The organism is Pseudomonas sp. Fl5BN2, assembly GCF_009908205.1.
Taxonomy (GTDB): Bacteria; Pseudomonadota; Gammaproteobacteria; order Pseudomonadales; family Pseudomonadaceae; genus Aquipseudomonas.
The window spans coordinates 230,687-283,035 of sequence record NZ_JAAARL010000008.1; the positions used below are offsets into that span (position 1 = coordinate 230,687).

The 52,349-nt window shown below is 54.8% G+C and carries 58 protein-coding genes, 4 tRNA genes, 1 rRNA gene and 1 pseudogene (1 of these 64 cut by a window edge); 3 read left to right on the plus strand and 61 right to left on the minus strand.

Features of this window, described 5'->3' with window-relative positions:
* Positions 1 to 487, plus strand: partial view of a hypothetical protein gene (locus GV819_RS13685; protein WP_161756612.1) — the 3' portion only. It extends 1,355 nt beyond the left edge of the window; the window shows 487 of its 1,842 coding nt (coding positions 1,356-1,842); the start codon falls outside the window, past its left edge; its stop codon occupies positions 485 to 487.
* Between the two features lie 32 nt (positions 488 to 519).
* Complete coding sequence (locus GV819_RS13690) at positions 520 to 1,572, plus strand: hypothetical protein (RefSeq protein ID WP_161756613.1); 1,053 nt, start codon at positions 520 to 522, stop codon at positions 1,570 to 1,572.
* Between the two features lie 276 nt (positions 1,573 to 1,848).
* Here GV819_RS13690 and GV819_RS13695 read toward each other — a convergent pair whose 3' ends face one another.
* The 10 genes from GV819_RS13695 to GV819_RS13740 all read right to left on the minus strand — a co-directional run bounded on the left by GV819_RS13695 (position 1,849) and on the right by GV819_RS13740 (position 12,682).
* Positions 1,849 to 2,616: a glycosyltransferase family 2 protein gene (locus tag GV819_RS13695; protein ID WP_161756614.1), complete on the minus strand. Its 768-nt coding sequence runs from the start codon at positions 2,614 to 2,616 to the stop codon at positions 1,849 to 1,851.
* Between the two features lie 9 nt (positions 2,617 to 2,625).
* The gene (locus GV819_RS13700) at positions 2,626 to 4,035 is read right to left on the minus strand and encodes a mannose-1-phosphate guanylyltransferase/mannose-6-phosphate isomerase (RefSeq protein WP_161756615.1); all 1,410 of its coding nucleotides are present in this window, start codon (positions 4,033 to 4,035) and stop codon (positions 2,626 to 2,628) included.
* Positions 4,036 to 5,166, minus strand: a complete 1,131-nt coding sequence (locus GV819_RS13705) for a glycosyltransferase family 4 protein (protein WP_161756616.1) — start codon at positions 5,164 to 5,166, stop codon at positions 4,036 to 4,038.
* 2 nt (positions 5,167 to 5,168) lie between these two features.
* Positions 5,169 to 6,323, minus strand: coding sequence for a glycosyltransferase family 4 protein (locus GV819_RS13710; RefSeq protein WP_161756617.1), 1,155 nt, complete (start codon positions 6,321 to 6,323; stop codon positions 5,169 to 5,171).
* Complete coding sequence (locus GV819_RS13715) at positions 6,320 to 7,507, minus strand: glycosyltransferase (RefSeq protein WP_161756618.1); 1,188 nt, start codon at positions 7,505 to 7,507, stop codon at positions 6,320 to 6,322. The genes GV819_RS13710 and GV819_RS13715 overlap by 4 nt, the downstream gene beginning before the upstream one ends.
* Positions 7,504 to 7,995: an acyltransferase gene (locus GV819_RS13720; protein WP_161756619.1), complete on the minus strand. Its 492-nt coding sequence runs from the start codon at positions 7,993 to 7,995 to the stop codon at positions 7,504 to 7,506. Before GV819_RS13720 ends, GV819_RS13715 begins: the two co-directional genes overlap by 4 nt.
* A 115-nt stretch (positions 7,996 to 8,110) precedes the next feature.
* On the minus strand, positions 8,111 to 9,088 hold the full coding sequence (gene fcl, locus GV819_RS13725) for a GDP-L-fucose synthase (protein WP_161756620.1): 978 nt from the start codon (positions 9,086 to 9,088) through the stop codon (positions 8,111 to 8,113).
* Position 9,089: 1 nt separating this feature from the next.
* Entirely contained in the window at positions 9,090 to 10,214 is a 1,125-nt protein-coding gene (gene gmd, locus GV819_RS13730; RefSeq protein WP_161756621.1) for a GDP-mannose 4,6-dehydratase, read from the minus strand.
* Positions 10,215 to 10,768: 554 nt separating this feature from the next.
* Positions 10,769 to 11,278 carry a single-stranded DNA-binding protein gene (locus GV819_RS13735; protein ID WP_011063767.1) on the minus strand — a complete coding sequence of 170 codons (510 nt, stop codon included), beginning with the start codon at positions 11,276 to 11,278 and terminating at the stop codon, positions 10,769 to 10,771.
* 9 nt (positions 11,279 to 11,287) lie between these two features.
* A complete protein-coding gene (locus tag GV819_RS13740) occupies positions 11,288 to 12,682 on the minus strand; it encodes an MFS transporter (protein WP_161756622.1) in 1,395 nt (464 codons plus the stop codon).
* Between the two features lie 178 nt (positions 12,683 to 12,860).
* Between GV819_RS13740 and uvrA the strand changes: the two genes are divergently transcribed.
* Positions 12,861 to 15,695, plus strand: a complete 2,835-nt coding sequence (uvrA, locus tag GV819_RS13745; RefSeq protein WP_161756623.1) for an excinuclease ABC subunit UvrA — start codon at positions 12,861 to 12,863, stop codon at positions 15,693 to 15,695.
* Positions 15,696 to 15,812: 117 nt separating this feature from the next.
* Here the strand turns inward: uvrA and bfr are convergent, their stop codons facing one another.
* The 51 genes and pseudogenes from bfr to rrf form a co-directional block, all read right to left on the minus strand.
* Entirely contained in the window at positions 15,813 to 16,277 is a 465-nt protein-coding gene (gene bfr / locus GV819_RS13750) for a bacterioferritin (RefSeq protein ID WP_161756624.1), read from the minus strand.
* A 155-nt stretch (positions 16,278 to 16,432) separates the two neighbouring features.
* On the minus strand, positions 16,433 to 17,881 hold the full coding sequence (locus GV819_RS13755; protein WP_161756625.1) for a catalase: 1,449 nt from the start codon (positions 17,879 to 17,881) through the stop codon (positions 16,433 to 16,435).
* Between the two features lie 176 nt (positions 17,882 to 18,057).
* Positions 18,058 to 18,444 carry a 50S ribosomal protein L17 gene (gene rplQ, locus GV819_RS13760; RefSeq protein WP_007924175.1) on the minus strand — a complete coding sequence of 129 codons (387 nt, stop codon included), beginning with the start codon at positions 18,442 to 18,444 and terminating at the stop codon, positions 18,058 to 18,060.
* Between the two features lie 42 nt (positions 18,445 to 18,486).
* Entirely contained in the window at positions 18,487 to 19,488 is a 1,002-nt protein-coding gene (locus GV819_RS13765; RefSeq protein WP_007970428.1) for a DNA-directed RNA polymerase subunit alpha, read from the minus strand.
* 22 nt (positions 19,489 to 19,510) lie between these two features.
* Complete coding sequence (gene rpsD / locus GV819_RS13770) at positions 19,511 to 20,131, minus strand: 30S ribosomal protein S4 (protein WP_025129398.1); 621 nt, start codon at positions 20,129 to 20,131, stop codon at positions 19,511 to 19,513.
* Between the two features lie 18 nt (positions 20,132 to 20,149).
* Positions 20,150 to 20,539: a 30S ribosomal protein S11 gene (rpsK, locus tag GV819_RS13775; protein ID WP_007924177.1), complete on the minus strand. Its 390-nt coding sequence runs from the start codon at positions 20,537 to 20,539 to the stop codon at positions 20,150 to 20,152.
* 30 nt (positions 20,540 to 20,569) lie between these two features.
* Positions 20,570 to 20,926 carry a 30S ribosomal protein S13 gene (rpsM, locus tag GV819_RS13780; protein WP_003186020.1) on the minus strand — a complete coding sequence of 119 codons (357 nt, stop codon included), beginning with the start codon at positions 20,924 to 20,926 and terminating at the stop codon, positions 20,570 to 20,572.
* Positions 20,927 to 21,056: 130 nt separating this feature from the next.
* A complete protein-coding gene (gene rpmJ, locus GV819_RS13785; protein ID WP_002555468.1) occupies positions 21,057 to 21,173 on the minus strand; it encodes a 50S ribosomal protein L36 in 117 nt (38 codons plus the stop codon).
* A gap of 24 nt (positions 21,174 to 21,197) precedes the next feature.
* Positions 21,198 to 22,526, minus strand: a complete 1,329-nt coding sequence (gene secY, locus GV819_RS13790) for a preprotein translocase subunit SecY (protein WP_007924182.1) — start codon at positions 22,524 to 22,526, stop codon at positions 21,198 to 21,200.
* Complete coding sequence (gene rplO, locus GV819_RS13795; protein WP_161756626.1) at positions 22,527 to 22,961, minus strand: 50S ribosomal protein L15; 435 nt, start codon at positions 22,959 to 22,961, stop codon at positions 22,527 to 22,529. It abuts the gene before it with no gap.
* A 3-nt stretch (positions 22,962 to 22,964) separates the two neighbouring features.
* Positions 22,965 to 23,141: a 50S ribosomal protein L30 gene (gene rpmD, locus GV819_RS13800; protein WP_003176408.1), complete on the minus strand. Its 177-nt coding sequence runs from the start codon at positions 23,139 to 23,141 to the stop codon at positions 22,965 to 22,967.
* Between the two features lie 2 nt (positions 23,142 to 23,143).
* On the minus strand, positions 23,144 to 23,644 hold the full coding sequence (rpsE, locus tag GV819_RS13805; RefSeq protein WP_007924184.1) for a 30S ribosomal protein S5: 501 nt from the start codon (positions 23,642 to 23,644) through the stop codon (positions 23,144 to 23,146).
* A gap of 3 nt (positions 23,645 to 23,647) precedes the next feature.
* Entirely contained in the window at positions 23,648 to 23,998 is a 351-nt protein-coding gene (gene rplR, locus GV819_RS13810) for a 50S ribosomal protein L18 (RefSeq protein ID WP_003186037.1), read from the minus strand.
* A 10-nt stretch (positions 23,999 to 24,008) separates the two neighbouring features.
* Positions 24,009 to 24,542, minus strand: a complete 534-nt coding sequence (gene rplF, locus GV819_RS13815) for a 50S ribosomal protein L6 (RefSeq protein ID WP_025129400.1) — start codon at positions 24,540 to 24,542, stop codon at positions 24,009 to 24,011.
* A gap of 12 nt (positions 24,543 to 24,554) precedes the next feature.
* Positions 24,555 to 24,947: a 30S ribosomal protein S8 gene (rpsH, locus tag GV819_RS13820; RefSeq protein ID WP_011063773.1), complete on the minus strand. Its 393-nt coding sequence runs from the start codon at positions 24,945 to 24,947 to the stop codon at positions 24,555 to 24,557.
* 207 nt (positions 24,948 to 25,154) lie between these two features.
* Complete coding sequence (gene rpsN / locus GV819_RS13825; RefSeq protein WP_161756627.1) at positions 25,155 to 25,460, minus strand: 30S ribosomal protein S14; 306 nt, start codon at positions 25,458 to 25,460, stop codon at positions 25,155 to 25,157.
* A gap of 13 nt (positions 25,461 to 25,473) precedes the next feature.
* Positions 25,474 to 26,013: a 50S ribosomal protein L5 gene (rplE, locus tag GV819_RS13830; protein ID WP_003210069.1), complete on the minus strand. Its 540-nt coding sequence runs from the start codon at positions 26,011 to 26,013 to the stop codon at positions 25,474 to 25,476.
* A gap of 20 nt (positions 26,014 to 26,033) precedes the next feature.
* Complete coding sequence (gene rplX / locus GV819_RS13835; RefSeq protein ID WP_071553151.1) at positions 26,034 to 26,348, minus strand: 50S ribosomal protein L24; 315 nt, start codon at positions 26,346 to 26,348, stop codon at positions 26,034 to 26,036.
* An 11-nt stretch (positions 26,349 to 26,359) separates the two neighbouring features.
* Positions 26,360 to 26,728, minus strand: a complete 369-nt coding sequence (gene rplN / locus GV819_RS13840; RefSeq protein ID WP_002555479.1) for a 50S ribosomal protein L14 — start codon at positions 26,726 to 26,728, stop codon at positions 26,360 to 26,362.
* A 23-nt stretch (positions 26,729 to 26,751) separates the two neighbouring features.
* Positions 26,752 to 27,018 (minus strand): 30S ribosomal protein S17, encoded by a 267-nt coding sequence (gene rpsQ / locus GV819_RS13845; protein ID WP_003194644.1) that lies wholly within the window; start codon positions 27,016 to 27,018, stop codon positions 26,752 to 26,754.
* Between the two features lie 2 nt (positions 27,019 to 27,020).
* Positions 27,021 to 27,212 (minus strand): 50S ribosomal protein L29, encoded by a 192-nt coding sequence (gene rpmC, locus GV819_RS13850; protein WP_002555481.1) that lies wholly within the window; start codon positions 27,210 to 27,212, stop codon positions 27,021 to 27,023.
* Positions 27,212 to 27,625 carry a 50S ribosomal protein L16 gene (gene rplP, locus GV819_RS13855; RefSeq protein WP_019409905.1) on the minus strand — a complete coding sequence of 138 codons (414 nt, stop codon included), beginning with the start codon at positions 27,623 to 27,625 and terminating at the stop codon, positions 27,212 to 27,214. The genes rpmC and rplP overlap by 1 nt, the downstream gene beginning before the upstream one ends.
* A gap of 12 nt (positions 27,626 to 27,637) precedes the next feature.
* Positions 27,638 to 28,324, minus strand: a complete 687-nt coding sequence (gene rpsC, locus GV819_RS13860) for a 30S ribosomal protein S3 (protein ID WP_003176422.1) — start codon at positions 28,322 to 28,324, stop codon at positions 27,638 to 27,640.
* Positions 28,325 to 28,337: 13 nt separating this feature from the next.
* On the minus strand, positions 28,338 to 28,670 hold the full coding sequence (rplV, locus tag GV819_RS13865; protein WP_003103908.1) for a 50S ribosomal protein L22: 333 nt from the start codon (positions 28,668 to 28,670) through the stop codon (positions 28,338 to 28,340).
* A gap of 13 nt (positions 28,671 to 28,683) precedes the next feature.
* Positions 28,684 to 28,959 carry a 30S ribosomal protein S19 gene (rpsS, locus tag GV819_RS13870; RefSeq protein ID WP_002555486.1) on the minus strand — a complete coding sequence of 92 codons (276 nt, stop codon included), beginning with the start codon at positions 28,957 to 28,959 and terminating at the stop codon, positions 28,684 to 28,686.
* 16 nt (positions 28,960 to 28,975) lie between these two features.
* Complete coding sequence (gene rplB / locus GV819_RS13875; protein ID WP_161756628.1) at positions 28,976 to 29,800, minus strand: 50S ribosomal protein L2; 825 nt, start codon at positions 29,798 to 29,800, stop codon at positions 28,976 to 28,978.
* A 14-nt stretch (positions 29,801 to 29,814) separates the two neighbouring features.
* The gene (gene rplW, locus GV819_RS13880) at positions 29,815 to 30,114 is read right to left on the minus strand and encodes a 50S ribosomal protein L23 (protein ID WP_002555488.1); all 300 of its coding nucleotides are present in this window, start codon (positions 30,112 to 30,114) and stop codon (positions 29,815 to 29,817) included.
* Positions 30,111 to 30,713 (minus strand): 50S ribosomal protein L4, encoded by a 603-nt coding sequence (gene rplD, locus GV819_RS13885; protein ID WP_003228735.1) that lies wholly within the window; start codon positions 30,711 to 30,713, stop codon positions 30,111 to 30,113. Before rplD ends, rplW begins: the two co-directional genes overlap by 4 nt.
* Before the next feature lie 12 nt (positions 30,714 to 30,725).
* A complete protein-coding gene (gene rplC / locus GV819_RS13890) occupies positions 30,726 to 31,361 on the minus strand; it encodes a 50S ribosomal protein L3 (protein ID WP_003186059.1) in 636 nt (211 codons plus the stop codon).
* 80 nt (positions 31,362 to 31,441) lie between these two features.
* Positions 31,442 to 31,753 (minus strand): 30S ribosomal protein S10, encoded by a 312-nt coding sequence (gene rpsJ, locus GV819_RS13895; protein WP_003186070.1) that lies wholly within the window; start codon positions 31,751 to 31,753, stop codon positions 31,442 to 31,444.
* A 140-nt stretch (positions 31,754 to 31,893) separates the two neighbouring features.
* Positions 31,894 to 33,087, minus strand: coding sequence for an elongation factor Tu (gene tuf, locus GV819_RS13900; RefSeq protein ID WP_161756629.1), 1,194 nt, complete (start codon positions 33,085 to 33,087; stop codon positions 31,894 to 31,896).
* Positions 33,088 to 33,121: 34 nt separating this feature from the next.
* The gene (fusA, locus tag GV819_RS13905) at positions 33,122 to 35,269 is read right to left on the minus strand and encodes an elongation factor G (protein ID WP_161756630.1); all 2,148 of its coding nucleotides are present in this window, start codon (positions 35,267 to 35,269) and stop codon (positions 33,122 to 33,124) included.
* Positions 35,270 to 35,299: 30 nt separating this feature from the next.
* The gene (gene rpsG, locus GV819_RS13910; RefSeq protein WP_007925959.1) at positions 35,300 to 35,770 is read right to left on the minus strand and encodes a 30S ribosomal protein S7; all 471 of its coding nucleotides are present in this window, start codon (positions 35,768 to 35,770) and stop codon (positions 35,300 to 35,302) included.
* Positions 35,771 to 35,881: 111 nt separating this feature from the next.
* Complete coding sequence (gene rpsL / locus GV819_RS13915) at positions 35,882 to 36,253, minus strand: 30S ribosomal protein S12 (RefSeq protein ID WP_003186084.1); 372 nt, start codon at positions 36,251 to 36,253, stop codon at positions 35,882 to 35,884.
* Positions 36,254 to 36,468: 215 nt separating this feature from the next.
* Positions 36,469 to 40,668 (minus strand): DNA-directed RNA polymerase subunit beta', encoded by a 4,200-nt coding sequence (gene rpoC / locus GV819_RS13920; RefSeq protein ID WP_161756631.1) that lies wholly within the window; start codon positions 40,666 to 40,668, stop codon positions 36,469 to 36,471.
* 64 nt (positions 40,669 to 40,732) lie between these two features.
* Positions 40,733 to 44,806 (minus strand): DNA-directed RNA polymerase subunit beta, encoded by a 4,074-nt coding sequence (gene rpoB, locus GV819_RS13925; protein WP_161756632.1) that lies wholly within the window; start codon positions 44,804 to 44,806, stop codon positions 40,733 to 40,735.
* A gap of 221 nt (positions 44,807 to 45,027) precedes the next feature.
* Positions 45,028 to 45,393 (minus strand): 50S ribosomal protein L7/L12, encoded by a 366-nt coding sequence (rplL, locus tag GV819_RS13930; protein WP_161756633.1) that lies wholly within the window; start codon positions 45,391 to 45,393, stop codon positions 45,028 to 45,030.
* Between the two features lie 80 nt (positions 45,394 to 45,473).
* Positions 45,474 to 45,974 carry a 50S ribosomal protein L10 gene (gene rplJ, locus GV819_RS13935; RefSeq protein WP_161756634.1) on the minus strand — a complete coding sequence of 167 codons (501 nt, stop codon included), beginning with the start codon at positions 45,972 to 45,974 and terminating at the stop codon, positions 45,474 to 45,476.
* Positions 45,975 to 46,173: 199 nt separating this feature from the next.
* Positions 46,174 to 46,869: a 50S ribosomal protein L1 gene (gene rplA, locus GV819_RS13940; protein WP_025132370.1), complete on the minus strand. Its 696-nt coding sequence runs from the start codon at positions 46,867 to 46,869 to the stop codon at positions 46,174 to 46,176.
* Positions 46,869 to 47,300 (minus strand): 50S ribosomal protein L11, encoded by a 432-nt coding sequence (rplK, locus tag GV819_RS13945; protein ID WP_003176435.1) that lies wholly within the window; start codon positions 47,298 to 47,300, stop codon positions 46,869 to 46,871. Before rplK ends, rplA begins: the two co-directional genes overlap by 1 nt.
* Positions 47,301 to 47,418: 118 nt before the next feature.
* Entirely contained in the window at positions 47,419 to 47,952 is a 534-nt protein-coding gene (gene nusG, locus GV819_RS13950; RefSeq protein ID WP_003317113.1) for a transcription termination/antitermination protein NusG, read from the minus strand.
* Positions 47,953 to 47,961: 9 nt separating this feature from the next.
* On the minus strand, positions 47,962 to 48,330 hold the full coding sequence (gene secE / locus GV819_RS13955) for a preprotein translocase subunit SecE (RefSeq protein ID WP_016968680.1): 369 nt from the start codon (positions 48,328 to 48,330) through the stop codon (positions 47,962 to 47,964).
* A 45-nt stretch (positions 48,331 to 48,375) separates the two neighbouring features.
* Positions 48,376 to 48,451 (minus strand) — tRNA-Trp (locus GV819_RS13960).
* Positions 48,452 to 48,505: 54 nt separating this feature from the next.
* Positions 48,506 to 49,699, minus strand: a complete 1,194-nt coding sequence (tuf, locus tag GV819_RS13965; protein ID WP_161756629.1) for an elongation factor Tu — start codon at positions 49,697 to 49,699, stop codon at positions 48,506 to 48,508.
* 84 nt (positions 49,700 to 49,783) lie between these two features.
* Positions 49,784 to 49,859, minus strand: a tRNA-Thr gene (locus GV819_RS13970).
* Between the two features lie 26 nt (positions 49,860 to 49,885).
* A tRNA-Gly gene (locus tag GV819_RS13975) sits at positions 49,886 to 49,959 on the minus strand.
* A 24-nt stretch (positions 49,960 to 49,983) separates the two neighbouring features.
* A tRNA-Tyr gene (locus tag GV819_RS13980) sits at positions 49,984 to 50,068 on the minus strand.
* A gap of 142 nt (positions 50,069 to 50,210) precedes the next feature.
* On the minus strand, positions 50,211 to 50,657 hold the full coding sequence (locus GV819_RS13985; protein WP_161756647.1) for a hypothetical protein: 447 nt from the start codon (positions 50,655 to 50,657) through the stop codon (positions 50,211 to 50,213).
* A gap of 7 nt (positions 50,658 to 50,664) precedes the next feature.
* Positions 50,665 to 51,001, minus strand: a pseudogene (locus GV819_RS33190) (pantothenate kinase); the annotation flags it as partial.
* A gap of 69 nt (positions 51,002 to 51,070) precedes the next feature.
* On the minus strand, positions 51,071 to 52,030 hold the full coding sequence (gene birA, locus GV819_RS13990) for a bifunctional biotin--[acetyl-CoA-carboxylase] ligase/biotin operon repressor BirA (RefSeq protein WP_161756635.1): 960 nt from the start codon (positions 52,028 to 52,030) through the stop codon (positions 51,071 to 51,073).
* 170 nt (positions 52,031 to 52,200) lie between these two features.
* Positions 52,201 to 52,316, minus strand: a 5S ribosomal RNA gene (rrf, locus tag GV819_RS13995).
* Between the last annotated feature and the right edge of the window lie 33 nt (positions 52,317 to 52,349).

Sequence of the window (52,349 nt, forward strand, 5' to 3'; positions counted from 1 at the left end):
GAAGACAGCGCCCTACCTCAACAAACAATATTGGGACTTCCTGACATTCGAGCCCAAGCAAACGGTCAAGGCAGGCCAATCCAACGTGACCTTCAAGGTCAACCTCAAGCCAGGCTCCGAGGCCCAGGCCGGGTTTGCCACCTTGACCTGTACAGTCGAAAACGGGCACTCCAATGGTTTTTTCATCAACCTGCGCAAGTTCGCCCAGACTGACTTCGGTATTGCCTCAGGCAGCACCCTCACCTGGGACCAGGTGTATCAACATGTACTGCGCTTTCACTACCTGGCCTTCCCCGCCATGTCCCGCTACATCGCACTCAATCAACAAGACGCCGTCTGGGGTGCGCGCCAGATGATCCTGGCGCGCACCTCGCAGGTGTACAACGGCACCACCTTGTACATGCCAGTGGTCCACTCGATGTCGCCCAGCCAGCGAGCCCTGCTCAAGTGCTGGCTCACCAGTGAGCCCTGGCAACCACTTAAGTGATGGGGTCGATCTAACTGCGATGGAGAATCTGTATGCCGATTGCATTGCTTATCCCTAGCCAGCCGCAGGAAAACCTGCGCCCCAGCAGACTCGTGGCCGAGGGATTGCTGAATCCCCGAGGCCTCTGCCTGCAAAACGATGGCAGCCTGCTGCTGGCCGAAGCCGGCTCCGGGCTGCCGGACCAGCCGTTCAGCGGCCGTATCAGCCGACTACGCCCCGACCCGCAAACTCCAGGCGGCTACCTGCCTGCAGAAATCCTGGCCCAGGGCTTTCGCTCGATGAACATGCAGTCACGCATGCTCCGCGATGAAATCATGGGGTTGTCGGATATCGCCTCCGGGGGCGGGCGCTGCCTGGCAAGCCAGACCGATTACGTCGCCGGTTCAAAGCTCCTGGACCTGCAATACAGCCCGCCCGAAGCGCTGTTCCACAGTCGCGGCAATCTCAACTCATTGTGCTACCACCCTTCCCGCGAAAGCTGGCTGGCGGTCAAGCCCGATACCAACCAGTTGGTGGAGTTCACCCAGGACGGCGAGCAGGTCCTGGCCCAACTGCCCGATCTGGACCAGGGCCAGGAAGCCGTCCCCGTGACCCTGGTGCACGAGCCGCAAACCGATGCAGTGTTGATCAGCCTGTTCTCCGGTGAGCTGCGCCGGGACCCTGCGCGGATGGGCATCGACTTCGCCGAGAAGGCCGGCCAGGTGATCCGGGTCTGGCCTGACAACGGCAGGATCGAGGTACTGATTCGCGGGCTGCAACTGCCCACCGGCCTGACGCTCACCGCGCAAGGCCAGATCCTGGTGCTGGAACTGTGCGACCGGCTGTTGCAGCCTTTGCCCCCGGAGTGGTCCGGCGAGGTATTGCACGGCGGCTTCGCCCGTTTCAGCGGACGGTTGCTGCGCTGCGACCTGCAGAGCCGGAAGGTCAGTGTATTAGCCGTAGGCTTGGACACACCGTCCAACCTCTGCAATTTAGGGGAAGCCGTCTTGATCAGCGAGGGCATGGGACTGAGTGGCCGCCTGATCCCTGCCCCAAACCAACAGACCCAGCCCCTTAGTGGACAGTTGCGGTATGTGCAACTTTGATTCTCGCCAGATCTGTGCTCCCCGGACAACGTAAACATCGGCACAAAAAAACGGGGCCATTTTCATGGCCCCGTATCTATTTGTTACCGAAGGGTCTTGAGAAGTAACCAGATCGGCCCCGAGTAGGTAAAAATCGCAGCAGGCAAAAGACCAGCGTAACCCTGCAGAGGGGTTGGCCAGTGTGCTTGCGAGTCTATGCCATCAGTCTATGGTTCGTGCACGACTCAAGGATGGCAAGACAGTGATCACCGACGAAAACAATTTCCCAGACGGGCATCAAGAAGCATCATCAGGACGCTTATGAAGTTCGTAGAGCTTGAACGGTAACTTCAATAAAACCAAAAACAGATTGGTGTACACACCGTTGCTTCGGCAGGCGTTCACTATTTCCCGATTCAACTTCAGGCTGCTTCTCAAGCCCGCGGTGCTAGCACCTCCTGAGCGCATGCGCACCAGCACCTGGCTGAGATACGAATAGCTGAGGCGATGAATCAAGAAGAGTCGGACAAAGAACTCGTAGTCGGCAGATATCTTGTACCTCAAGGAATACATACCTATTCGTTGGTAGGCAGATTTGCGAATGAAACTCGCCGGATGGGGCGGCATCCAGCCAAATCGCAATTTCCAAGGAAAAAACTGGTTACCTCGATAAAAGCGCGTTATTTTCCGCAGGTTATCGGCATTAACGAAAACCACGTCGCCAAAAACAATATCGCTGTCAGGACGACGCTCAAATGCTTCTACTACAGAGGAAATAACCCCGATCTCCTCGTAAAAATCGTCGGAGTTCAGAATGCCAATGACATCCCCGGTAGCCAAAGCCACACCCTTGTTCATGGCGTCGTAAATACCCTTGTCCCGCTCGCTGACAAACGCACTGATACGTTGGCCATATGATTCAACAATCGCCTGCGTACCATCCGTTGAACCACCATCGACCACGATGTATTCAATGTCGGAATAACTCTGCGACAGGACAGACTCTATCGTATCCCTGATTGTCGATGCGCTATTATAGCAAACCGTAATAATTGATAACTTCAAGATTACCCCTTACTTACGACCATAGACATCTTCAAAACGAACAATGTCGTCTTCTCCCAAGTAAGAACCCGATTGAACTTCAATAAGCTCCAGCGGAATCACACCCGGGTTTTCTAGTGTGTGGATCTGCCCTATTGGAATATAAGTCGACTGGTTTTCAGTGACCAAGTAGGTCTTCTCTCCATTGGTCACCTTCGCCGTGCCACTCACCACAATCCAATGCTCAGCTCGATGATGGTGCATTTGCAATGAAAGCTTCGCACCCGGCTTAACAGTAATGCGCTTTACCTGATAACGACTACCGTTGTCGATTGAGTCATAGACCCCCCAAGGTCGATAGACCTCACGGTGATCAATCGACTCTCCACGCCCTTCACTCTTCAGCGTGTCGACAATCCTCTTCACATTTTGTACATGGTCCTTATGTGCCACCAATACGGCATCTTTGGTTTCCACAATGATCAAGTCATTGACACCTAAGGCACTGACCAAACGGCTTTGCGAGTGAACCAGGGTGTTGCTAGTTTGCTCGACCAAGACATCGCCATGACAAACATTTCCTTGAGCGTCCTTGTTTCCGACCTCCCACAGTGCCGACCAAGAACCAATATCACTCCAGCCTGCATCCAGCGGCACTACCACCGCATCCGCTGTTTTTTCCATGACCGCATAGTCGATAGACTCTGAGGGACAATGTGCAAACGCCTCGCGCCCTACCCGAGTAAAATGCATGTCCTGCTCGCCCGCGGCTAGAGCACTACGACAGGCAACGAGAATATCGGGGCGAAACTTCTCCAATTCATCCAGATAGCGACGGGCACGAAACATAAACATGCCGCTGTTCCAGAGATAGTTACCACTGGCCAAATAGGCTTGCGCTGCGTCTATATCTGGCTTCTCTACAAAGCGAGCGACTCCGAACCCCGAGGCATCCAGAGCATCCCCCTTCTCAATGTAGCCATAACCCGTTTCAGCCTGTGTCGGGACAATACCGAAAGTGACGAGTTTTCCAGCAAGCGCCAACGGCAGTGCCTGTTGAATACTCTGCTGGAATGCCACAATGTCTCTAATCAGATGGTCTGCAGCCAACACCAACAACACAGGATCCGACTCTCCGCTGCTCGTTTGCAGGGCAGCCAGGGCCAAGGCAGGTGCAGTATTACGCCCCATTGGCTCCAAAAGAATGTTGGCATTCTCCATTCCCATGCGCCTTAGCTGCTCTGCGGCTAAAAAGCGATGCTCTTCGTTACAGATAAGACGTGGCAGCTCAACATCGAGCCCTTCGAGACGAAGGATCGTAGCCTGCAGCATCGACAATTCACTGTCGGTCAGACAAAGAAACTGCTTGGGATTAAGCTGGCGTGAAAGTGGCCAGAGCCGAGAGCCGGAACCACCGGCCATAATTACCGGAATCAACATTTAATCATCCCTCGCATTCAATTCGTTGGGTGTTTCGGCAGAGGGAGAAACAGCGATCTTCAACATGGATTGCGCTACCGTTTCCCAATCTTTAGGAATCGCCTTGAGCTGCTCGCTCCAATCTGGCCAATAACCGGTAGTAAGTTTCTCATGCAACTCATTTACCGCATGCTTCAAAGAGCCGGCATCATCGACCTGAAAGTATATGGCTTCATCGCCACACAAGACGCGCGCATAAGGCAGGTCCGGGCAAATGATTGGCAAACCTGCAAACATCGCCTCGACTAACGGAAAACCATAGCTCTCGTCTCTAGAGAGAAACAGCAAACCATCCACGCTCTCGTAAGCATCAAGCATCTGGGATGCGACAAGACGATCAACACAACGTAACCAGGGTATATATGCGGCAGGATTGCTTTTTGCTGCCAGCGTAATTACCAGGCTCTCAATTGGCCAGTTTCCAACATCAGCCTGGTCTATGGCCGCCAGCAAACGATGGTTTTTATGTGGATAACCCGCGGCTGGATAAATCAGTCGTAGCGGCGCCTTTAGCGCTCCCTCTCTACGTTCTCGTTTCAACCCCGACTTCAACAGCCACGCAGGAACAGGCTGGGCAATGACATGCACTCGGGAATGCAATGAAGGATATGAGGAGATCAAAGCATCACGCATAAAGGTTGTCTGGACAATCACCGCCTGCGCATAACGAATATTCAAGCGAAAGACCAACCGGAGTAACGATCGCTTCAAGCCCGTCACACTCCAGGCTTTTTTTCTGGTGTACAAAAGGTGTGGTGTCTGTACGAAGACCGTTTGAGGAGCCCTGCAACGGATGGGCAGGTCACCCATTACCAACAAGGGCACCGCACTGTCAAAGCGACTTCCAGGAAGCATGCACTCAACCAGGCGAGACAGAGCGTTTGGCAGATAGCGTCGATAGTGGATACGTCGCACCAGAGGATCTGAACCGGTGTATGAGGCCAGCTCGCCCCGATCAGGCAGATACGTCTCTACTACTTGAATACCCTTGTTGCCCTCCAGTGCAGGCAGCAACGAGTTGAGCAACTGTATAGCTCCAAGACCTGCAATGTTGGTCAGGTGTACACGAACGGATGCTTTATGAAGCGGCATGGTTACTCCTGATACCAAGGGGAGGGAGTCCGTGCCTTATCCGCCGGTCCCGCACGCAAGACAGCCAGCATATAATTCGCCGCGACGCTGGGCTGTATGGCCTCGGCCGCCCGGCTCGTGGCTCGGCGCATCGCCAATAAGCGCTCCGGATCACGCCCTAAGTCCGTCAGCACATGCTCCAGCGCCTGCGGTACTGTCGAGCTGAATACAACCCCTGCGCCAAAGCGCTCGACCAGAACGCCCGCGCCGACCTGATCGCTGCAAACCACGGGCACGCCTGCGCAAAGCGCCTCATTCACTACAACTCCCCAGCCATCGTAGCGACTAGGTAAAACTAGCAGATCATAAGCCCCAACCACGGCTTGGGTCCCACCAAACGGGATGGTTCCCCGGTAGTGGATTGTTCGGCCATCAACCTCGAACTGGGAGGGGTCACCTGGTCCGTAAATATCGAGTTCGACAGGAAAACGTAGCGCCCTGACCGCACCGATAAGCTGGTCAAGCCCCTTGCGACCGATTAGTGCACCAACAAAGACAATGCGGAAAGGTGATGAGCCTGTATCCACTTCCAGCCGTTGCTTGGAGATAGTCCCAACGGAGGGAACAAAATAACCAAAAGAAAACAGTTTCTCCCTGGGCACACCCGCGTTGGCATATTGCGAAACAGCTCGTCGAGAAATAGCGAATACACCTGACATCCGGCGCCGGAGCAAGAGCACATACAACTTGTAGAGATAGGGTCGCAACGATGCCTTGATGCGTTCGGCACTCAACGAACGATCATTGAAATATCCTAGGGCGATGGGCGAATGTGGCTCGGAGATAATATAGAACTCCACTCCCAAGCAGACAGCCAGCATCCAGCAGTAAAGCATTTTCAGGTTCTGGAAGGGGCTGCCAAAGAAATGCACATCACGCCGATGCTCGCGCATTTTCCTGTAGCAATAGGACAGCGATCCTTGCTGAGGAATAAGCCGTCTTTCAATCGACTCAACCTGGGTATCCCTCCAGCCCTGAGAGCGACGGGTCTCGTCCTCCATAGTAAATACATAGGCCAGAATCGGGACCTGAGCTTGATACGACAACTGCTCGTAGGTGAACGCCTGATGATCCGTCAATACCGGCTGCCACGTGACGAACAAAGAACATTCAGTCATGGCTGACGACCAAAGAGAAAGTCAAGTACGGTCGGGCCGGCCAATTGCGGTGCGCAACGCTGGAGAACAGCCTGCTGGCCTTGCCGAGCGCAAGCCTGGCTCTTTTCAGGGCTCTCGACGATATCTCGTAACAAGATCATCAACTCCTTGGGGTCGTTTTGGGTCAAATAGACAGCCCCCGAACCAAGCACCGCCTTGACATCACTGATATCAGTACTGAGGACCAGAAGCCCCGCTTCGGCGAACTCAATAACTTTGGAGGGAAAAGTGGTATCGGCCAGCGGGCCGCCTACGGGTTTCAAAGCCAATCCGACACTGCAACGCCCAAGCACTTCCGCATACTGGGCATCCGTCGTACGGCCATGCACAGTGATCTGCGGCACTCCCTTCTCTCCTGCCAATTCTTGGAGAGCAGCAAGAGCCTCACCTTTTCCGGTCACTTCAAAGTGGAGTTTACTTGCCCACTCACTCCCGTCCTGACGCATTAAACGGATCGCCTCGATCAGCAGATCGGTGCCAGTATCGGCGTTGAGTGTCCCGGCCATAAGGACAGATTGCCTGACCTCGACAGGGCGAACACTAAAAATCCTGGCAGAAGTCGAGCCGTAGTAACAAAGCACCGGTCGTATCTTTGTCATACCCGACAGTGCACTACAGGCCAGCAAGGCGCCCTGTGAGCACAGGGAATCGTAAAGCCATCGAATGGCACGCTCCTTGAAAGCTCTCGGTCCGCCCATCTGTTCCGGCCCCAGGACTTCACCATCTTCAAGGTCGAGAAACCGCATGTATCTCGTCATCCGAGCCACAAACAACATCGGTAAATAGGCCGTCATGCGATTGTAAAAAATTACCGCCTTCTTTTCGTTGGAGGATAAGCGAAACAACGTACCGATCAAAAAGAACAGAGAGAGAAATTGAGAAAGGAATCGAATGTGTGAAAAAGGAGCATAGACAATAGGTACACCGCCAACCCTTTTGACTTTACGCGAAAAATAAGTAAACGAACCGTTTGCCCGTCCTCGACCGAGACTCAAGATACAAGGACGTGCGCCAGCTTCTCTTAGTGCCTGGCACAGCATGATTACCTTGCGAGAAGCAGCAGGGCTGTCGCTGACAATACTTCTTTCGAGACGCGTTACGTCATCCAGCGTATTGCAGACCACCAAGACCAATGGCCTTTTCATGACAACTGCCTCTTCACGACCGCTGGTACACCAGCCACCATCGTATTGGCTGCGACATCGCGCGTCACAACAGATCCAGCGGCGACGACGGCCCCATCTCCAATAGTGACACCGCCCAGCACAATACTCCTAGCACCTAGCCAACACCCGGTTCCAACTGTAATCGGAAGCGCAGTACCTTTTCCGGCCCGCCTCTGGTGGGAACCAATTTCATGACTGCCCGGAATAAACTCAACACCATGACCAATGTCGCAACGTGCCCCCAATCGAATATCAGCATCGCTGTGGGTGTGAAAAACAACGCCTGGACTCAACCAGGTTTCCTCACCAATACTCAGGCGCCCTCGACCATAGATCCACCCGCGACCACAGAACCTCACATCCGTATGTATCTCGACTCCGGCCAGACGCAATAGCATCGCCCTGAAGGAAAAAAAACGGGAAGGCGGCAAAAAAGACAGCAAGATGTTGAATAAATGCCTGATCATAACTACCGACTAACGTTCAACGGAGAGCTCCCGAAAACGGGAACACCTTCAGGGAAAGGAAAAACGCGCAAGAGCGCAAACTCTGAAACAGGGCTACTTGCGCGCGACAACCGACTTATCGTGAACGAGCGTGCAACACGTTCTCGGAAAACCATCTGTACGCATCATGCAGCCCGTCCTCCAAGCTGACACTGGCACGCCAGCCCAACAGACTGAGACGAGAGACATCCATCAGTTTTCTCGGTGAACCATCTGGTTTACTCGAGTCAAAGACAAGGCGACCTTTGAAGCCTGTCACCCTGGCAATCGTTTCTGCCAATTCGCGAATGCTACAGTCCTCTCCGGTCCCGACATTGATGTGGGATAGCATCGGTTGGGTATGCTCTCTGTATTGCTCTTCAGCGAGTTCCATGACATGAACACTGGCACTGGCCATGTCGTCGACATGCAGAAACTCACGCATCGGCGTCCCACTTCCCCAGATCACGACCTCCTCCACCCCCTGCGTCACCGCATCGTGGAAACGACGTAGAAGCGCGGGAATGACGTGAGAGTTTTCCGGATGAAAGTTGTCATGCGGCCCATACAGATTTGTCGGCATGACACTCCGGTAGTCACGACCGTATTGACGGTTGTAGCTTTCACAAAGCTTGATCCCAGCGATTTTTGCAATAGCGTATGGCTCGTTGGTCGGTTCCAGAACCCCCGTTAACAAGGCGCCTTCAGACATGGGCTGCTGAACACCCACCGGATAGATGCAAGAGGAGCCCAGGAACAACATCTTCTGCACATCATTGCGATGAGCAGCTTGAACAATGTTTGCTTGCATCATCAGGTTTTCGTAGATGAATTCGGCAGGATAGGTGTTATTCGCATGAATTCCACCAACCTTGGCTGCGGCAACATAGACCTGCTGGATATTCGCGGTACGGAAAAAATCCTCTACCGCACGCTGATCCAGCAGGTTCAATTGAGCCCTGTCGCAAGTGACAATATCCGTATAGCCCAATGCTTGCAGACGACGGACAATGGCCGAGCCAACCATCCCCTTGTGCCCTGCGACAAAAATGCGCTCGCTCAATTGACGTGACATCTTAGTTCTCCAGCGACACCGGCAAATCGTAGCCATGGTTCTTCAACAGCGCATGCCGTTGGGCAACCTTCAAATCCTCGCGGACCATTTCGGCACACATTTCCTGAGCTGTAATTTCCGGAACCCAACCCAGCTTGTTCTTTGCCTTAGTTGGATCACCCAACAAAGTCTCGACCTCCGCAGGACGAAAATAACGCGGGTCGATGCGCACCAAGGTGTCTCCGACCTTGACAGCAGGAGCCTTGTCGCCAGAAATTGCCTCAATGACCCCGCGCTCTTCCAAACCACTGCCCTCGAAACGCAAGGTGATACCCAACTCGGCAGCAGACCAGCAAATGAAATCACGGACGGAGTACTGAACCCCCGTGGCAATGACGAAATCTTCTGGTACATCCTGCTGCAGCATCATCCACTGCATACGGACGTAGTCCTTGGCATGACCCCAATCACGCAAGGCATCCATGTTCCCCATGTATAGGCATTGCTCAAGTCCTTGGGCGATGTTCGCCAAACCACGGGTAATTTTGCGTGTTACAAACGTCTCGCCACGACGAGGCGACTCGTGATTGAAGAGAATTCCGTTACAAGCATGCATACCGTAAGCTTCGCGATAGTTCACTACGATCCAGTAGGCATACAACTTAGCTACCGCATACGGTGAGCGCGGATAGAACGGCGTGGTTTCCTTCTGAGGGGTCTCTTGGACAAGACCGTATAGTTCAGAAGTAGAGGCTTGGTAAAAGCGAGTTTTTTTCTCAAGGCCAAGCAAGCGAATGGCTTCAAGAATGCGAAGGGTCCCCATGGCATCGACATCGGCCGTGTATTCCGGCGACTCAAAGCTCACCGCGACATGCGACTGAGCACCTAGGTTGTAAACCTCGTCAGGCTGCACTTCCTGAATGATGCGGGTCAAGTTCGAAGAGTCGGACAAGTCACCGTAATGCAGGATGAAGCGCTGATTATCAACGTGAGGATCTTGATAGATGTGATCGACACGCTGAGTATTAAAAGAGGATGCGCGGCGCTTGATACCGTGAACCTCATAGCCTTTTTCCAGCAATAATTCAGCCAGGTAGGAGCCATCCTGGCCGGTGATCCCGGTGATCAGTGCTTTTTTCAGGGTCATTTCTAAGTCCTAGAACTCTTTGAATGTGTGTTTAATCGGCGAATGTGCATTGACTCGGCACTTAGCATGCTGGCGATAACATCAGGCATTGTCGTTTGCATCCTCCCCCCAAAACGTACTCGGCCTTCGAGGTATCCGCGCGATTGACCATAGGCTGGAAGGTCAAAATAATACCTTCGACGGCTCGCAGTGTTCTCTCCCGCCCAGTCACAGCAGTATGAAGACTTCCGATACGAGGCCGCCAGCCTATGCGTATTTTGCCAGTAGAGATCATGAAATCGCCTGCTTGCTTACATTGAAGCACCCGCCACATTGCATCAACTTACTCTGCTCCCACGCGATAATTATCGACCCGCCAAACGACGAGGATTTTGCTGCAACAACGTAGGGGCTGCGCGGATGAACAGAATTATCATGAGCGCTATGTTTTAGTGACAACACAATTTCGAGACACTAAATATTTACGTTCTACCCGCAAATTCTTTAACCAATATAAAAGCGAAGCCAGATCAATGGCTTCGCTCCTAATGTTTACGCTAACGAAAAGCTGCTATTCAGAACGGAATATCGTCATCGAAGCTGTCGAAATCCGGGGCCGGCTGCGGAGCGGCCTGCTGTGGCGCTGGACGCGACTCGCGCTGTGGCTGCGGAGCAGGACGGGACTGCTGAGGACGCGGTGCCGAGTTGGACATGCCGCCCTGGCCTTGCTGGTCGCCCTGAGGACGGCCGCCCAGCAGCTGCATGGTGCCCTGCATGTCGACGATGATCTCAGTGGTATAACGCTTGATACCGTCTTTTTCCCACTCGCGGGTCTGCAGCTTGCCTTCGATGTAAACCTGCGAACCTTTACGCAGGTACTCGCCGGCGATCTCCGCGACCTTGCCGAACATCGACACTCGGTGCCATTCGGTGCGTTCAACTTTCTGACCGGTTTGCTTGTCGGTCCACTGTTCGCTGGTGGCCAGACTCAGGTTGGTCACGGCATTACCGTTAGGCAGATAGCGAACTTCGGGATCCTGGCCGCAAGTGCCGACCAATATGACTTTGTTAACCCCACGGGCCATAACGTTCTCCTAGGCTTCGCTCGCCGACGGCGCTGGATTGACCAGCTGCTCGAGGGTCGCGCGATCCAATAATTCGGTGTCCAATTTGATGTAAATGGCGGCCTCTTCGGCCACTACTACGGCATCTGTTACCCCAACAACGGCCTTCAGGCGCTCGACCAGGCCGGCTTCGCGGATCGCTTCGGGCGATAACGGCAAGCGCAGGCTCGTCACATACGGGGGCTCGCGCATGGTAACAGCAAAGGCCAGCCAGAGTGCAGCCAGGACTGCGCATCCGAGGAACACAACCGACAAACCGCCATGCTGGAACAACCAGCCGCCGAGGATGCCGCCCAGTGCCGATCCGAGGAACTGGCTGGTGGAGTACACCCCCATCGCAGTGCCCTTGCCGCCTGCCGGCGAAACCTTGCTGATCAACGACGGCAGAGACGCCTCCAGCAAGTTGAATGCAGTGAAGAACACTACGGTGCCAATCACCAGCGCACGCAAGCTGTCGCCGAACTCCCAAAAGAATAGCTCGGTGAGCATCAGCGTAGTGACCGCGCCGAGTAAAACTCGTTTCATTTTGCGTTTCTTTTCGCCGTAGATGATGAACGGGATCATGGCGAAGAAGGAAATCAGCAGCGCGGTAAGGTACACCCACCAGTGCTGCTCTTTGGGCAGGCCGGCTTTCTCCACCAGCGCCAGCGGCAACGCGACAAAGCTCGACATCAACATCGCGTGCAGCACGAAGATACCCAGGTCGAGGCGCAGCAGGTCGGGATGCTTGAGTGTGGGGATCAGTGCCTGGCGCGCCACGCCGGACTCACGGTGCTGCAAGGCGCCAGTGGAGCGCGGCACCATGAAGGCGACGATCAGAATGCCCACCAGGGCCATAGCGCCGGTGGCCAGGAACAACCCGGACAGGCCAAAGCTGCGGGTCAACAGCGGGCCGACCACCATGGCCACCGCAAAGGACAGGCCGATGGTCATGCCGATCATGGCCATGGCCTTGGTGCGATGCTGCTCACGGGTAAGGTCAGACAACAGCGCCATTACCGCTGCAGAGATGGCCCCGGCGCCCTGCAGGATACGCCCGGCGATCACCCCCCAGATCGAGTCGGAATTGGCCGCCAGCACGCTGCCCAGGGCGAACACGATCAGCCCCAGGTAAATCACCGGACGACGACCGATACGGTCGGAAATGATCCCGAAGGGAATCTGGAAAACCGCCTGGGTCAGGCCATAAGCACCGATCGCCAACCCGATCAGGGCCGGGGTCGCTCCTGCGAGATCCATTCCATAGGTCGCCAGGACCGGCAGTACCATAAACATGCCAAGCATACGGAAAGCGAACACCAGGGCCAGACCGCTTGCCGCGCGGGTCTCGCTGCCACTCATGCGTTCGCTGTGGGGATCGTGCATGGAAAAACCTCGTGTGAACCGGCGGCGATTCTACCAGTCCGATCGATTGAGGGGGTATATGGCGACGCTTTGCCGCGCAGCCCTTGCCTGCGACCGAAAAAGCACCGCGGGATAGTGTGCATCCATCCAGTGTTTAGTTTTATACTCCTGCCTTTACGCCCGCCGATCGAGGCCACTTTTGGACAAGATTCTGATTCGTGGGGCCCGCACCCACAACCTGAAGAACATCGACCTGACCCTGCCACGGGACAAGTTGATCGTCATCACCGGGCTGTCTGGGTCCGGCAAGTCGTCCCTGGCTTTCGACACCTTGTATGCCGAAGGCCAGCGCCGCTATGTCGAATCGTTGTCGGCTTATGCCCGCCAGTTCCTGTCGATGATGGAAAAGCCCGATGTCGATACCATCGAAGGGCTGTCGCCGGCGATCTCGATTGAACAGAAATCCACCTCGCACAACCCCCGCTCCACCGTCGGCACCATCACCGAGATCTATGACTATCTGCGTCTGCTCTATGCTCGTGTCGGCACTCCACGCTGCCCGGATCACGACATCCCGCTGGAAGCCCAGACCGTCAGCCAGATGGTCGACCTGGTGCTGGCCCAGCCCGAGGGCAACAAGCTGATGCTGCTGGCACCGGTGATTCGCGAGCGCAAGGGCGAGCACCTATCGGTATTTGAAGAACTGCGGGCGCAGGGATTCGTTCGCGCACGGGTCAACGGCAAGCTGTGTGAACTGGACGAACTACCGAAGCTGGATAAACAGAAGAAGCATTCGATCGATGTAGTGGTCGACCGCTTCAAGGTCCGCGCCGATCTGCAACAGCGGCTGGCCGAGTCCTTTGAAACCGCATTGAAGCTGGCGGACGGGATCGCCCTGGTGGCTCCGATGGACGACGAGCCGGGAGAAGAGATGATCTTCTCCGCGCGCTTCGCCTGTCCGATCTGCGGTCACGCCATCAGCGAGCTGGAACCCAAACTGTTTTCCTTCAACAATCCGGCGGGCGCCTGCCCGACTTGCGACGGTCTGGGGGTCAAGCAATTCTTCGACATCAAACGCCTGGTCAATAGCGAGCTGACCCTGGCCGAAGGGGCAATCCGCGGCTGGGACCGGCGCAATGTCTACTACTTCCAGATGCTCGGCTCACTGGCGGCACATTACGGGTTCAGCCTGGAAATACCGTTCAACCAATTGTCTGTGGATCAGCAGAAGGTCATTCTGCACGGCAGCGGCAGTCAAAACGTCGACTTCAAATACCTGAACGACCGGGGCGATATCGTCAAGCGCTCCCACCCGTTCGAGGGCATAGTGCCGAACCTGGAGCGCCGTTACCGCGAAACCGAATCGGCCACAGTGCGCGAGGAACTGGCCAAGTTCCTCAGTACACAACCTTGCCCGGATTGCCGTGGCACTCGCTTGCGGCGCGAAGCGCGGCACGTCTGGGTCGGTGAGAAAACCCTGCCGGCGGTCACCAGCCTGCCTATCGGCGACGCCACCAACTACTTCGGCACCCTGAAGCTAACCGGGCGCCGTGGTGAAATCGCCGACAAGATCCTCAAGGAAATCCGCGAGCGCCTGCAGTTCCTGGTGAACGTCGGGCTTGACTACCTGACCCTGGATCGCAGCGCCGACACCCTGTCCGGCGGAGAGGCCCAGCGTATTCGCCTGGCCAGCCAGATCGGCGCCGGCCTGGTAGGGGTGATGTACATCCTCGACGAGCCGTCCATTGGTCTGCACCAGCGGGACAACGATCGCTTGCTGGGGACCCTGAAACACCTGCGGGATATCGGTAACACAGTAATTGTCGTTGAACACGACGAAGACGCCATCCGCCTTGCCGACTATGTAGTCGACATCGGTCCAGGTGCTGGTGTGCATGGCGGGCGCATCGTCGCCGAGGGCACCGCCGCAGAAGTCATGGCGCACCCTGATTCCTTGACCGGCAAGTACTTGTCGGGCCGGGTGAAGATTGTGGTTCCGGCCAAACGTACCCCGCGCAACAAGAAACTGTCCCTGACCCTCAAGGGCGCTCGCGGCAATAACCTGCGCAACGTCGATCTGGAAATCCCTATTGGCCTGCTGACCTGTGTGACCGGGGTGTCTGGCTCGGGCAAGTCGACGCTGATCAACAACACCTTGTTCCCTTTGAGCGCCACAGCGCTGAACGGCGCGACAACCCTCGAGGCTGCACCTCACGACAGTATCAATGGCCTGCAGCATCTCGATAAGGTGGTGGACATCGACCAGAGCCCCATCGGTCGTACGCCGCGCTCCAACCCGGCGACCTACACCGGGCTGTTCACGCCAATCCGCGAGTTGTTCGCCGGGGTGCCGGAGTCGCGCTCCAGGGGGTACGGGCCTGGCCGCTTCTCCTTCAACGTCAAGGGTGGGCGCTGTGAGGCCTGCCAGGGCGATGGCTTGATCAAGGTCGAGATGCACTTCCTGCCGGACATCTATGTGCCCTGCGACGTGTGCAAGAGCAAGCGTTACAACCGTGAAACTCTGGAGATCAAGTACAAGGGCAAGAACATCCATGAAGTCCTGGAAATGACCATCGAAGAGGCCCGCGAGTTCTTCGACCCAGTCCCGGCCCTGGCGCGCAAGCTACAGACGCTGATGGATGTCGGCCTGTCCTACATCAAGCTCGGCCAATCAGCCACCACCTTGTCCGGTGGTGAAGCGCAGCGGGTCAAATTGTCCCGCGAGCTGTCAAAACGCGATACCGGTAAAACCCTCTACATCCTCGACGAGCCGACCACTGGTCTGCACTTCGCGGATATCCAGCAGTTGCTGGACGTTCTGCACCGACTGCGCGACCACGGCAACACCGTGGTGGTGATCGAACACAACCTGGACGTGATCAAGACCGCGGACTGGATGGTGGACCTGGGGCCGGAAGGCGGCTCCAAAGGTGGTCAGATCATCGCTGTCGGCACTCCGGAGCAAGTGGCGGAAATGCCGCAATCCTATACCGGGCACTACCTCAAGCCGCTGCTGATCCGCGATCGCGCCTGAGGCTCATGAAAAAGCCCCTGTCACTTCACGGTGACAGGGGCTTTTTTACATCTGGCGGTTAGCGAGTTTGCCACAGGAGCAAATCTGCTCTGGGCCCAACACTAACGCTGGCTGCAATCAGAACTGCGACTGCAGGTAGTTCTCCAGTCCGATGGACTTGATCAGACCCAACTGTTTTTCCAGCCAGTAGGTATGATCTTCCTCGGTATCCGCCAACTGAATTCGCAGGATCTCGCGGCTGACATAGTCCTTGTGCAACTCGCACAGCTCAATGCCTTTGCACAGCGCAGCGCGAACCTTGTATTCCAAACGCAGGTCGCTGGCCAGCATCTCCGGCACCGTAGTCCCGGTATCAAGATCATCGGGACGCATACGCGGCGCGCCCTCGAGCATCAGGATACGGCGCATCAGGGCATCAGCGTGTTGTGCCTCTTCTTCCATTTCATGGTTGATACGTTCATAAAGCTTGGTGAAGCCCCAGTCTTCGTACATCCGCGAGTGGATGAAATATTGGTCGCGGGCTGCCAGTTCGCCCGTCAGCAACGTGTTGAGGTAATCGATTACGTCCGGGTGACCTTGCATCGCCCTACATCTCCCTGCTTGAAAGTGGATAGTTTGAACCAAGCTGACTTGCAGGTCACTTAGAAACGAGTGAAAAAGTGAAGATTATCTGAGAAAAGTAGTTTAAATAACGCAAAAACCGCCCAAATGAGGGCGGTTCTGCTTCTTATTTAGACTTACTTGAGCGATACGCCCAGGACTTTGGCAATACCTTCGCCATAAGCCGGGTCTGCCTTGAAGAAATGCTGCAACTGACGCCCCACTACATCCGCAGTCACCCCAGCCATCGCACCGGCAATGTTGTTGATCAGCAGAGTTTTCTGCTCATCATTCATCAAGCGGAACAAGGCACCCGCGTGGCTGTAGTAATCAGTGTCCTCACGGTGATCGTAGCGATCTGCAGCGCCACTGAGCGCCAGTGCCGGTTCTGCGTAACGCGGCGCCTGCTTCGGAGCCTCTGAGTAGCTATTGGGCTCGTAGTTCGGCGCAGCACCACCGTTAGGCCCGAACGCCATGGCTCCATCGCGCTGGTAGCTGTTCACTGGACTCAATGGGGCGTTCACCGGCAGTTGCTGGTGGTTGGTGCCTACGCGGTAGCGATGGGCATCAGCGTAAGCAAACACCCGACCCTGCAACATGCGGTCAGGTGAAAGCCCCACGCCCGGTACCATGTTGCTTGGACCGAAGGCCGCCTGCTCGACCTCGGCGAAATAGTTCAGCGGGTTGCGGTTCAATTCCAACTCGCCAACTTCGATCAAGGGGAACTCTTTCTGCGACCAGGTCTTGGTCACGTCAAACGGGTTCTCATAATGAGCCGCAGCTTGGGCTTCAGTCATGACCTGGATGCAGACGCTCCATTTCGGGAAGTCCCCGCGCTCGATCGCATTAAACAGGTCGCGCTGGGCGTAGTCCGGGTCTGTACCCGCCAAACGAGCAGCCTCTGCTGGCGCCAGGTTCTTGATCCCTTGCTTGGTCTTGTAGTGCCACTTGACCCAATGCCGCTCACCTTTGGCATTGATCAAGCTGTAGGTGTGACTGCCAAAACCATGCATATGGCGGTAGCCATCAGGAATACCCCGATCCGAAAAGAGGATGGTTACTTGGTGCAACGCCTCAGGCGAGTGCGACCAAAAATCCCACATCATCTGTGCACTTTTCAGGTTGCTCTGGGGCAGACGCTTCTGGGTGTGGATAAAGTCGGGAAACTTCAACGGGTCACGGATAAAAAACACCGGAGTGTTGTTGCCGACGATGTCCCAGTTGCCCTCCTCGGTATAGAACTTGAGGGCGAAACCACGTGGATCGCGCTCGGTATCTGCCGAACCACGCTCACCGCCAACCGTGGAGAAGCGCAGGAAAGTCGGGGTTTTCTTGCCTATCGACTCAAACAGCTTGGCGCTGGAGTACTGCGTGATATCGCGAGAGACGGTGAAAGTGCCATAAGCACCCGATCCCTTGGCGTGCACACGGCGCTCGGGAATATTCTCACGATTGAAATGAGCAAGCTTTTCAATCAGGTGAAAATCGTCAAGAAGCAAAGGGCCTCGGGGGCCGGCGGAACGAGAGTTCTGGTTATCAGCGACAGGCGCGCCACTCGCTGTAGTAAGAACTTTAGTTTGGCTCATGCTCATTCTTCCTCTGTCAGTCTGGGAAACTGCCGGCTAATCGGCTGACAAGGAGTATTGACCATGGATGTTACAACATCCAATGCATTACACATTCGTTAACGATAGAAATATCTAATACATCCAACAACAAAAAACCGGGCACTAGGCCCGGTTTCTTGTTTCAGACTGACGTCTTACTCAGCGGATACAGCTTCACCGCCGACAGCACGATCAACCAGTTCAACGTACGCCATAGGAGCGTTGTCGCCAGCACGGAAACCGCACTTGAGGATGCGCAGGTAGCCACCCTCACGGGTAGCGTAACGCTTGCCCAGGTCGTTGAAGAGCTTACCAACGATAGCTTTCGAACGAGTACGGTCGAAAGCCAGACGGCGGTTAGCCAGGCTGTCTGTCTTGGCCAAAGTGATCAGCGGCTCAGCAACGCGGCGCAGTTCTTTAGCTTTCGGCAGTGTAGTTTTGATCAGCTCGTGCTCGAACAGCGACACCGCCATGTTTTGGAACATGGCCTTGCGGTGCGAGCTGGTGCGGCTCAGGTGACGCCCACTTTTACGATGACGCATGGTTCATTCCTTACCAAACACAACGTTCGGTGATTACGACGATCAGGCAGTCGCCTTGTCGTCCTTCTTAAGACTTGCAGGCGGCCAGTTGTCGAGGCGCATGCCGAGGGACAGACCGCGGGAGGCCAGAACGTCCTTGATTTCGGTCAAGGATTTCTTGCCCAGGTTCGGAGTCTTCAACAGTTCTACTTCGGTACGCTGAATCAGGTCGCCGATGTAGTAAATGTTTTCCGCCTTAAGGCAGTTAGCCGAACGTACAGTCAGTTCCAGATCGTCAACCGGGCGAAGCAGGATCGGATCGATCTCGTCTTCTTGCTCGACTACCACTGGCTCACTGTCACCCTTGAGGTCGACGAACGCAGCCAACTGCTGTTGCAGAATGGTTGCTGCACGACGGATAGCCTCTTCAGGATCCAGGGTACCGTTGGTTTCCAGATCAATAACCAGCTTGTCCAGGTTAGTACGCTGCTCGACACGGGCGTTTTCCACCACGTATGCGATGCGGCGAACCGGGCTGAACGAAGAGTCAAGCTGCAAGCGACCAATGCTGCGGCTTTCGTCTTCATCGCTCTGACGCGAGTCGGCCGGTTCATAACCACGACCACGAGCTACTACGAGCTTCATGTTCAGGGCGCCGTTAGACGCCAGGTTAGCGATTACGTGATCGGGGTTAACGATCTCGACATCATGATCCAGCTGAATATCGGCAGCGGTAACCACCCCCGAACCCTTCTTCGACAAGGTCAGCGTAACTTCGTCACGGCCGTGCAGCTTGATAGCCAGACCTTTAAGGTTCAACAGGATTTCAATTACGTCTTCCTGTACACCTTCGATGGCGCTGTACTCGTGGAGCACACCGTCAATCTCGGCCTCGACTACTGCACAGCCGGGCATTGAGGACAACAGGATGCGGCGCAGCGCGTTGCCCAGGGTGTGGCCAAAACCACGCTCGAGAGGCTCGAGGGTGATCTTGGCGCGGGTTGGACTGACAACCTGCACATCAATGTGGCGGGGTGTCAGGAACTCATTTACCGAAATCTGCATGGATGCACCTATTTTCTAGCCCTTACTTGGAGTAGAGCTCGACAATCAGGCTTTCGTTGATGTCGGCGGACAGATCACTGCGAGCTGGAACGTTCTTGAAAACGCCCGACTTCTTCTCAGTGTCTACTTCTACCCATTCTACGCGGCCACGTTGAGCACACAGATCGAGAGCTTGGACAATGCGAAGTTGATTTTTTGCTTTCTCGCGAACAGCGACCACGTCACCAGCACGAACCTGGAAGGACGGAACGTTAACGGTCTGACCGTTTACGCTGATCGACTTGTGCGATACCAGCTGACGGGATTCGGCACGAGTAGAACCGAAGCCCATGCGGTATACAACGTTGTCCAGACGGCATTCGAGCAGTTGCAACAGGTTTTCGCCGGTTGCGCCCTTCTTGCCAGCTGCTTGTTTGTAGTAGCCGCTGAATTGACGCTCAAGTACGCCGTAGATACGACGAACTTTTTGCTTTTCACGCAGCTGAGTACCGTAGTCGGACTGACGACCACGGCGCTGGCCGTGAATGCCAGGAGCTGCTTCGATGTTGCACTTAGATTCGATAGCGCGCACGCCGCTCTTCAGGAAGAGATCGGTGCCTTCGCGACGAGCCAGTTTGCATTTTGGACCAATGTAACGAGCCATTCTTTACAATCTCCTGGATTACACGCGGCGCTTCTTCGGCGGACGGCACCCGTTGTGCGGGATTGGCGTCACGTCGGTGATGCTGGCGATCTTGTAGCCACAGCCGTTCAAAGCGCGGACTGCGGATTCACGACCTGGACCTGGACCCTTGACGTTAACGTCGAGGTTTTTCAGGCCATATTCCAGCGCAGCTTGACCAGCACGCTCAGCAGCTACTTGAGCAGCGAACGGGGTGGACTTGCGAGAACCGCGGAAACCCGAACCACCGGAGGTTGCCCAGGAAAGAGCGTTACCTTGACGGTCGGTGATGGTCACGATGGTGTTGTTGAAAGACGCGTGGATGTGGGCGATGCCATCAACCACTGTCTTTTTAATCTTTTTACGAGGACGAGCAGCAGGTTTTGCCATGACTAAATTCCTGTCGATTCGCTGGTGCGATTACTTGCGGATCGGCTTACGCGGACCTTTGCGAGTACGCGCGTTGGTCTTGGTACGCTGACCGCGCACTGGAAGACCACGACGATGGCGCAGACCGCGGTAGCAGCCCAGATCCATCAAGCGTTTGATTTTCATGTTGATTTCGCGACGCAGGTCACCTTCAGTGGTGAACTTCGCCACTTCGCCACGCAGCTGTTCAATTTGCTCGTCGCTCAGATCCTTGATCTTCGCAGCTGGGTTGACCCCAGTCACCGCGCAGATTTTCTGCGCAGTAGTGCGACCAACACCATAGATGTAGGTCAGCGAGATAACAGTATGCTTGTTATCTGGAATGTTAACGCCTGCAATACGGGCCATTCAGTGGGACTCCAATTGACAGCTACCTACGCCCCGGAAGCCAAGAAATAGGGCGCGAGATAATATCGCTGTAATAACAAATAATCAACCCGGCAGCGCACTAGCTGCCGGGCTTGAAGCACAATCACACTCAGCCTTGGCGCTGTTTGTGACGCGGTTCCGCGCTGCAAATTACTCGAACAACACCTTCGCGGCGAATAATCTTGCAGTTACGGCACAGCTTTTTCACCGATGCACGAACTTTCATCACCAACTCCTCGAACCTTATGGATTAACGCAGCATGCCGCTGCCGTAACCCTTCAGGTTGGCTTTCTTCATCAGGGATTCGTACTGGTGGGAAACGAGGTGCGATTGTACTTGCGACATAAAGTCCATAACAACCACGACCACGATCAGCAACGAGGTCCCGCCAAGGTAGAACGGAACGTTTGCAGCAACCACCAGGAACTGGGGCAACAGGCAGACGGCCGTCATATATAGAGCACCGAACATGGTCAAACGGGTCAGAACGCCATCAATGTAGCGCGCCGACTGCTCACCTGGACGGATGCCCGGAATAAAGGCACCGGACTTCTTCAGGTTTTCCGCTACGTCTTTCGGATTGAACATCAACGCCGTATAGAAGAAGCAGAAGAAAATAATCCCTGCACTAAACAGCAGAATATTCAACGGCTGACCAGGAGCGATCGACTGCGAGATGTCCTGCAACCAGCCCATACCTTCAGACTGACCGAACCAGGCACCCAACGAAGCCGGAAACAGCAAAATGCTGCTCGCGAAGATAGCAGGAATAACACCGGCCATATTCACTTTCAGCGGCAAGTGGCTGGTCTGCGCAGCAAACACCTTGCGGCCCTGCTGACGCTTGGCGTAGTGAACAGCAATACGACGCTGGCCACGCTCAATGAACACCACAAAACCGATAATCGCTACTGCCAGCAAACCGATCGCAACCAAGGCAAAAATATTGATATCACCTTGACGTGCAGACTCGAAAGACTGCCCGATCGCTCTCGGAAGACCGGCGACGATACCTGCGAAAATCAACATCGAGATACCGTTGCCAACACCACGCTCAGTAATCTGCTCACCCAGCCACATCATGAACATCGCACCAGCCACAAAAGTGGATACCGCGACGAAATGGAAGCCAAAGTCACCAGTGAACGCAACGCCCTGCCCTGCCAGACCAACGGACATGCCGATGGCCTGAACAAGAGCTAGGACGACAGTGCCGTAGCGGGTGTACTGGCTGATCTTGCGACGGCCAGCTTCACCTTCCTTCTTCAACTGCTCCAGCTGCGGGCTGACGGCGGTCATCAGCTGCATGATGATCGATGCCGAAATGTACGGCATGATCCCCAATGCAAAGATGCTCATCCGCTCCAGCGCACCGCCGGAAAACATGTTGAACAAGCTAAGAATGGTCCCCTCATTCTGTCGAAACAGGTCTGCGAGTCGGTCCGGGTTGATACCTGGAACCGGGATGTGTGCGCCTATTCGGTAGACGATAATCGCCAGGAACAGAAAACGCAGACGAGCCCAGAGTTCAGACATACCGCCTTTGCCGAGCGCAGAGAGAGCACCTTGCTTAGCCATTTATTCCTCGAACTTGCCGCCAGCTGCTTCGATAGCCGCACGCGCACCTTTGGTGGCGGCGATGCCCTTGATGATCACAGCGCGAGTAACTTCGCCGGACAGCATGATTTTCACACGCTGAACGTTGACGTTGATCACGTTGGCATCCTTCAGGGACTGCACGGTAACGATGTCGCCTTCCACTTTAGCCAGTTCAGACAGACGCACTTCTGCGCGGTCCATGGCCTTCAGGGAAACGAAACCAAACTTCGGCAGGCGACGATGCAGCGGCTGTTGACCGCCTTCAAAGCCTGGAGCAATGGTGCCACCGGAGCGGGAGGTCTGACCTTTGTGACCACGGCCACCAGTCTTACCCAAACCACTACCGATACCACGGCCCGGACGATGCTTTTCGCGACGGGAACCCGGCGCTGGACTCAGATCATTGAGTTTCATCGATTAACCCTCGACACGCAGCATGTAGTAAGCCTTGTTGATCATCCCGCGATTCTCGGGAGTATCCTGGACTTCTACAGTGTGACCGATGCGACGCAGACCCAGACCCTTAACGCACAGTTTGTGGTTAGGGATACGGCCGGTCATGCTTTTGATCAGCGTTACTTTTACGGTAGCCATGATCAGATGATCTCCTGGACACTTTTGCCACGCTTGGCGGCAATGGATTCAGGGGACTGCATTGCTTTCAAACCCTTGAAAGTGGCGTGAACCACGTTTACTGGGTTAGTCGAGCCGTAGCACTTGGCCAAAACGTTCTGAACACCAGCAACTTCGAGAACAGCACGCATAGCGCCGCCAGCGATGATACCGGTACCCTCAGAAGCAGGCTGCATGTACACCTTCGAAGCGCCGTGAGCGGACTTCATTGCGTACTGCAGAGTGGTGCCGTTCAGATCAACTTGGATCATGTTGCGACGAGCAGCTTCCATTGCCTTCTGGATCGCAGCAGGCACTTCACGCGACTTGCCACGGCCGAAGCCAACACGGCCCTTACCATCACCAACCACGGTCAACGCGGTGAAGGTGAAGATACGGCCGCCTTTTACGGTTTTGGCTACGCGGTTAACTTGAACCAGCTTCTCAATGTAGCCTTCGTCGCGCTTTTGGTCGTTATTTGACATAACTTAGAACTCCAGCCCAGCTTCACGAGCAGCATCAGCCAGCGCCTTGACGCGGCCGTGATACTTGAAGCCAGAGCGGTCGAAAGCCACCTGCGAGACGCCAGCGGCTTTAGCACGCGTAGCGACCAGCTGGCCAACCTTAGTGGCCGCGTCGATGTTGCCAGTGGCGCCATCACGCAGTTCTTTATCCAAAGTCGAGGCACTTGCCAGGACTTTGTTGCCGTCGGCCGAAATGACCTGGGCGTAGATGTGCTGCGAAGAGCGGAACACGCAGAGACGCACGACTTCGAGTTCGTGCATTTTCAGGCGTGCTTTGCGAGCGCGACGCAGTCGAGTAACTTTTTTGTCGGTCATTTGCTATGCCCTACTTCTTCTTGGCTTCTTTACGACGGACGACTTCGTCCGCGTAGCGCACACCTTTGCCTTTGTAAGGCTCTGGTGGACGGAAGTCGCGGATCTCAGCGGCCACTTGACCTACCAGCTGCTTATCGATGCCCTTGATCAGGATATCGGTCTGGCTAGGAGTCTCAGCGGTGATGCCTTCCGGCAGTTCGTAATCCACTGGATGCGAGAAGCCGAGGGCCAGATTCAGCACTGTGCCTTTTGCTTGTGCCTTGTAACCAACACCGACCAGCTGGAGCTTACGCTCGAAGCCTTGGCTTACGCCTTGGACCATGTTGTTTACCAGAGCACGAGTGGTACCGGCCATTGCGCGAGTTTGTTGGTCGCCATTGCGAGCAGCAAAACGCAGCTCACCAGCTTCCTCAACAATTTCAACGGACGAGTGTACGTTCAGTTCGAGAGTGCCCTTGGCACCCTTCACCGAAAGCTGTTGGCCGGCGAATTTAACTTCGACACCAGCTGGCAGCTTAACGGGGTTCTTAGCGACGCGAGACATGCTTATCCCCCCTTAGAACACAGTGCAAAGAACTTCGCCGCCGACACCGGCAGCGCGCGCAGCACGATCAGTCATCACACCTTTGTTGGTGGAGACGATAGACACGCCAAGACCGCCACGTACTTTCGGCAGTTCTTCAACGGACTTGTACTGACGCAGGCCTGGACGGCTAACGCGCTTAACTTCCTCGATGACCGGACGGCCTTCGAAGTACTTCAGCTCGATGGACAGCAGAGGTTTGATTTCGCTGCTGATCTGATAACCCGCGATGTAACCTTCGTCCTTCAGGACTTTTGCTACAGCCACCTTCAACGTGGAAGACGGCATGCTTACGACGGACTTTTCAGCCATCTGGGCATTACGGATTCGAGTTAGCATGTCCGCTAACGGGTCCTGCATACTCATGGGCTAGATGCTCCTGATACAAAAAGAATTAGCCTTGCGGCTACAACTGTCGCCGAGAAATTCCGGGCAAAAAACACGGGCTCAGGCGAGCCGGTCATTCTAGACACACCCCAGAAATGAATCAAGCCCCAAAAGGGGCTTGATTCACGTTCAAGGCCACCGATTATCGGCTTCTTGCGAAGCCGCTAATCGCGACTTTGATAGCTATTACCAGCTGGCTTTAACCAGACCTGGCACGTCACCACGCATTGCAGCTTCACGCAGCTTGTTACGGCCCAGGCCGAACTTGCGGTAAACGCCGTGCGGACGACCAGTCAGGCGGCAGCGGTTACGCATGCGCGAAGCGCTTGCATCACGTGGCTGCTTCTGCAGAGCTACAGTAGCTTCCCAACGTGCTTCTGGACTTGCGTTCAGATCCACGATGATAGCTTTCAGCGCTGCACGCTTGGTGGCGTACTTGGCAACGGTGAGCTGACGCTTCAGCTCACGGTTCTTCATGCTCGTCTTGGCCATTTTCCTACTCCAATCAGTTGCGGAACGGGAATTTGAAAGCACGCAGCAGAGCGCGGCCTTCATCATCGTTCTTAGCAGTGGTGGTCAGGGTAATGTCCAGACCGCGGAGAGCATCGATCTTGTCGTAATCGATTTCCGGGAAAATGATCTGCTCTTTCACGCCCATGCTGTAGTTGCCACGACCATCGAAGGACTTGGCATTCAGGCCGCGGAAGTCGCGAACCCGAGGCAGGGAGATCGACAGCAGACGATCCAGGAACTCGTACATACGCTCACGGCGCAGGGTCACTTTGACGCCGATCGGCCATCCTTCGCGGACTTTGAAGCCAGCGATGGATTTACGAGCGTAGGTCACAACGACTTTCTGGCCGGTGATCTTTTCCAGGTCAGCAACAGCATGCTCGATGACTTTTTTGTCGCCGATAGCTTCGCCCAGACCCATGTTCAGGGTGATTTTGGTAACGCGCGGAACTTCCATCACGTTCGAAAGCTTAAGTTCTTCCTTAAGTTTCGGAGCGATTTCCTTCCGGTAAATCTCTTTTAGTCGTGCCATGGTCTTCTACCTAGCAGTGTTCAAGCATCAACCGCTTTTTGGGTCGACTTGAAGACACGAATTTTTTTGCCGTCTTCTACTTTGAAACCAACGCGGTCAGCCTTGTTGGTTTCGCCGTTGAAAATGGCGACGTTGGAAGCGTGCAGTGGCGCTTCTTTCTCGACGATACCGCCCTGTACGCCCGACATCGGGTTAGGCTTGGTATGACGCTTGACCAGGTTCAGGCCACCGATGACCAGACGGTCATCAGCCAGAACCTTAAGCACCTTACCGCGCTTACCTTTGTCTTTGCCGGCGATCACGATGATCTCGTCGTCACGACGAATCTTTTGCATGTCGGATCTCCTTACAGCACTTCTGGGGCGAGCGAGACGATCTTCATGAACTTCTCAGTACGAAGTTCACGGGTCACTGGCCCAAAGATACGGGTGCCGATCGGCTCTTGCTTGTTGTTCAACAGAACAGCAGCGTTGCCATCAAAGCGGATGATGGAGCCGTCTGCACGACGAACACCATGGCGAGTGCGGACTACAACAGCAGTCATCACTTGGCCTTTCTTCACCTTACCGCGAGGAATTGCTTCCTTAACGGTAACTTTGATGATGTCACCGATACCAGCGTAACGACGATGGGAGCCACCCAGCACCTTGATGCACATAACGCGGCGAGCGCCGCTGTTATCGGCCACATCGAGCATGGATTGAGTCTGAATCATATAATTTCTCCGACCCCTAGCCCTTAGACTTCCACAGCGCGTTCGAGAACATCAACCAGAGCCCAAGACTTAGTCTTGGCCATCGGACGAGTTTCACGAATAGTGACTTTGTCGCCGATGTGGCACTGATTGGTTTCGTCGTGCGCGTGCAGCTTAGTCGAACGCTTAACGTATTTACCGTAGATAGGGTGCTTAACGCGACGCTCGATCAGAACGGTGATGGTCTTGTCCATCTTGTCGCTGACAACACGGCCAGTCAGCGTACGGACAGTTTTTTCGGCTTCAGCCATGATTACTTACCTGCCTGCTGGTTGAGCACAGTCTTCACGCGAGCGATGTCGCGCTTAACTTGCGAGAGCAGATGCGACTGCCCCAACTGGCCAGTTGCTTTCTGCATACGCAGATTGAACTGGTCGCGCAGCAGGCCGAGCAGTTGCTCGTTCAGCTGCTGTGCGGATTTTTCACGAAGTTCATTCGCTTTCATCACATCACCGTCCGCTTAACAAAGGAGGTGGCGAGCGGCAGCTTTGCAGCAGCCAGGGCGAAAGCCTCACGCGCCAGCTCTTCAGAAACACCCTCGATCTCATACAGGACTTTGCCTGGCTGAATCTGGGCAACCCAGTATTCGACGTTACCCTTACCTTTACCCATCCGAACTTCGAGTGGCTTTTTGGAAATAGGCTTGTCCGGGAATACACGGATCCAGATCTTGCCGCCACGTTTCACGTGACGGGTCAGAGCACGACGCGCTGACTCGATCTGACGAGCGGTGAGACGACCACGAGCTACAGACTTCAGCGCATACTCGCCGAAGCTGACTTTGCTACCGCGCAATGCCAGACCACGGTTGTGGCCGGTCATTTGCTTGCGGAACTTCGTACGCTTTGGTTGCAACATTTGGCGTACCCCTTACTTAGCAGCTTTTTTACGAGGCGCTGGTGCTTGTGGCTTCAGCTCTTCTTGGCGACCACCAATTACTTCGCCTTTGAAGATCCAAACCTTTACACCGATCACACCGTAAGTGGTGTGAGCTTCGTAGTTGGCATAGTCGATGTCGGCACGCAGGGTGTGCAGTGGCACACGACCTTCGCGATACCATTCAGTACGTGCGATTTCAGCACCGCCGAGACGACCGCTCACTTGGATTTTGATGCCTTTGGCACCAATGCGCATGGCGTTCTGTACAGCGCGCTTCATAGCGCGGCGGAACATTACACGACGCTCCAGCTGCTGAGCTACGCTCTGCGCAACCAGCATACCGTCGAGCTCCGGCTTACGGATCTCTTCGATATTGATGTGCACAGGCACACCCATTTGCTTGGTCAGGTCCTGACGCAGCTTCTCAACATCTTCACCTTTCTTCCCGATAACGATACCTGGGCGAGCGGTGTGGATGGTGATGCGTGCAGTTTGGGCCGGACGATGGATATCGATACGGCTTACGGACGCGCTTTTTAGTTTGTCTTGGAGATACTCACGCACCTTCAGATCAGCGAACAAGTAGTCCGCATAAGTCCGACCGTCTGCGTACCAGACGGAGGTGTGCTCCTTGACGATTCCCAGGCGAATGCCAATGGGATGTACTTTCTGACCCATCTCTTCGACTCCGTTACTTGTCAGCAACCTTGACAGTGATATGGCAAGACCGCTTGACGATGCGATCAGCACGGCCTTTGGCACGTGGCATGATGCGCTTCAGCGAACGCCCTTCGTTGACGAAAACGGTGGAGACCTTCAGGTCATCAACGTCTGCGCCTTCGTTATGCTCGGCGTTGGCTACGGCCGACTCCAGCACTTTCTTCATGATCTCGGCGGCTTTCTTACTGCTGAAAGCCAACAGGTTGAGCGCTTCGCCCACCTTCTTCCCGCGGATCTGGTCGGCGACCAAGCGGGCTTTCTGGGCGGAGATTCGAGCGCCCGACAACTTAGCGGCTACTTCCATCGTTCCTTACCCCTTAACGCTTGGCTTTCTTGTCAGCCACGTGCCCGCGATATGTACGGGTACCGGCGAACTCGCCCAGTTTGTGGCCGACCATGTCTTCGTTCACGAGAACTGGAACATGTTGACGACCGTTATGCACAGCAATGGTCAGACCGACCATTTGTGGCAGGATCATAGAACGGCGCGACCAGGTCTTAACTGGTTTGCGATCGTTCTTTTCCGCCGCCACTTCGATCTTCTTCAGTAGGTGAAGATCAATAAAAGGACCTTTTTTCAGAGAACGTGGCACTGTCGTATCCCTCTATTTACTTGCGACGACGGACGATCATTTTGTCGGTACGCTTATTACCACGAGTCTTCGCGCCCTTAGTCGGGAAGCCCCATGGCGATACCGGATGACGACCACCAGAGGTACGACCTTCACCACCACCATGTGGGTGGTCAACCGGGTTCATGGCAACACCACGAACGGTTGGGCGAACGCCACGCCAGCGTTTGGCACCAGCTTTACCCAGCGAACGCAGGCTGTGCTCGGAGTTCGAGACTTCACCCAAGGTCGCGCGGCATTCAGCCAGCACTTTACGCATCTCACCAGAACGCAGACGCAGGGTCACGTAGACACCTTCACGAGCGACCAGCTGAGCCGAAGCACCAGCCGAACGAGCGATTTGCGCGCCTTTACCTGGCTTCAGTTCGATGCCGTGTACGGTGCTACCAACTGGAATATTACGCAGTTGCAGAGCGTTGCCCGGCTTGATCGGTGCCAGAGCACCTGCGATCAGCTGGTCGCCAGCGCTCACGCCTTTAGGGGCGATGATGTAGCGACGCTCGCCATCTGCGTACAGCAGCAGAGCGATGTGAGCAGTACGGTTTGGATCGTATTCGATACGCTCGACAGTGGCAGAGATGCCATCTTTGTCGTTGCGACGGAAGTCGACCAGACGGTAATGCTGCTTATGACCACCACCGATGTGACGAGTGGTAATACGGCCATTGTTGTTACGACCACCAGACTTCGATTTCTTCTCGAGCAGCGGTGCGTGAGGAGCGCCTTTATGCAGCTCCTGGTTGACCACCTTGACCACAAAACGGCGGCCAGGGGAAGTCGGTTTGCATTTAACGATTGCCATGATGCACCCCTTCCTTACTCAGCACTGCTGCTGAAATCGAGATCTTGGCCTGGCTGAAGGGAGATAACTGCCTTCTTCCAGTCATTACGCTTGCCCAGACCGCGAGCGGTACGCTTGCTCTTACCCAGAACATTCAGGGTAGTAACACGTTCCACTTTCACGCTGAACAGGCTTTCGACGGCCTTCTTGATTTCCAGCTTGGTTGCATCAGTAGCAACCTTGAAAACGAACTGGCCTTTCTTGTCTGCCAGAACCGTAGCCTTCTCGGAAACGTGCGGGCCAAGCAGAACTTTAAATACGCGTTCCTGGTTCATCCCAGCAGCTCCTCGAATTTCTTCACGGCCGACACAGTGATCAACACTTTGTCGTATGCGATCAGACTAACTGGATCGGAACCCTGCACGTCGCGTACATCAACGTGTGGCAGGTTACGAGCAGCCAGGTACAGGTTCTGATCAACAGCGTCCGACACGATCAGAACGTCGGTCAGGCTCATGTTGTTCAGCTTGCCCAGCAGATCTTTGGTTTTCGGAGTTTCAACAGCGAAATCCTGAACCACGACCAGGCGATCAGTACGTACCAGCTCAGCGAGGATGGAACGCATTGCTGCGCGATACATCTTCTTGTTGAGCTTCTGCGAGTGATCCTGTGGACGAGCTGCGAAAGTGGTACCGCCGCCACGCCAGATTGGGCTACGGATAGTACCGGCACGAGCACGGCCAGTACCTTTCTGACGCCAAGGGCGCTTACCGCCACCACGAACGTCGGAACGGGTCTTTTGCTGCTTGCTACCTTGACGGCCGCCGGCCATGTAGGCCACGACTGCTTGGTGAACCAGCGTCTCGTTGAATTCGCCGCCAAATGTCAGTTCGGAAACTTCGATCGCTTGAGCGTCATTTACATTTAATTGCATGTCAGCTTCCCCTTAACCGCGAGCCTTGGCCGCTGGACGTACAACCAGGTTGCCGCCAGTAGCGCCAGGAACAGCACCCTTGACCAACAACAGATTGCGTTCAGCGTCGACGCGCACTACTTCGAGGGACTGCACGGTCACGCGCTCAGCGCCCATATGACCGGACATTTTTTTGCCCTTGAATACACGACCAGGAGTCTGGCACTGGCCAATAGAGCCCGGGACGCGGTGGGAAACGGAGTTACCGTGAGTGTTGTCTTGGCCACGGAAATTCCAACGCTTGATCGTACCCTGGAAGCCTTTACCTTTGGACTGACCGGTTACATCAACCAGCTGACCAGCGGCGAAGATTTCAGCGTTGATCAGATCGCCTGCCTGGTACTCGCCTTCTTCAAGACGGAATTCCATAACAGTACGACCAGCTGCAACGTTGGCTTTAGCGAAGTGACCTGCTTGAGCAGCAGTCACACGCGAAGCACGACGCTCACCTACAGTGACTTGCACTGCACGATAGCCATCGGTTTCTTCAGTTTTGAACTGGGTGACGCGATTCGGCTCGATCTCAATGACCGTGACCGGAATGGAGACACCTTCTTCGGTGAAAATACGGGTCATACCGCATTTACGACCGACTACACCAATAGTCATGTTGTAAACCTCATGAGTGTACGGGGCTTTCACCCGCTATGGCCGCCCATTTCAGAGCGTTACACGACTAAGACCGAGTCTTAGCCGAGGCTGATCTGCACTTCCACACCTGCCGCAAGATCAAGCTTCATAAGTGCATCAACGGTTTTATCCGTTGGCTGGACGATGTCCAGTACGCGCTTATGAGTACGGATCTCGTACTGGTCACGCGCGTCTTTGTTGACGTGCGGGGAGACCAGAACGGTGAACCGCTCTTTACGGGTAGGCAGTGGAATTGGACCACGCACTTGAGCACCAGTACGTTTCGCGGTTTCCACGATTTCCTGGGTGGATTGGTCGATCAGGCGATGGTCAAAAGCCTTCAACCTGATACGGATTTGCTGATTTTGCATTGGATTTCAGACTCCAGGCTGCTATTCCCACCGGGCGCAATACGCCCGTTAAAAGGAGGCGCAATTCTATAGACGGCCCCACAGAGTGTCAACCCAATAAAAAAGCCCCCGCAAGCGGGGGCCTCTTTATGAGTCGTCGATTACTCGATGACTTTGGCTACGACGCCAGCGCCGACGGTACGACCGCCTTCACGAATAGCGAAACGCAGACCATCTTCCATCGCGATGGTTTTGATCAGGGTAACAACCATTTGGATGTTGTCACCTGGCATTACCATTTCAACGCCTTCTGGCAGCTCGCAGTTACCAGTCACGTCAGTAGTACGGAAGTAGAACTGTGGACGGTAGCCTTTGAAGAACGGAGTATGACGACCGCCTTCTTCCTTGCTCAGAACGTATACTTCTGCGGTGAACTTGGTGTGCGGCTTAACGGTGCCTGGCTTAACCAGAACCTGGCCACGCTCAACATCGTCACGCTTGGTGCCGCGCAGCAGTACGCCGCAGTTCTCGCCAGCACGACCTTCGTCAAGCAGCTTGCGGAACATCTCAACGCCGGTGCAGGTAGTTTTCTGAGTATCGCGCAGACCAACGATCTCAACTTCTTCCTGAATGCGAACAACGCCACGCTCAACACGACCAGTCACAACAGTACCGCGACCCGAGATCGAGAATACGTCTTCGATTGGCATCAGGAACGGCTTGTCGATTGCACGCTCTGGCTCTGGGATGTAGGTATCCAGAGTCTCTACCAGACGCTTAACAGCGGTGGTACCCATTTCGTTGTCGTCTTGGCCGTTCAGAGCCATCAGAGCCGAACCGATGATGATTGGAGTGTCATCACCTGGGAAGTCATAAGTACTCAGCAGGTCGCGAACTTCCATCTCAACCAGTTCCAGCAGCTCAGCGTCGTCAACCATGTCAGCCTTGTTCAGGAAGACAACGATGTACGGAACGCCTACCTGACGGGACAGCAGGATGTGCTCACGAGTCTGTGGCATCGGACCATCAGCGGCCGAGCAAACCAGGATCGCGCCATCCATCTGGGCAGCACCGGTGATCATGTTTTTTACGTAGTCGGCGTGACCTGGGCAGTCAACGTGCGCGTAGTGACGCACGGCCGAATCGTATTCAACGTGAGAAGTGTTGATGGTGATACCACGAGCTTTCTCTTCCGGGGCGCTATCGATCTTGTCGAAGTCAACCTTGGCCGAACCGAAAACTTCGGAACAAACGCGAGTCAGAGCAGCAGTCAGAGTGGTTTTACCGTGGTCAACGTGACCGATGGTGCCAACGTTGACGTGCGGTTTTTTACGTTCAAATTTTTCTTTAGCCACGACAATTAACTCCTAGCCTAAAGGGGAGACTGAATCAGCCTTGTTTTTTAACGAGAGCTTCGACGATGTTCGACGGAGCTTCGGCGTATTTGGAGAATTCCATGGAGTAGCTCGCGCGACCCTGAGACATGGAACGAACGTCAGTTGCATAACCGAACATTTCACCCAGCGGCACTTCAGCACGGATAACCTTGCCGGACACCGAGTCATCCATACCCTGAATCAGACCACGACGACGGTTCAGGTCACCCATCACGTCACCCATGTAGTCCTCTGGGGTTACTACTTCAACCTTCATGATCGGCTCAAGCACAACACCGCCACCCTTCTGGGCCAGCTGCTTGGTCGCCATGGAGGCTGCCACCTTGAACGCCATCTCGTTGGAGTCGACGTCATGGTAGGAACCATCGAACACGGTAGCCTTCAGGCCGATCAGCGGATAACCGGCAACGATGCCGTTCTTCATCTGCTCTTCGATACCCTTCTGGATAGCCGGGATGTATTCCTTAGGAACCACACCACCAACAACTTCGTTGGTGAAGACCAGACCTTCGGTGATGTTGCCGTTCGCATCGACGTCCGGCTCCGAGAAACGGATCCAGCAGTGACCGAATTGACCGCGACCGCCAGATTGACGAACGAACTTGCCTTCGATCTCAATGTTGCTCTTGCTGATCTTCTCGCGGTACGAAACCTGCGGCTTACCGATGTTGGCCTCAACGTTGAATTCACGACGCATACGGTCAACAAGGATATCCAGGTGCAGCTCGCCCATACCAGAGATGATGGTCTGACCAGTCTCTTCGTCGGTCTTGACGCGGAACGACGGATCTTCCTGAGCCAGCTTGCCCAGTGCGATACCCATCTTTTCCTGGTCCTGCTTGGTTTTCGGCTCTACCGCTACCGAAATCACAGGCTCAGGGAAGTCCATACGCTCAAGAATGATCTGCTTGTCGAGATCGCACAGAGTGTCACCAGTGGTGACGTCCTTCATGCCGATCAGGGCAGCGATGTCGCCTGCACGTACTTCCTTGATCTCTTCACGCTGGTTGGCGTGCATCTGCACCATACGACCAACGCGCTCTTTCTTGCCCTTGACCGAGTTGATCACGGAGTCGCCCGAACTCAGGAAGCCCGAGTAAACGCGCACGAAAGTCAGAGTACCAACGAACGGGTCAGTAGCGATCTTGAATGCCAGAGCCGAGAACGGTTCCGAATCGTCAGCATGACGCTCGTCGTAATCCGCTTCTACCAGCTCTTCCTTCGGCTTCTCGATGAGATCCGGGTGGATACCTTTGATCGCAGGGATCTCGGTAGGAGCAGGCAGGAAGTCGATAACGGCGTCGAGAACCAGGGGAACACCCTTGTTCTTGAACGAAGAACCACAGACAGCCGGAACGATCTCGCTAGCCAGGGTGCGCGCACGCAGGCCGGCCTTGATCTCTTCGACAGTCAGGTCACCTTCTTCAAGGTACTTGTTCATCAGCTCTTCGTTGGCTTCAGCAGCAGCTTCAACCATGTTGGAGCGCCACTCGTTAGCCAGGTCCAGCATATCGGCAGGAATTTCTTCCTCACGATAAGTAGTACCTTTGTCGTCGTCGTTCCAGTAGATAGCCTTCATCTTGATCAGATCAACCTGACCTTCGAAGTTATCTTCAGAGCCGATAGCCAGCTGAACAGGAACCGGGGTGTGACCCAGACGGTTCTTGATCTGACCAACAACGCGCAGGAAGTTAGCACCAGCACGGTCCATCTTGTTCACGTAAACAATACGTGGAACGCCGTATTTGTTGGCTTGACGCCATACGGTTTCAGACTGAGGCTCAACACCGGAAGTACCGCAGAACACAACGACCGCACCGTCGAGTACGCGCAGCGAACGCTCTACTTCAATGGTGAAGTCAACGTGGCCCGGGGTATCGATAACGTTTACACGATAGTTATCGAATTGGCCGCGCGAACCCTTCCAGAAAGTAGTTACAGCAGCGGAGGTAATGGTAATACCACGCTCCTGCTCCTGCACCATCCAGTCTGTGGTAGCAGCGCCGTCATGCACCTCACCCATCTTATGGCTGAGACCTGTGTAAAACAGGATCCGCTCGGTAGTGGTAGTCTTGCCCGCGTCAACGTGGGCACAGATACCAATGTTACGGTAGCGGTTGATTGCTGTAGTACGAGCCATAAAGCCCTCGCAAATTGAATGATGCTGATATTAGAAGCGGTAGTGCGAGAAAGCCTTGTTGGCTTCAGCCATACGGTGTACGTCTTCACGCTTCTTAACTGCAGCACCCTTGCCTTCGGCAGCGTCCAGCAGTTCGCCAGCCAAACGCAGAGCCATAGACTTCTCACCGCGCTTGCGCGCGAAGTCTACCAACCAGCGCATTGCCAGAGCATTACGACGGGACGGACGAACTTCGACCGGAACCTGGTAAGTAGCACCGCCTACACGGCGCGACTTCACTTCGACCAGCGGAGCGATGGCGTCGAGAGCTTTCTCGAAGATTTCCAGGGGATCGCTGTTCTTGCGTTCCTTAACTTTTTCCAGCGCACCATAAACGATACGTTCGGCAACGGCTTTCTTGCCGCTTTCCATTACGTGGTTCATGAATTTTGCGAGGATCTGGCTTCCGTATTTCGGATCGTCCAGAATCTCACGCTTGGCTGCTACGCGACGTCTTGGCATTGATAAGCCCTCAAACGGTCTTCAGGTTAGCTCGGGACAGTTGATCCAATGGACGCGTGCCCGACCTTACTCTTATCGACTCAATATAATTAAAAACTGCAAAACGGCCGATTACTTCGGACGCTTGGTACCGTACTTCGAACGACCTTGGTTACGACCTTTAACGCCGGAAGTATCCAGGGAGCCGCGAACGGTGTGATAACGAACACCTGGCAAGTCTTTTACACGGCCGCCGCGAATCAGTACGACGCTGTGCTCTTGCAGGTTGTGGCCTTCACCGCCGATGTACGAGGAAACCTCGAAACCGTTGGTCAGGCGCACACGGCATACTTTACGCAGTGCCGAGTTAGGTTTTTTCGGCGTAGTGGTATACACGCGAGTGCACACGCCACGACGTTGCGGGCAGTTCTGCAGCGCAGGCACGTCGGATTTCTCGACGATACGCTTACGCGGCTGACGTACCAGCTGGTTGATAGTTGCCATCTACTAGCTCCACTGTTGTCTTGCGACGCTATTGTCTTGCAAGAAAAGCAAAATGGCAGGAACGAATTCCCGCCAAATTTAGGGGTACAAGAGTCTAAAGAGGATCTTGTCCCCAGTCAAGGCAAGGCCCCGACCTCCCCCTCCGCTGAACCAAGGCAAAACTGCCTAGATCCGACGAACGGGGCTGCCAGGGCCCAGTCTTTCTATCGCAGAACTCAGTTACCGCTTGAGTTCAGCGCTTCGGTCAGTGCAGCTTCCACTTCACTGGCGCTTACGCGCAGCGGCTTGTCGAGTTCACGGCGGCGCTTGCGCTCGCTGTGATAGGCCAAACCGGTACCGGCTGGGATCAGACGACCCACAACCACGTTTTCTTTCAGGCCGCGCAGGTAATCGCGCTTGCCGGTTACCGCTGCTTCGGTCAGTACGCGAGTGGTCTCCTGGAAGGAGGCCGCCGAGATGAACGACTCAGTGGACAACGACGCCTTGGTGATACCCAGCAACACACGAGTGAACTTGGAAACGAATTTGTCGTCGCCAGCCAGACGCTCGTTCTCTACCAATACGTGAGTCAGTTCCATCTGGTCGCCCTTGATGAAACTGGAATCGCCGGATTCAGCGATTTCAACTTTACGCAGCATCTGACGCAGGATGGTCTCGATGTGCTTATCGTTGATCTTCACGCCTTGCAGACGGTAAACGTCCTGGATCTCGTTAACGATGTACTTGGCCAGCGCACTCACACCCAGCAGACGCAGGATGTCGTGTGGATCGCTCGGGCCGTCGGAGATAACTTCGCCGCGGTTTACCTGTTCGCCTTCGAACACGTTCAGGTGACGCCACTTCGGAATCAGCTCTTCATACGGATCGCTACCGTCGTTCGGGGTAATGACCAGACGGCGCTTGCCTTTGGTCTCTTTACCGAACGCGATGGTGCCGCTGACTTCAGCCAGAATCGACGCTTCTTTCGGACGACGAGCTTCGAACAAGTCGGCAACACGCGGCAGACCACCGGTGATGTCACGGGTCTTCGAAGTTTCTTGCGGGATACGCGCGATAACATCACCGATCGCGATCTTCGCACCATCCGCTACACCGACCAGGGCGTTGGCTGGCAGGAAGTACTGAGCGATTACGTCAGTGCCTGGCAGCAACAAGTCCTTGCCGTTGTCATCGACCATCTTAACGGCAGGACGGATATCCTTGCCGGCAGCTGGACGATCTTTCGCGTCGAGTACTTCAATGTTGGTCATACCGGTCAATTCGTCAGTCTGACGCTTGATCGTGATGCCTTCTTCCATGCCCACGTAGGTCACGGTACCTTTCATTTCGGTAACGATTGGGTGAGTGTGCGGATCCCACTTGGCCACGATTGCGCCAGCGTCGACCTTGTCACCTTCTTTAACCGAAATCACAGCACCGTACGGCAGCTTGTAACGCTCACGCTCACGACCGTAGTCATCAGCGATTGCCAGCTCACCGGAACGGGACACAGCAACCAGGTGGCCATCCACTCGCTCAACGTGCTTCAGGTTGTGCAGACGGACAGTACCGCCATTTTTCACCTGAACGCTGTCGGCTGCGGAGGTCCGGCTTGCCGCACCACCAATGTGGAACGTACGCATGGTCAGCTGGGTACCTGGCTCACCGATGGACTGGGCAGCGATAACGCCGACAGCTTCACCGATATTCACCTGGTGACCACGAGCCAAGTCACGGCCGTAGCACTTGGCGCAGATGCCGTAACGGGTTTCACAGCTGATTGGCGAACGCACGATCACTTCGTCGATGCTGTTCAGCTCGATGAACTCGACCCACTTCTCGTCAACCAGAGTGCCAGCAGGAACGATAACGTCCTCGGTGCCCGGCTTGAATACGTCACGAGCGATAACACGGCCCAATACGCGCTCACCCAACGGCTCTACAACATCACCGCCTTCAATGTGCGGAGTCATCAGCAGGCCATGTTCGGTGCCGCAATCGATCTCGGTTACAACCAGATCCTGCGCCACGTCTACCAGACGACGAGTCAGGTAACCGGAGTTCGCAGTTTTCAACGCGGTATCCGCCAAACCTTTACGAGCACCGTGAGTCGAGATGAAGTACTGGAGTACGCTCAAACCTTCACGGAAGTTCGCAGTAATCGGCGTTTCGATGATGGAGCCGTCCGGCTTGGCCATCAGACCACGCATACCGGCCAGCTGACGGATCTGCGCAGCAGAACCCCGTGCGCCGGAGTCGGCCATCATGTACATCGAGTTGAACGATTCTTGCTCGACCTCGTCACCATGACGGTCGATGACTTTCTCTTTCGAGAGGTTGGCCATCATTGCCTTGGAGACTTCGTCGTTCGCTTTCGACCAAAGGTCGATCACTTTGTTGTACTTCTCACCCTGGGTTACCAGGCCGGAGGCGTACTGACTTTCGATTTCTTTCACTTCGTCGGTAGCAGCACCGATGATGCGAGCCTTTTCATCCGGAATAACGAAGTCGTTAACACCGATGGAAACGCCGGAAATGGTCGAGTAGGCAAAACCGGTGTACATCAACTGGTCAGCGAAGATCACGGTCTCTTTCAGACCAACCACGCGGTAGCACTGGTTGATAAGCTTGGAGATCGCCTTTTTCTTCATCGGCAGGTTGACGACGTCAAAGGACAGGCCTTTAGGCACAACCTGGAACAGCAAAGCACGGCCGACAGTGGTGTCGACGATACGGGTACCGCTCACGCTGCCGCCATCACGATCGTTTACGGTTTCGTTGATACGAACCTTGATCTTAGCGTGCAGGGCAGCTTCGCCGGCGCGGAATACGCGGTCGACTTCCTGCAAGTCAGCAAAGATACGACCTTCGCCTTTGGCGTTGATCGCTTCACGAGTCATGTAGTACAGACCCAATACAACGTCCTGCGAAGGAACGATGATTGGCTCACCGTTGGCTGGCGACAGAATGTTATTGGTCGACATCATCAACGCACGCGCTTCCAGCTGGGCTTCCAGTGTCAGCGGTACGTGCACGGCCATTTGGTCGCCGTCGAAGTCGGCGTTGTACGCAGCACAGACCAGAGGGTGCAGCTGGATAGCCTTACCTTCGATCAGTACCGGTTCAAACGCCTGGATACCCAGACGGTGAAGGGTCGGTGCACGGTTGAGGAGAACCGGGTGTTCGCGAATCACTTCAGCGAGAACGTCCCAAACCTCTGGCAGTTCGCGCTCGACCATTTTCTTGGCCGCTTTAATGGTGGTCGCGAGACCGCGCATTTCCAGCTTGCCGAAGATGAATGGCTTGAACAGCTCGAGTGCCATCTTCTTAGGCAGACCGCACTGGTGCAGACGCAGGGTCGGGCCTACGGTAATTACCGAACGACCGGAGTAGTCAACACGCTTACCGAGCAAGTTCTGACGGAAACGACCTTGCTTACCCTTGATCATGTCAGCCAAGGATTTCAGAGGACGCTTGTTGGAACCGGTGATAGCGCGGCCACGACGACCGTTGTCGAGCAACGCATCGACAGCTTCTTGCAACATACGCTTTTCGTTGCGCACGATGATGTCCGGAGCGGACAGATCAAGCAGGCGCTTCAAACGGTTGTTACGGTTGATCACTCGACGATACAGATCGTTGAGGTCGGAAGTCGCGAAGCGACCGCCATCCAGCGGGACCAGTGGACGCAGATCTGGCGGCAGAACCGGCAGAACGGTCAGCACCATCCATTCTGGCAAGTTGCCGGAACCCTGGAAGGCCTCCATCAACTTCAGACGCTTGGACAGCTTCTTGATTTTGGTTTCCGAGTTGGTTTGCGGAATTTCTTCACGCAGACGGCCAATCTCGTGTTCCAGGTCGATAGCGTGCAGCAGTTCACGGACAGCTTCGGCACCCATACGGGCGTCGAAATCGTCGCCGAACTCTTCCAGCGCTTCGAAGTACTGCTCGTCGTTCAGCAGCTGACCTTTTTCAAGGGTGGTCATGCCTGGATCGATAACGACATAGCTCTCGAAGTAGAGAACGCGTTCGATATCACGCAGGGTCATGTCCATCAGCAGGCCGATACGGGACGGCAGCGATTTCAGGAACCAGATGTGGGCAACCGGCGAAGCCAGTTCGATGTGCGCCATGCGCTCACGACGAACCTTGGCCAGTGCGACTTCAACGCCGCACTTCTCGCAGATCACGCCGCGATGCTTCAAGCGCTTGTACTTACCGCACAGGCACTCGTAATCCTTTACCGGGCCAAAGATCTTGGCGCAGAACAGGCCGTCACGCTCAGGCTTGAACGTACGGTAGTTGATGGTTTCCGGCTTTTTAACTTCACCGAACGACCACGAACGGATCATCTCAGGCGAGGCCAATCCAATACGGATGGCGTCGAACTCTTCGACTTGACCCTGGTTTTTCAGCAAATTCAGTAGGTCTTTCAAGGCCTTTCCTCCTGGCGGAGCAGAGAGCGGGCAATCCTGCCCCGCTCTCGATTCGCGTCACGTGTTATTCGGTTTCCAGATCGATATCGATGCCGAGGGAACGAATTTCTTTGATCAACACGTTGAAGGACTCGGGCATGCCCGGCTCCATACGGTGATCGCCGTCCACGATGTTTTTGTACATCTTGGTACGACCGTTCACATCGTCCGACTTCACTGTGAGCATTTCTTGCAGAGTGTATGCAGCACCGTATGCTTCCAGTGCCCAGACCTCCATCTCCCCGAAACGCTGACCACCGAACTGCGCCTTACCACCCAGCGGCTGCTGAGTAACCAGGCTGTACGAACCGGTAGAACGAGCGTGCATCTTGTCGTCTACCAAGTGGTTCAGTTTCAGCATGTACATGTAGCCAACGGTAACTGGACGCTCGAACTTGTTGCCGGTACGGCCATCGGTCAGCTGCATCTGGCCGCTTTCTGGCAGGTCTGCCAGTTTCAGCATGGCCTTGATTTCGCTTTCCTTGGCACCGTCGAACACCGGAGTGGCCATCGGTACGCCGCCGCGCAGGTTTTTCGCCAGATCCAGGATCTCCTGGTCGGAGAAGCTGTCCAGGTCTTCGTTACGACCGCCGATCTGGTTGTAGATCTCGTCCAGGAAGGTACGCAGCTCTGCGACCTTACGCTGCTCTTCGACCATGCGGTTGATCTTCTCGCCCAGACCTTTAGCCGCGAGGCCCAGGTGAGTTTCGAGAATCTGACCAACGTTCATACGCGAAGGTACGCCCAGCGGGTTGAGGACTACATCGACCGGGGTGCCATTGGCATCGTGCGGCATGTCTTCAACCGGCATGATCACGGAGACCACACCCTTGTTACCGTGACGACCGGCCATCTTGTCACCCGGCTGGATGCGACGACGGATTGCCAGGTAGACCTTGACGATCTTCAGCACGCCTGGAGCCAGGTCATCGCCCTGCTGCAGTTTGCGCTTCTTGTCTTCGAACTTGTCGTCCAGCAGACGGCGGCGATCAACGATATAGGCCTGGGCCTTCTCGAGCTGCTCGTTCAGAGCATCTTCAGCCATGCGCAGTTTGAACCACTGGCCGTGCTCAAGACCGTCGAGGACCTCGTCGGTGATTTCCTGACCTTTCTTCAGGCCAGCGCCGCCTTCGGCTTTATGACCGACCAGAGCGGAACGCAGACGTTCGAAAGTCGCGCCTTCAACGATACGGAACTCCTCGTTGAGGTCCTTGCGGATCTCGTCGAGCTGGCTCTTCTCGATGGACAGAGCACGAGCATCACGCTCTACACCGTCACGAGTGAAGACCTGTACGTCGATGACAGTACCTTTGGTACCAGTAGGAACGCGCAGGGAAGTGTCTTTAACGTCGCTGGCCTTTTCACCGAAGATCGCACGCAGCAGTTTTTCTTCCGGAGTCAGCTGGGTCTCGCCTTTCGGAGTGACCTTGCCCACCAGGATGTCGCCTGCGCCAACTTCAGCACCTACATAAACAATACCGGCTTCGTCCAGCTTGTTCAGTGCAGCCTCACCCACGTTCGGGATGTCCGCAGTGATTTCCTCTGGGCCAAGCTTGGTGTCACGAGCCACGCAGGTCAGTTCCTGGATGTGGATCGTGGTGAAGCGGTCTTCCTGAACCACACGCTCGGACAGGCAGATGGAGTCTTCGAAGTTGAAGCCGTTCCACGCCATGAACGCGATGCGCATATTCTGACCCAGAGCCAGCTCACCCATGTCGGTGGACGGACCGTCAGCCATGATGTCGCTGCGCTGAACCCGATCACCTTTGCTAACCAGCGGACGCTGGTTGATGCAGGTGTTCTGGTTGGAGCGGGTGTACTTGGTCAGGTTGTAGATGTCGACACCGGCTTCACCAGTTTCAACTTCGTCATCGGCAACACGAACCACGATACGACTGGCATCGACCGAGTCGATCACGCCGCCACGACGAGCCACGACGCAAACGCCGGAGTCACGAGCAACGTTACGCTCCATGCCGGTACCTACCAGCGGCTTGTCGGCACGCAGAGTCGGTACAGCCTGACGCTGCATGTTAGAACCCATCAACGCACGGTTGGCGTCGTCGTGCTCGAGGAACGGAATCAGCGATGCGGCAACCGAAACTACCTGCTTCGGCGAAACGTCCATCAAAGTGACGTCTTCTGGCGCTTTGACGGTGAACTCGTTCAGGTGACGAACAGCTACCAGCTCATCGATCAGATGACCTTTGTCGTTCATGGTCGCCGAAGCCTGCGCGATCACGTGATCGGCCTCTTCAATAGCGGACAGGAACACGATCTCGTCGGTTACCAGCGCATCTTTCACCACACGGTACGGGCTCTCGAGGAAACCGTACTGGTTGGTGCGCGCGTAGGCCGCCAAGGAGTTGATCAGACCGATGTTCGGACCTTCCGGCGTTTCAATCGGGCATACACGACCGTAGTGAGTCGGGTGTACGTCACGAACTTCAAAGCCTGCGCGCTCACGAGTCAAACCGCCCGGGCCGAGTGCAGAGACACGACGCTTGTGGGTAATCTCGGACAGCGGGTTGTTCTGGTCCATGAACTGGGACAGCTGGCTGGAACCGAAAAACTCTTTCACTGCCGCAGCCACTGGCTTGGCATTGATCAAGTCTTGCGGCATCAGGCCTTCGCTTTCAGCCATCGACAGACGTTCTTTGACCGCACGCTCAACACGCACCAGACCAACGCGGAACTGGTTCTCGGCCATTTCGCCAACACAGCGAACACGACGGTTACCCAAGTGGTCGATGTCGTCGACGATGCCCTTACCATTACGGATGTCGACCAGAGTCTTCAGAACCGCAACGATATCTTCTTTGCACAGTACGCCCGAACCTTCGATCTCGGTACGACCGATACGACGGTTGAACTTCATCCGGCCAACGGCGGAGAGGTCATAGCGCTCAGGGCTGAAGAACAGGTTATTGAACAGAGTCTCGGCAGCATCTTTGGTTGGCGGCTCGCCAGGACGCATCATCCGATAGATCTCGACCAGTGCTTCCAATTGGTTGCTGGTGGAGTCGATCTTCAGAGTGTCGGAAACGAACGGACCGCAATCGATGTCGTTGGTGTACAGAGTTTCGATGCGAACAACCTGGGACTTGGCAATTTTTGCCAGGATCTCGGTGTTCAGCTCGGTATTGCACTCTGCCAGGATCTCGCCGGTAGCCGGGTGCACGATGACCTTGGCAGTGGTACGACCCAGGACGTAGTCCAGAGGCACGTCCAATTCCTTGATACCGGCTTTTTCCAGCTGGTTGATGTGGCGAGCAGTGATACGACGACCCTGCTCGACAATAACCTTGCCCTTGTCATCCAGGATATCCAGAACAGCAATTTCACCACGCAGGCGCTGAGGCACCAGCTCCAGGCTCAAGGTCTCGCCTTTCACGTGGAATACGTTGGTGGTGTAGAAAGCGTCCAGCACTTCTTCAGTGGTGTAGCCCAGCGCGCGCAGCAACACCGACGCAGGCAATTTGCGACGACGGTCGATACGAACAAACACGCAGTCTTTCGGGTCGAACTCGAAGTCCAACCACGAACCGCGGTAAGGAATGATGCGCGCGGAGTACAGCAGCTTACCGGAGCTGTGCGTCTTGCCACGGTCGTGGTCGAAGAATACGCCAGGAGAACGGTGCAGCTGGGAAACAATTACACGCTCGGTACCGTTGATTACGAAGGTACCGTTCTCAGTCATCAGGGGGATTTCACCCATGTAGACTTCTTGCTCTTTGATGTCCTTGATCGCTTTGTTCGACGATTCTTTGTCGAAAATGATCAGACGAACTTTTACCCGCAAAGGTACGGCGTAAGTTACGCCACGCAACACGCATTCTTTAACATCAAACGCCGGTTCGCCCAGGCGATAACCGACATACTCCAACGCAGCATTGCCGGAGTAGCTGATGATCGGGAAAACGGATTTGAAGGCCGCATGCAGGCCCACGTCGCGGAACTGATCTTTAGTCGCTCCCGCTTGCAAGAATTCACGATACGAATCCAGCTGGATGGCCAGGAGGTACGGCACATCCATGACGTCCGGCAACTTGCTAAAGTCCTTGCGGATACGTTTTTTCTCAGTATATGAGTAAGCCATCAGCGTTCCCCAGCTTGGTCACCTGCTTATTCGGCTCCTCCCGACGGGAGCAGCCAGAAAATCGTGCAAACCCTTTGGTTTGCTCCACCACACAGGGTGGGTTACAGCACGTTAAAGGCACCGACCCAGTCGGCTGCCAATAACGGAAAAAGGCCGGTGGCAAAAGCCACCAGCCATCAGCCGTTCGCTTGACGCTTGGGCTGGAGACACAAAGTCGATGCTTACTTGAGCTCGACTTTAGCGCCTGCTTCTTCCAGAGTTGCTTTGGCTTTTTCAGCTGCTTCTTTAGCAACAGCTTCCAGAACCATGGCAGGAGCGCCGTCAACTACAGCCTTGGCTTCTTTCAAGCCCAGACCGGTCAGCTCACGTACAGCCTTGATCACGTTAACTTTCTTCTCGCCAGCTTCGGTCAGCATGACGTTGAATTCAGTTTGTTCTTCAACAACGGCAGCGGCAGCAGCTGGGCCAGCAGAGGCAACAGCAGCGGTAACGCCGAAGGTTTCTTCCATAGCTTTGATCAGTTCAACAACTTCCAGAACGGTTTTCTGGCCGATTGCTTCGATGATTTGCTCGTTAGTCAGAGACATGACTATAAATTCCTGTATTGGGGTGACAGCCTACGCAGCCATCAAATTAAACATATGATTTTGAAAGGGCTTGCAGTGCCTTAGGCAGCAGCAGCTTCTTTCTGGTCGCGAATAGCCGCCAGAGTACGAGCCAGCTTGCTGGTAGCGCCTTGGATCACGCTCATCAGCTTTGCAATAGCTTCGTCGCGAGTTGGCAGCGAAGCCAACACGTCGATCTCGTTTGCTGCGAGGTACTTGCCCTCGAACGCAGCTGCCTTGATCTCGAACTTGTCCTGACCCTTTGCGAACTCTTTGAAAATACGAGCAGCAGCGCCCGGATGTTCCTTGGAGAATGCAATCAGGGTAGGGCCGACGAACGCGTCGTTGAGCACGTCATATTGAGTGCCTTCAACAGCGCGCTTGAGCAGTGTGTTACGTACGACACGTACATAAACACCAGCTTCGCGGGCCTCTTTACGGAGTCCGGTCATAGCGCTTACTGTCACACCACGGGCATCAGCCACGACAGCAGACAGAGCGGCTTTGGCAGCCTCGTTGACTTCAGCGACGATGGCCTTCTTGTCTTCGAGTTTAATTGCCACGGGTTTAACTCCTGCTTGTTACCGTTTCATCCAACCGAGGCTGGATGTCGTTTTGGTGTCTGATTCGGTAAGGAACCGGGAGCACCATCTGCGTAGGCTTGATGGTTTAAGACTTGCGTCGCCTACGGTCTTGGATAGCCCCCGCCAGGCAGGGACCCCAATCTTTCAGCTGGCGCAATCGCTTGCACCAGCTTGTGTCTTATACGTCCAGCGAACCTTGGTCGATGACCAGGCCTGGGCCCATAGTGGTGCTCAGAGTAACGCGCTTGACGTAGATACCTTTCGAGGAGGCCGGCTTGATACGCTTAAGATCAGCGATCAGGGCTTCAACGTTTTCCTTCAGCTTGACGGCGTCGAAGCCGACCTTGCCAACGGAGGTATGGATGATGCCGTTTTTGTCGGTACGGTAGCGAACCTGACCAGCTTTGGCGTTCTTAACTGCCGTAGCTACGTCTGGAGTCACGGTACCAACTTTCGGGTTAGGCATCAGGCCGCGAGGACCCAGAACCTGACCCAGCTGACCAACAACGCGCATTGCATCCGGGGAAGCAATAACTACGTCATAGTTCAGGTCGCCGCCTTTCATTTCGGCAGCCAGATCGTCCATACCTACGCGGTCTGCGCCGGCAGCCAGAGCAGCTTCAGCCGCTGGGCCCTGGGTGAACACAGCAACACGTACGGTCTTGCCAGTGCCGTGTGGCAGCACAGTAGCGCTACGAACAACCTGGTCAGATTTACGCGGGTCTACGCCCAGGTTCACAGCAACGTCTACGGACTCGCTGAACTTAACGGTCGACAGCTCGGTCAGGAGAGCGGCGGCGTCTACAAAGTTGTAGGCCTTGCCTGCTTCAATCTTGCCGGCGATAGCCTTTTGGCGCTTGGTCAGCTTAGCCATTACACACCCTCCACGTTAAGGCCCATGCTACGAGCAGAACCGGCGATAGTACGCACGGCTGCATCCATATCAGCTGCAGTCAGATCAGCGTTTTTGGTTTTCGCGATCTCTTCCAGCTGAGCACGGGTAACGGTGCCAACCTTAACGGTGTTCGGACGAGCGGAACCGCTAGTCAGACCAGCAGCTTTCTTCAGCAGAACCGAAGCAGGGGTGCTCTTAGTTTCGAAAGTGAAGCTGCGGTCACTGTAAACAGTGATGATCACAGGAGTCGGCAGACCCGGCTCAAGACCCTGAGTACGGGCGTTGAAGGCCTTGCAGAACTCCATGATGTTCACGCCGTGCTGACCCAGTGCTGGACCAACGGGCGGACTTGGGTTGGCCTGAGCGGCCTTAACTTGCAGCTTGATGTAAGCAGTAATCTTCTTAGCCATGAGGCACTCCAATTACGGGTTCAGACGCCTAAACAGGCTCCCCGGTTACTTGCGCGTTTATCCCAGTGACGACAAAACCCCACAGCCTAAGACTGTGGGGTATGGGATTCTCGTTCAGTTACGCCTTCTCGACCTGACTGAACTCTAGCTCTACCGGAGTAGAGCGACCGAAAATGAGTACGGCTACTTGGATCCGACTCTTCTCGTAGTTAACTTCTTCAACTGTGCCATTAAAGTCAGCAAATGGGCCGTCAGTAACACGGACCACCTCACCTGGCTCAAACAAGGTCTTAGGCTTGGGCTTGTCGCTACCATCAGCAACGCGACGCAGAATTGCTTCCGCCTCTTTATCAGTGATAGGAGCAGGCTTATCCGCAGTCCCACCAATGAAACCCATGACACGAGGAGTATCCTTGACTAAGTGCCAAGTACCCTCATTCATATCCATCTGAACCAGCACATAGCCTGGAAAGAACTTACGTTCACTTTTGCGCTTCTGGCCATTACGCATCTCAACCACTTCTTCAGTGGGAACCAGAATTTCGCCGAAGCCATCTTCCATGCCTGCCAGCTTCACACGCTCGACCAACGAGCGCATTACATGCTTCTCGTAACCCGAGTAAGCATGCACAACGTACCAACGCTTAGCCACGGGACACCCTTAGCCAACAATCAAGGAAACAAGCCAGCCGAGCAAGGAGTCTAACCCCCACAACAGCAACGCCATAACCAGAACCACAGCCACAACAATCAGAGTGGTCTGCGTGGTCTCTTGGCGAGTTGGCCATACGACTTTACGAATCTCAGTGCGAGCTTCCTTGACCAGAACAAAGAACGACTTACCCTTTGCAGTCTGCAAACCAACGAAGGCAGCAACAGCAGCAATGGCAAGCAGCGCCAAGACACGGTACAGGATCGGCGAAGCAGAGTAATACTGATTGCCAACAACACCAACAATCACCAAAGCAACCACAACGAGCCACTTGAGCAGATCGAAGCGAGAGCCTTGAGCTTCAGCCTTAGGAGTCATCTATGAAGATCCTGTGAAAAGAAAGCCAGACACATTGAGTGAATCTGGCAGGTCAGGAGGGAATCGAACCCCCAACCTACGGTTTTGGAGACCGTCGCTCTGCCAATTGAGCTACTGACCTAAAAACAAAATCAGGCCGACCATTATGTCGGCCCGATGGAGATATTTCAAGAACTTATTCGATGACTTTGGCTACGACGCCAGCGCCGACGGTACGACCGCCTTCACGAATAGCGAAACGCAGACCATCTTCCATCGCGATGGTTTTGATCAGGGTAACAACCATTTGGATGTTGTCACCTGGCATTACCATTTCAACGCCTTCTGGCAGCTCGCAGTTACCAGTCACGTCAGTAGTACGGAAGTAGAACTGTGGACGGTAGCCTTTGAAGAACGGAGTATGACGACCGCCTTCTTCCTTGCTCAGAACGTATACTTCTGCGGTGAACTTGGTGTGCGGCTTAACGGTGCCTGGCTTAACCAGAACCTGGCCACGCTCAACATCGTCACGCTTGGTGCCGCGCAGCAGTACGCCGCAGTTCTCGCCAGCACGACCTTCGTCAAGCAGCTTGCGGAACATCTCAACGCCGGTGCAGGTAGTTTTCTGAGTATCGCGCAGACCAACGATCTCAACTTCTTCCTGAATGCGAACAACGCCACGCTCAACACGACCAGTCACAACAGTACCGCGACCCGAGATCGAGAATACGTCTTCGATTGGCATCAGGAACGGCTTGTCGATTGCACGCTCTGGCTCTGGGATGTAGGTATCCAGAGTCTCTACCAGACGCTTAACAGCGGTGGTACCCATTTCGTTGTCGTCTTGGCCGTTCAGAGCCATCAGAGCCGAACCGATGATGATTGGAGTGTCATCACCTGGGAAGTCATAAGTACTCAGCAGGTCGCGAACTTCCATCTCAACCAGTTCCAGCAGCTCAGCGTCGTCAACCATGTCAGCCTTGTTCAGGAAGACAACGATGTACGGAACGCCTACCTGACGGGACAGCAGGATGTGCTCACGAGTCTGTGGCATCGGACCATCAGCGGCCGAGCAAACCAGGATCGCGCCATCCATCTGGGCAGCACCGGTGATCATGTTTTTTACGTAGTCGGCGTGACCTGGGCAGTCAACGTGCGCGTAGTGACGCACGGCCGAATCGTATTCAACGTGAGAAGTGTTGATGGTGATACCACGAGCCTTCTCTTCCGGGGCGCTATCGATCTTGTCGAAGTCAACCTTGGCCGAACCGAAAACTTCGGAACAAACGCGAGTCAAAGCAGCAGTCAGAGTGGTCTTACCGTGGTCAACGTGACCGATAGTACCCACGTTAACGTGCGGTTTTTTACGTTCGAACTTTTCCTTAGCCATCGAAATCACCCCTAGGAGAAGAATTAAGCAACCAACATAAGCCATTAAAACAAAGGCAGATATTTTCATATCTGCCTTGTTATATGGAGCTCTTGAGCGGATTTGAACCGCTGACCTCACCCTTACCAAGGGTGTGCTCTACCAACTGAGCTACAAGAGCGTAACACCTTGCAAAACCTGCAAACTTGGAGCGGGTAGCGGGAATCGAACCCGCATCATCAGCTTGGAAGGCTGAGGTTCTACCACTAAACTATACCCGCGGAGCCTGCAGCTCTCGCTAAATCTGGTGGAGGGGGAAGGATTCGAACCTTCGAAGTCGTAGACGTCAGATTTACAGTCTGATCCCTTTGGCCGCTCGGGAACCCCTCCTAAGCGAGGCAGCATTTTACATCATGCCACCCTTCTGTCAAGCATTTTCTCAATAAAATCTTGAGGTTAGCTGCGTTGACCTTACTCCACCGCTTTGACTTCAAGAAGTCTTCACTGCGGAGCGGGCGCCATTCTATGCAACCTATTCGACAGTTGCAACCCCCTCACACGGCATTATTTTATGTTTTAACTCATTGAATTCCTTAGCAAGGTTCTGCAGCTGAGGATCATCCAACAAATACTTACTCTCGGGAGATACCCGCAACCAAAAGCCCACAGAACCAGGAACACTCAAAGACTGCAATCGAACCTCTACCCCAAGCCCTACCAAACGCTGCTCAAGGGTCTGAGCCACCTCTCGACGAGTAAAGCCCCCCAGATAAAGACAGCTCGCATCTACCTCCCCACCCTTACCTTTATCGCGTCGCTCTACCGAGTCAGCGGACTCGCTCAGCAAGCGAATATCTTGTTGAGAACCACGATAAAGCGACAGCGGCATCACCTCTTTCGCCCGAAGCGGCGCCTCCTGCTGATGCCAGACGTAGTAAAAGCCATTGAGGACCAATAACAGCAGAAACAACCAACGCATAAGAACCTCAGGACAGAGGACAGGCCATAACCAACCCAACAAAGACCAGGTCAGACACAACCCGGCCTTGCGGTACCAACGCGACAACCAGGTCGGCGTCACCGCCGGCGAGAAAGACTGCACCCCCTCCCCCAGCACCCTCGCACCAACTTCAACTACATCAGCACAAATCCCTGCAACATCAGTGAACAACCACGTCTCACCATCATTGGCCTTCCTGGCGCAGAGCCCAAGAGCACACTCTCAGCCGAGAGATCGTCATAACAGATTCGGCGAGTATTGGGACGCAACTGATTACGTATGAGGAGCACCTCCGGATAAATAAATCCTCTCAGATGCTCACCTCAGAAAAAATATTTACCAGACTTACAATCATCACCCGCTATTTTATAAATCTATTGCCGCAGTCAAGCTCAGGAATCATCACGCAGCCTCAGGCTTAACTCACCACCGCTATACACCCGCTCCTCACCTTCGACACTCAAGCACAAAGCCCCCTGGCGATCGATACCCATCACCACGCCATCGACTTTATTTACGCCCGCGATCAAAGATACAGCCCTCCCCTGCCAGAGATGGTTTTGCTCCCATTCCTCTCGGATAGCAGGGAATCCTTTCAACTGATGGCGCTCCAAATAAGAAGCAAGGATCTCACCCAGACGGGCAACCAGTTGATTGCGATCAGCCATCCTGCCGGACTCCAACCTTACTGAAGTCCATTCCTGATCAACCTCTTCAACATTCTGCATATTCACATTGATCCCAATGCCCAGGACCACGTGACATACATCCGCAGGATCACCTACCAACTCCAAAAGTATGCCGGCGATCTTCTTCTGCCCTACCAAAACATCATTAGGCCACTTCAGCCCCGCGCCCAGAACTCCAAACTCTCGCAGGGCATGCATAACAGCAAGTCCCACAACCAAACTGAGCCCTTCCAGCTGTCGCATGCCACCTTCAACGCGCAGCACAAGGCTGTAATAAATATTTTCGGCAAAAGGACTGATCCACTTACGACCACGCCGCCCTCGCCCCGCCGTTTGACGCTCAGCTAGAACCACAAAGGGGGAGGAGCACCCGCGAGCAATGGATCGCAGCGCCTCCGCGTTTGTCGAGTCGATAGAGTCGAAAACCTGGACGCCCCAAGTACTCCCAGGAGAGTATTTGGCAATCTCTGCAGCGCCCAATAAGATGATTGGAGAGGCCAGCTGATACCCACGACCTCGCACCTTATGAATGACGAGCCCCAGTTCAGTCTCAAGAAGCTGTAATTGCTTCCATATAGCACTACGACTGATACCCAGCGCCTCCCCAAGGGCTTGCCCCGAGTGAAATCGCCCATCCTTAAGAAGCTCTAACAACGTTAACATGCAAGTTCCGCCCCTTAATGAGGCAGGCATGATAGCTACGCCGAAAGCCATTGCATAGAAATCACCACCAGCATGGGGCAAGGTAAAAAACGCCAAGAGCCAGCAACAGAGCTTTTTCTCGGGCAAAACAAAACCCCAACTGCTTTCGCAATTGGGGTTTCGGAATTTAATCTTGACGATGACCTACTCTCGCATGGGGAAACCCCACACTACCATCGGCGATGCATCGTTTCACTACTGAGTTCGGGATGGGATCAGGTGGTTCCAACGCTCTATGGTCGTCAAGAAATTCGGTAGCCAGCTCGTTTACCTTACGGTC

Excerpts from the sequence above, each read along its gene's own strand:
- GV819_RS13690 (WP_161756613.1), top strand. The coding sequence starts at position 520 with ATGCCGATTGCATTGCTTATCCCTAGCCAGCCGCAGGAAAACCTGCGC.
- GV819_RS13700 (WP_161756615.1), bottom strand. The coding sequence starts at position 4,035 with ATGTTGATTCCGGTAATTATGGCCGGTGGTTCCGGCTCTCGGCTCTGG.
- GV819_RS13705 (WP_161756616.1), bottom strand. The coding sequence starts at position 5,166 with ATGCCGCTTCATAAAGCATCCGTTCGTGTACACCTGACCAACATTGCA.
- GV819_RS13710 (WP_161756617.1), bottom strand. The coding sequence starts at position 6,323 with ATGACTGAATGTTCTTTGTTCGTCACGTGGCAGCCGGTATTGACGGAT.
- GV819_RS13715 (WP_161756618.1), bottom strand. The coding sequence starts at position 7,507 with ATGAAAAGGCCATTGGTCTTGGTGGTCTGCAATACGCTGGATGACGTA.
- GV819_RS13720 (WP_161756619.1), bottom strand. The coding sequence starts at position 7,995 with ATGATCAGGCATTTATTCAACATCTTGCTGTCTTTTTTGCCGCCTTCC.
- fcl (WP_161756620.1), bottom strand. The coding sequence starts at position 9,088 with ATGTCACGTCAATTGAGCGAGCGCATTTTTGTCGCAGGGCACAAGGGG.
- gmd (WP_161756621.1), bottom strand. The coding sequence starts at position 10,214 with ATGACCCTGAAAAAAGCACTGATCACCGGGATCACCGGCCAGGATGGC.
- GV819_RS13735 (WP_011063767.1), bottom strand. The coding sequence starts at position 11,278 with ATGGCCCGTGGGGTTAACAAAGTCATATTGGTCGGCACTTGCGGCCAG.
- GV819_RS13740 (WP_161756622.1), bottom strand. The coding sequence starts at position 12,682 with ATGCACGATCCCCACAGCGAACGCATGAGTGGCAGCGAGACCCGCGCG.
- bfr (WP_161756624.1), bottom strand. The coding sequence starts at position 16,277 with ATGCAAGGTCACCCGGACGTAATCGATTACCTCAACACGTTGCTGACG.
- GV819_RS13755 (WP_161756625.1), bottom strand. The coding sequence starts at position 17,881 with ATGAGCCAAACTAAAGTTCTTACTACAGCGAGTGGCGCGCCTGTCGCT.
- rplQ (WP_007924175.1), bottom strand. The coding sequence starts at position 18,444 with ATGCGTCATCGTAAAAGTGGGCGTCACCTGAGCCGCACCAGCTCGCAC.
- GV819_RS13765 (WP_007970428.1), bottom strand. The coding sequence starts at position 19,488 with ATGCAGATTTCGGTAAATGAGTTCCTGACACCCCGCCACATTGATGTG.
- rpsD (WP_025129398.1), bottom strand. The coding sequence starts at position 20,131 with ATGGCTCGTTACATTGGTCCAAAATGCAAACTGGCTCGTCGCGAAGGC.
- rpsK (WP_007924177.1), bottom strand. The coding sequence starts at position 20,539 with ATGGCAAAACCTGCTGCTCGTCCTCGTAAAAAGATTAAAAAGACAGTG.
- rpsM (WP_003186020.1), bottom strand. The coding sequence starts at position 20,926 with ATGGCCCGTATTGCAGGCGTTAACATTCCAGATAACAAGCATACTGTT.
- rpmJ (WP_002555468.1), bottom strand. The coding sequence starts at position 21,173 with ATGAAAGTTCGTGCATCGGTGAAAAAGCTGTGCCGTAACTGCAAGATT.
- secY (WP_007924182.1), bottom strand. The coding sequence starts at position 22,526 with ATGGCTAAGCAAGGTGCTCTCTCTGCGCTCGGCAAAGGCGGTATGTCT.
- rplO (WP_161756626.1), bottom strand. The coding sequence starts at position 22,961 with ATGAAACTCAATGATCTGAGTCCAGCGCCGGGTTCCCGTCGCGAAAAG.
- rpmD (WP_003176408.1), bottom strand. The coding sequence starts at position 23,141 with ATGGCTACCGTAAAAGTAACGCTGATCAAAAGCATGACCGGCCGTATC.
- rpsE (WP_007924184.1), bottom strand. The coding sequence starts at position 23,644 with ATGTCAAATAACGACCAAAAGCGCGACGAAGGCTACATTGAGAAGCTG.
- rplR (WP_003186037.1), bottom strand. The coding sequence starts at position 23,998 with ATGACCGACAAAAAAGTTACTCGACTGCGTCGCGCTCGCAAAGCACGC.
- rplF (WP_025129400.1), bottom strand. The coding sequence starts at position 24,542 with ATGTCTCGCGTCGCTAAGAACCCCGTTAAGCTGCCAGCTGGTGTCGAA.
- rpsH (WP_011063773.1), bottom strand. The coding sequence starts at position 24,947 with ATGAGTATGCAGGACCCGTTAGCGGACATGCTAACTCGAATCCGTAAT.
- rpsN (WP_161756627.1), bottom strand. The coding sequence starts at position 25,460 with ATGGCCAAGACGAGCATGAAGAACCGTGAGCTGAAGCGTCAGCTCACC.
- rplE (WP_003210069.1), bottom strand. The coding sequence starts at position 26,013 with ATGGCACGACTAAAAGAGATTTACCGGAAGGAAATCGCTCCGAAACTT.
- rplX (WP_071553151.1), bottom strand. The coding sequence starts at position 26,348 with ATGCAAAAGATTCGTCGTGACGACGAGATCATCGTGATCGCCGGCAAA.
- rplN (WP_002555479.1), bottom strand. The coding sequence starts at position 26,728 with ATGATTCAGACTCAATCCATGCTCGATGTGGCCGATAACAGCGGCGCT.
- rpsQ (WP_003194644.1), bottom strand. The coding sequence starts at position 27,018 with ATGGCTGAAGCCGAAAAAACTGTCCGTACGCTGACTGGCCGTGTTGTC.
- rpmC (WP_002555481.1), bottom strand. The coding sequence starts at position 27,212 with ATGAAAGCGAATGAACTTCGTGAAAAATCCGCACAGCAGCTGAACGAG.
- rplP (WP_019409905.1), bottom strand. The coding sequence starts at position 27,625 with ATGTTGCAACCAAAGCGTACGAAGTTCCGCAAGCAAATGACCGGCCAC.
- rpsC (WP_003176422.1), bottom strand. The coding sequence starts at position 28,324 with ATGGGTCAGAAAGTACATCCCATTGGCATTCGCCTGGGAATCGTCAAG.
- rplV (WP_003103908.1), bottom strand. The coding sequence starts at position 28,670 with ATGGAAGTAGCCGCTAAGTTGTCGGGCGCTCGAATCTCCGCCCAGAAA.
- rplB (WP_161756628.1), bottom strand. The coding sequence starts at position 29,800 with ATGGCAATCGTTAAATGCAAACCGACTTCCCCTGGCCGCCGTTTTGTG.
- rplW (WP_002555488.1), bottom strand. The coding sequence starts at position 30,114 with ATGAACCAGGAACGCGTATTTAAAGTTCTGCTTGGCCCGCACGTTTCC.
- rplD (WP_003228735.1), bottom strand. The coding sequence starts at position 30,713 with ATGCAATTAAATGTAAATGACGCTCAAGCGATCGAAGTTTCCGAACTG.
- rplC (WP_003186059.1), bottom strand. The coding sequence starts at position 31,361 with ATGACTATTGGTGTAGTCGGTCGTAAATGCGGTATGACCCGTATTTTC.
- rpsJ (WP_003186070.1), bottom strand. The coding sequence starts at position 31,753 with ATGCAAAATCAGCAAATCCGTATCAGGTTGAAGGCTTTTGACCATCGC.
- fusA (WP_161756630.1), bottom strand. The coding sequence starts at position 35,269 with ATGGCTCGTACTACAGCAATCAACCGCTACCGTAACATTGGTATCTGT.
- rpsG (WP_007925959.1), bottom strand. The coding sequence starts at position 35,770 with ATGCCAAGACGTCGCGTAGCAGCCAAGCGTGAGATTCTGGACGATCCG.
- rpsL (WP_003186084.1), bottom strand. The coding sequence starts at position 36,253 with ATGGCAACTATCAACCAGCTGGTACGTCAGCCGCGTAAGCGTATCGTC.
- rpoB (WP_161756632.1), bottom strand. The coding sequence starts at position 44,806 with ATGGCTTACTCATATACTGAGAAAAAACGTATCCGCAAGGACTTTAGC.
- rplL (WP_161756633.1), bottom strand. The coding sequence starts at position 45,393 with ATGTCTCTGACTAACGAGCAAATCATCGAAGCAATCGGCCAGAAAACC.
- rplA (WP_025132370.1), bottom strand. The coding sequence starts at position 46,869 with ATGGCTAAGCTGACCAAGCGCCAAAAGGCTATCGCCGGCAAGATTGAA.
- rplK (WP_003176435.1), bottom strand. The coding sequence starts at position 47,300 with ATGGCTAAGAAGATTACTGCTTACATCAAGCTGCAAGTTAAGGCCGCT.
- secE (WP_016968680.1), bottom strand. The coding sequence starts at position 48,330 with ATGACTCCTAAGGCTGAAGCTCAAGGCTCTCGCTTCGATCTGCTCAAG.
- tuf (WP_161756629.1), bottom strand. The coding sequence starts at position 49,699 with ATGGCTAAGGAAAAGTTCGAACGTAAAAAACCGCACGTTAACGTGGGT.
- GV819_RS13985 (WP_161756647.1), bottom strand. The coding sequence starts at position 50,657 with ATGCGTTGGTTGTTTCTGCTGTTATTGGTCCTCAATGGCTTTTACTAC.
- birA (WP_161756635.1), bottom strand. The coding sequence starts at position 52,030 with ATGTTAACGTTGTTAGAGCTTCTTAAGGATGGGCGATTTCACTCGGGG.